Here is a 57,177-nt window from a genome sequence, read left to right as displayed (position 1 = left end):
GAACTGGAAACTGCGCCGGGCCAGGGCACCACGGTGCGTCTGCTGTTGCCGCGCGCAGCGGAAGCCGCTGCCACTGCCGTCATCGCCCCGCCACCGCCAAAGCCCGCCGAGGCAGAGGCAGCGAACAACCGCCTGATACTGGTGCTGGATGATGAACCGGCGGTGCGCCAGACGCTGTGTGAGCATCTGCACCAGCTGGGGTATCTGACGCTGGAGTGTGGTGACGGTGAAGCGGCGCTGGCGCTGCTGCGCCAGACGCCCGATATCGACCTGCTGATCAGCGACCTGATGCTGCCCGGCGAGATAAATGGCGCGGAAGTGATCCGCCAGGCGCAGCAGAGCTGGCCGCAGCTGGCGACGCTGCTGATCAGCGGTCAGGATCTGCGTCACCAGCCGGTGACGCTGCCGCTGTGCGAACGGCTGGCAAAACCCTGGCAGCAGGCTCAACTGGTGCAGGCGCTCCAGCGCGCCTGGCAGCGCAGTGAACGGCTTAATCGCGCGCAGCAGGCTGCCACAGCGGCACCGGCTTGCCGCTGATGTAGCGCTTACGCAGGCGGCTGGAGATCACATCCATCACCATGACCACCACCACCAGGATCAGCGTCAGGAACATCACCACGTCCCAGTTCCACAGCCGCATGTTCTCGGCGTAGACCAGGCCGACGCCACCCGCACCGACAAAGCCCAGCACCGCCGCAGAGCGGGTATTGGACTCAATCTGGTAAAGGCTCAGTGCCAGGAACTGCGGGAATGACTGGGTGAAGATACCGAACCGGTGTTTCTGCAGGCTGTTGGCGCCGACCGCACCCAGCCCGCGACTGGGTGAGCGCTCCACCGCTTCGTGCCCTTCGGCATAAAGCTTACCGAGCAGTCCCACATCCTGCAGGATAATCGCCAGCACCCCGGCCAGCGGCCCCATACCCACCGCACGCACGAATATCAGTCCCCAGATCGCCATATCGATACCGCGCAGCACATCGAACAGACGCCGCACAAGGAACGCCAGCGGCTTCGCGGCGCGATCGTGCATCACATTGCGCGCCGCCAGAAACGACAGCGGCAGCGCCAGCAGCGAGGCCGTCAGCGTCCCGGCAAAGACAATCCCTAAAGTGATCCCCACCTGTGAAAAATAGTAGCCAAACGGCCAGTTCAGGAAGTCGTGCCAGACAAACATCCGCAGGAAATAGCGCCCCAGCTGCTGGCAGCCCATCAGCAGGCGCGACCACTCCAGGCCAAACACCGAGAAGAAAAAGAGGTAATAGAGCAGCACCGCCAGCGCCATCAGCCCGATGCGGCGCAGATAGCGCGGCTGCGCGGCGAACAGTTCACGATGCTGCTGCTTCAGCAGTGCGACATCCGGTACGTGGCTTATCATGTCCGATCTCCTGTGACACGGCGACGAAGCTGGCCGGATAGCGTGTCCAGCAGCGACACCACGATCAGAATCAGCAGCAGCGTAATACTCACCTGATCGTAGCGGTCCAGTTTGATGTTGGTCATCAGCTCCTGGCCGATGCCGCCCGCGCCGACCAGTCCGAGGATGGTGGAGGAGCGAAAATTAATCTCCAGCCGCATAAAGCTGTAGGAGAGAAAAATCGGTTTCACCTGCGGCCAGAAGGCGAAGCGCATCCGCTGCAGCTTACTGGCACCGCAGGCGGCCAGGCCACGCACCGGCTTATCCGACGCCGACTCAATCGCCTCGTAAAACAGCTTGGTCAGGCTGCCCACGGTGTGCAGCGCCAGCGCCAGAAAGCCGGGGATCGCCCCGATGCCAAACGCCATGACAAACATCACCGCCCACGCCAGTTCCGGCATGGTGCGCAGAAAGGCAACAAAGGCGCGAATCGTTATTCGCACGCTGACCGGCGTCTGGGTATTATCGGCGGCAAAAAAGGCCAGTACCGCTGCCAGGGCGACGGCCACCAGCGTCGAAGCCAGCGCCAGCTGCAGCGTTTCCCAGATCAGCGGCAGCTGAATCGGCAGACGGTAGCCCCAGTAAGCCAGCGAGCCTTCGGTCTTACCGTCGGCAAACAGCAACGGCAGATGCAGTACCGGCAGGATCTCGTGCAGGTAGTCGAAGAAGTGCGGCAGTGAATGCCAGACGGTGAGCAGATTAAATTCTGCCACTCTCCCGGCCGCCAGATAGAGCGCCACCAGCAGCAGTGACCAGAGCAGCGTGTCACGTTTCTGCTGGCGGCGGATGCGTTGGTAATAGTGTTCGAAGTCGGTCAAAGGGGGTTCTCCGGCGCTAAAGCAGCGGGACGCAGGCGGGGTTGCCGCGTCCCGCCTTCCCCGCCTGGGCGGGGAAAGTCAGGGCGTCGTCGGCCTTAGCCGCGGCTGCCTTTCATCAGGTCACGCTTCATATCGATAATGCTTTTATAGTCAGCAACGGTCGCCTCACCGATATGCTGCTGGCCGCCCACCGCTTTCACGAAGCAGGCGTGATCTTCCTTATCCAGCTTTTTAATTGCCGACACCACTTTCGCTTTGAAGTCAGCGGGCAGCTTGTTGCTGACCAGCACCGGCCCGTTGGGGATCAGCGGCGACTGCCAGATGATGCGGATCTGCTTCATCAGGTCCGGATGGTCCATGCGGATCAGACGGCCAAACGCGCCAGAGGTGTAGCCGCTGTTGTAGTCACCGACCAGTGAAGTCCAGGTGACCGCGCCATCAAACTGGTTGTTCAGCACGCCCAGAATGTCCTGCTCATGGCCGCCGGAGAAGGTCACGCTGGAGAAGGTGTTGTTATATTTGTCATCCACCGAGCCGCCGAACATCTTCTTAAACGCCTGGTTGGGCATCAGGAAGCCGGACGTCGAGTCGGGATCGGCCATCCCGAACGATTTGCCTTTCAGGTCTTCCAGTTTTTTGTACGGGCTGTCGGCTTTAACGATGACGACAGAGTGGTAGCCGCGTGACTGATCTTTGTCATCGACTACGATGCCGACCACATCTACCGCTTTCGGGTCCTGAATATAGACCGAGGCAAACGAGGCCGGAGACATGCTCAGTACCATATCGATCTTGCCGCCCAGCAGGCCCTGGATCACGCCCGAATAGTCTGAGGCGTTGCGCATCTGGGTATCCACACCCAGCTCTTTATCAAAGAAGGTCTTCACACACTGATTGTCGCCGATCTGCTGGGTGGCGTTCTGCCCACCCAGAATCCCCAGATTAAGCTGTTTTGGCGCATCCGCTGCGCTGACACCCAACGCCATGACACTGGTCAGAAGTGCTAAAGAAGTCAGTTTCATTCGGAATTATTCTCTTGCTGTGGACGTTAATGGATTTGGTTAAGTTCATCGCCGTACAGCTGGTGAAGCAGGCTGTCGGTGAGTCGGGAAGGATGTCCGTCAAACAGCACCACGCCGCGCTGAATGCCAATCACCCGGGTGCAGTAGCTTTTCACCAGCTCAATCGAGTGCAGGTTGACCATCACGCTGATCCCCTGCTCGCTGACCTGACGCAACACATCCATGATGCGTTTGGTATTTTTAGGGTCGAGTGACGCCACCGGCTCATCGGCCAGCAGAATTTTCGGGTTCTGCATCAGGGCGCGGCAGATCGCCACGCGCTGCATCTGCCCGCCTGAGAGGTTTTCCGCCCGCTGCAGCGCCTGCGGCAGCATGTTCATCCACTGCAGCAGTTCAATGGCGTGCGCCCGGTCCTCGTCAGAGAAGATTTTAAAGAAGGACTTCAGCGTCGCGGTCTGGCTCAGACGGCCCAGCAGCACGTTGGTCAGCACGTCGAGGCGCGGCACCAGACAGAAGTCCTGAAAGATCATGCCGCACTGGCTGCGCCATTCGCGCATCTGGCGGCTGCTGAGCGTGACCACGTTACGATCGGCTTCGCCTTCATGCAGGCTGATAATCGCGCCGGACGTGGCATTAATCGTGCCGTTGAGCATATGCAGCAGGGTTGATTTACCCGCGCCCGAGCGGCCAATCACCGCCACCAGCTCACCGGCGTGCAGGTCGAAACTGACCTGATCCAGCACCTGGGTGTCGCCATAGGCTTTGCTCAGTTTCTGCACCGACAACACTTTTTGTCCGCTGAGGCTGGCCGGTGGTGCATCGTTATCGACCACCGTTTTCAGAAGTGCCTGTGCCATGCTGTTCTCCGTCATCGCTGATTGCGTATGCCGGTTATTAAGGCGTGACGCGATGAACGCGGGATGACAGCGAGATGATCAAACCGTGACAGGCCAGTGCGCACCGCACAGCAGCGTCTGACCATCACGGGCAGGCTGCACACCCTCCGGCAACGGATTTTCCGCTAACCAGTTATCCATCTCATGACTGAGGTGGGTCAGCCAGGTCTGACGCGGCTGAAGCAGCGCCGCAATCGCCAGCGCCCGGGTCACATCATTGTGATTACCCGCCTCTGCACGCGGCGGATCGTTGCAGTCAATCACCAGTTGATCCAGCGGCTGGCCGCGCAGGAAGTCGGCGGTGTCGGGCGGCAGTCCGCAGGTGTCGCACAGCCAGGCGAGCCGGGTGTCGTGCCAGTCGAACAGATAGCCGTGCGTCAGCTTCGAGTGCTGCAGCGGCAGCGGCGTGACCTGCAGTTCACCAAAGGCATGCGCCACAAACGGCGTTAAGGCGGGACGGAAATCGAGCAGGCCGGGGTGTTTGTAGAGGTCGTCACAGCCGCGCGGATCGGGCGGCCCCCAGACCGGAATCGGACCACCCTTTCCCCAGCGCAGCGCAAACAGGCCCTGCACATGATCCATGTGGTAATGGGTCAGCAGAATGCGCGTCAGCGTGCCGGGCGGAAAGCGCGACGCCAGCAGCGGCAGACCGGCATCCAGCAGGATGCGCTCGTGGCCGAACGCGATCAGCGCGCTGCAGGGCGCACGCGCATGAGCGCTATTGCGCTGCGCCCGCTGGCAGGCAGGACAGTCGCAGCCCGGCAGTGGCGCGGCCGTCACCCCGCCGGTGCCGAGAAAAGTGAGTTTCATGGATGCGTCTCCGGTTACGGATGTCGCTGCAGGACGGTTTCCGCGGGTGCCAGGTGTCATTGATGCGCCTCCAGTATCTGGCGTAGCTGGCAGACGGTTTCCGCCAGCGCGCCGTCGTTGTTAAGAATCAGGCAGCCATCGGGCTGTGGCTGGGCAGCGCGCGCCAGCCGCCGGGCTATCTCCGCCTCATCTTCGCGCCCGCGCTGACGCAGCCGCGCCGCCAGCACCGCGGGCGTCACCTGCAGACAGACCGGCAGCAGCTGCGATCCAAACCGCGCCTGCGCCTGGGCCAGGTGCAGCCGCGACCCGTTCACCACCACATTCTGCCCGCGCAGCAGCCACTGTTCCGTCTCGCAGCCAATGCCGTAGCGGAAGCCGTGCGCCTCCCAGCTCACCGCGAACAGACCGAGTGCGGCGCGACGGTCAAATTCCGTTTCAGTCAGCGCCACATGATTTTCACCGCCCGCATCGGCGGCGCGGGTGATGTAGCGATGGGCGATCAGCAGCCGGGGCGGCGGTGCCGCCCGCAGCGCATCCAGCAGGCTGTCCTTGCCGGAGCCGGAGGGACCGGTAAGCCAGATCAGCCGTGCCATCAGTACACCTGCCGGCCTTTGCTCCAGACGTGCCGCACGTGCGGATAGCCGTGGGCGGTGTGCGCCAGCACCAGGTCGGCGCGGCAGCCCTCGGCGATGACGCCGCGATCGAATAGACCTAATGCGCGGGCCGGGTTACAGGTCACCAGCGCGATCGCCTGCGCCATGCCGAGGCTGTTGCGCTCATCAGCCGCCAGCCGGAACGCCGCATCCAGCAGGCTGGCCGGGTAATAGTCGGAGGAGAGAATGTTCAGCAGCCCGTGTGACGCCAGTTCCCAGGCGGCGACGTTGCCGGAGTGCGAGCCGCCGCGCACGATGTTGGGTGCGCCCATCAGCACCTGCATGTTGCGATAGCGCGAGGCACGCGCCGCCTCCAGCGTGGTTGGAAACTCCGCAATGCGGCTGCCTGCCGCGTGAGACTCTTCCACGTGCGCCGCGGTAGCATCATCGTGGCTGGCGATGGCGATGCCATGCTCCCGGCACAGTCCGGCAATCGCCTGACGATTGGGCTGCGACCACTCCGCCGCCAGGGTGAGCTGGTCATGCTCGAACTGATCCATCTCGGCGTCGTTGAGCTGATATTTGCCCTGATAATATTCGCGATATTTGATCAGCGAGGCGTACTGACGCTGGCCCGGCGAATGGTCCATCAGCGACACCAGCGCCAGCTCCGGCGTGCCCATCAGCGCTTCAAACAGCGGCGCGGTGGTGGGATGCGGCAGTTCACAGCGCAGATGCAGCAGATGCTCGGCGCGGTTCAGCCCTTTACGGTTGCTGTCGCGGATGGCGTCGATCATCTTGCTGAGGTTATCCAGCCGGTGCCCGCCGTCGCGCACATCACCCACGCCAATCGCGTCCAGCACGGTGGTAATCCCACTTGAGACCATCAGTGCATCGTGGCTGCTCATCGCCGAGTGCGCGGGCCAGTCCACTTTCGGGCGTGGGGTGAAAAACTTGTCGAGGTTATCGGTGTGCAGTTCCACCAGCCCCGGTAGCAGCCAGGCCCCTTCGCCGTCCAGCGCACCCGGCTGCTGGCTGGTGGTTTCGCTGAAGCTGCTGATGCGCTCGTCGCGAAACTCCAGCGATCCGGTCACCACCTCGTTTTCCAGCACCAGTCTGACGTTATTGATAATCATGCCTGCACTCCTGTGTCGATCGGATGCATCAGGTGCAGCCGGTCGGCTACCCGCTCGCGCACTGCCCGATCGTGAAAAATACCGACGATGGCGGCACCCCGGGCGCGCGCCTGTTCAATCAAGTCCACGACCGCCGCGCTGTTGACGCTGTCGAGCGAGGCGGTGGGTTCATCCAGCAGCAGCACCGGATAGTCGGCGATAAAGCCGCGTGCGATATTCACCCGCTGCTGCTCACCGCCGGAAAAGGTGGACGGGGCGAGCGACCAGAGACGCGGCGGCACATTCAGCCGGGTCAGCAGTTCGGCGGCCCGCGCTTCGCAGTATTCACGGTCGACGCCGCGCTCCAGCAGCGGCTGCATCACAATTTCCAGCGTCGGCACGCGCGGGATCACCCGCAGAAACTGGCTCACCCAGCCCAGCGTGTCGCGGCGCAGGGCGATAATCTGGCGCGCTGATGCCTGCGCCATATCGATCCACTCGCCCTGATGGGCAACCCGGATGTGGCCGCTGTCGGGCTGATAGTTGCCATAAAGCGCGCGCAGCAGCGTGGATTTGCCGCTGCCGGAGTGACCGTGCAGCACCACGCATTCGCCCTCGCCTACCGTCAGGCTGGCGTTGTGCAGCACCGGCAGCGCCGCGCCGTTCTGGTTGTGCAGCACAAAGGTTTTACACAGATTTTCGACCCGCAGGCGCGGAGTGTGATTCGTCATTTAATTGAGCACCGAAGAGACCAGCAGTTGAGTGTAAGGATGATGAGGATCGTCCAGCACGCTGTCGGTCAGACCGCTCTCCACCACCCGCCCCTGTTTCATCACCAGCAGGCGATGCGCCAGCAGTCGTGCCACGCCGAGATCGTGGGTGACTATTACCACCGCCAGATTCAGCTCGCGCACCAGCGTTCGCAGCAGATCCAGCAGACGCGCCTGCACCGAGACATCCAGCCCGCCGGTCGGCTCATCCATAAACATCAGCTGCGGCTGCGTCACCAGGTTGCGGGCAATCTGCAGACGCTGCTGCATTCCGCCGGAAAAGGTGGTCGGCAGATCGTCGATGCGCCCGGCGTCTATCTCTACCGCCTGTAACCAGCGGCTCGCCTCAGCGCGGATGTCGCCATAGTGGCGCTGCCCGGTTGCCATCAGCCGTTCGCCGATGTTGCCGCCCGCGCTGACCTGCGAACGCAACCCGTCCATCGGATGCTGATGCACCACGCCCCACTCGGTGCGCAGCAGACGACGGCGGTCGCTTTCACTCATCTGATAAAGGTCGCGATTCTGATAAAGAATGCTGCCCTGCTGCGGTGTCAGACGCGCCGACAGGCTCTGCAGCAGCGTGGTTTTACCGGAGCCGGACTCGCCGACAATCCCCAGCACTTCGCCGGGCCAGAGATCAAAACTGACCTGCTCAAACCCTTTGCCCGGCGCGTAAAGATGGGTGAGCTGGTTCACCGCAAGCAGCGGCTGTTCACTGTGCATGTTGCTGTTCCTGCTGCTGATGGCAAAAGTCGGTGTCGGAGCAGACAAACATCCGCGTTCCCTGATCGTCCATCACCACCTCATCGAGGTAGCTGTGGCGCGAGCCACACAGCGCGCAGGGTTCTTCCCACTGCTGCACGGTGAAGGGGTGATCGTCGAAGTCGAGACTCTCCACGCGGGTGTAAGGCGGCAAGGCGTAGATGCGCTTTTCACGCCCGGCACCAAACAGCTGCAGCGCGGGCATCATGTGCATCTTCGGGTTGTCGAATTTGGGGATGGGCGACGGATCCATCACGTAGCGATCGTTGACCCGGACCGGATAGGCGTAGGTGGTGGCTATATGACCGTAGCGGGCGATGTCTTCATACAGCTTCACCTGCATGATGCCGTACTCCTCCAGCGCATGCATGGTGCGGGTCTCGGTTTCGCGTGGTTCGATAAAGCGCAGCGGCTCCGGGATCGGTACCTGGAAAATCAGGATCTGATTCTCTTCCAGCGGCGTTTCCGGAATGCGGTGCCGGGTCTGGATCAGCGTGGCATCGGCGGTGCGTTCGGTGGTCGCCGCACCGCTGACCCGCTTAAAGAACTGGCGGATCGACACCGCATTGGTGGTGTCATCTGCGCCCTGATCGATCACCTTAAGCACATCCTGATCGCCAATGACGCTGGCGGTGATCTGAATGCCGCCGGTGCCCCAGCCGTAAGGCATTGGCATCTCGCGTCCGGCGAACGGCACCTGATAGCCGGGGATCGCCACCGCTTTGAGGATGGCGCGACGGATGGTGCGTTTGGTCTGCTCGTCGAGATAGCCGTTGTTATAGCCCGTGAGTTCAGCCATGGTTGCGCTCCTGATAATCGTGCTGCAGCTGTTTCAGCAACTCCAGCTCGGCCTGAAAATCGACGTAGTGCGGCAGCTTGAGGTGCGAGACAAAGCCTGCGGCTTCGACGTTGTCGGCATGCGACAGCACAAACTCTTCGTCCTGCGCCGGGCTGGTCACGCGCTCATTCTGCTCGCGGCTTTGCAGCGCCCGGTCCACCAGCGCCATCGCCATCGCTTTGCGCTCGGCGCGGCCAAACACCAGCCCGTAGCCACGGGTAAACTGCGGCGCAGCGTCATCGCTGTGGGCGACGCCGTTGACCATTTCACACTCCGTCAGCAGCAGTTCCCCGATCTCCAGCTCAAAACCCAGCTCTTCGGGACAGATGCTGACGCTGAGATATCCGGTGCGGATCTCGCCAGCAAACGGATGGGTACGGCCATAGCCGCGCTGGGTTGAATAGCCCAGCGCCAGCAGAAAACCTTCGTCGCCGCGTACCAGCTGTTGCAGCCGCGCGGCGCGTGAGGCGGGAAAGCTCACTGGTTCACGGGTGATATCAACCGGCTCGCTGCCGTCATCCACCTCGCCAGCGGCCAGCCCTTCCTCAGTCATCATGCTGAACATGTGCGGACACTGGTCAGGCACCGATCGATCGTCACGCGGCGCAGCGGGCGTTTCACCGTTAGCCAGCAGGGTGAAGTCGAGCAGCCGGTGGCTGTAGTCATAGGTTGGACCCAGCACCTGGCCGCCCGGCAGATCTTTGTAGACTGCCGAGATGCGGCGTTCGATACGCATCGCACCGGTCGTCAGCGGCGTGCTCTCCGCCAGGCGTGGCAATGTGGTGCGATAGGCGCGCAGCAGAAAGATCGCCTCGACCAGATCGCCGCTGGCCTGCTTGATCGCCAGCGCCGCCAGTTCCGGATCGTATATTCCGCCTTCGGTCATCACCCGATCCACCGCCAGCCCCAGCTGCTGCGCCACCTGATCGCAGCCAAGTTCGGCCACTGCCCTGTCGCCGCGTCGCAGATCGGCCTGCAACTGATGGGCATTTGAGATGGCTTTTTCGCCCCCTTTCACCGCGACATACATCAGCACACCTCCACAACGGTGGTGCGCGGCACGGCCATGATCGCTTCGCCACAGGTGAAGATCAGATCCACGCCCTGCGGGAAGGGATGCGGACGGGTGCGCAAATAGTGCAGTACGCTTTCCGGTAGCTGTGGCGCAATGGCGCGGGTTTCCCGCAGGCCGGGACCGGAGAGACGCAGCGTTAATCCGCCATTCAGCGACGGTACTTCGATGATCAGCGTGGTGCTTTTTTCCGGCGACAGGTTGTCACCCGCCGCGAACTGCGTGGGATCCGGCTGCGCCGCCGCATGGCTCAGCGCGAACGGGGCATCCTGCTGCGTGGTGATGGGCGCGCCGGTATGGAAGCGCAGATTGTTGCGCAGCTGTTCGTTGTCGATTTGCGCATCCAGCCAGACCGGACTTTCCTGATCGACCAGCGTCAGCAGCAACGCCGTCGCCGCCGGTGACAGTGCGCCCCAGCCCTGTTGCAGCGGCAGCGAGACCATCACGCCCGGCTCGCTCATCGCTTTCAGAATGCGGCGAAACGCGCGCTGTGCATCCGCGACCGGATGGTTAAAACTTGCCAGTAATGTCATCAGTTATCTCCGCGAACCAGCGTAAAGAAATCCACTTTGCTGCTGGCGATTTCACGGGCGCGCAGCTGTCGCTGCTCATCGCGCCACGCCGCCAGCGGGGTAATAATCTTCTCTTCCAGCAGGGGCCGGGTTTCCGGCTGCTGCAACAGCGCATCCAGCAAGGCGCAGCGTTCGGCATGGGCTCTGTCCCGCCCGAGCAGATAGCTGTAACCCAGGGTGCCGTCGTTAAGTTGCACCACCGCGCGCGTTACCGTGGCATCGCCCATCACAAAGCGTTTGCCGGTGGCGCCCATCCGCGCCTGTAACCGCGTCAGCCCGATCTCTGCCGGACGAATCAGGGTGAATTCGGGCTGGAGGTTAAGCGCCTGCCAGTGCTGTTCAAGCAGGGCGGCGCTGCTGTGCGCCAGCACCGACAGCCAGCGCTGACGATCCGTTTGCTGTTCCATTATTAGTGCTCCAGAGTCAGTTCGATCATGTCGCCGCGCGTCAGGCTGACGGAGTATTCCGCCAGTGCGCCATCACTGGTTTTGTTCAGGGTCCGCACGCAGAGCAGTGGCGCATGCAGCGCGATATCCAGCTGACGGCACTCTTTGGCCTGCGCCCGGCGGGTGCTGATACGCGTCTGGGTGCGCACCAGCTGCTTGCCGGTGTGCTCGACTAAGAAGTCGTGTAGCGATCCACTGTTAAATTGCTGCAGCTGTGGCCACCAGCTAAGGTCGGCGAGGAAATGATTGATCAGGCAGAGCGGCACGCCGTTGGCGCGGCGCAGGGTGCGCAGATGAATGACGTTGTCGCCCTCTTTTACGCCTAACGCATTGCCAACGTCGTTGCTGGCCGGACGCAGCACCGCCAGCAGCCGTTCGCTGGTTGGGTGACTGCCCTGCTCCATCAGGTTCTGACTGAAGCGCGCCTGGGCATGCAGCGGATAGTCATACGGGCGCATCAGCACCAGAATGCCAACGCCATGACGGCGCTGCAGCAGCCCTTTGTGCACCAGCTCATCGACAGCCCGACGCAGCGTATGGCGGTTCACCTCATAGTGATCGGCCAGTTGTTGTTCGGAAGGAAGATAGTCGCCGCAGCGGTAGCGCTCTTTCAGCGCCTGCTCCAGTTGTGCGGCGACAGCCTGATAGACAGTGGTCGGATGTCTGGATAACTCCATCACGATGAAATCCTCACGGGTTACAGAGTGGGAACGCAGTGATAAGACGCTGCGGGATGGGGTTAGCCTGAGGGAAGCAGATGACAGAACGGTGACGCGGGGGTGAAGGTGAGGTGAATGTGAGAGTCAGGATAGAGGGACGTTAAGGCTCAGAGGTTTATGAAAATAGTGTTCAGCATGAAGCAATCGGCCCTGCTCTCCCGATAACGTAGTCAGAGTGCAGCACAATGGCTTCACACCTGATGCCGGGATTCAAACCAGGGCGTAATAAGCATATGTGGAATTGCCAGTGCGGCTAGCGCAGTAAAGAGTGACTGAATACCCGCTTTGTCCGTGGGATGCATTAGCACAATGGTGCCCGCCGCCAACAGGATTGCTGCTGTCAGTATCGGCCATGTCGCTTGCAGGTAGCGGATGGTACTGTTGCACCCCAGCCGATCGCGCCGCTGCCGGGTTTGCGGGAGCGCATGCAAAATCAGAAAGCCCATTGAAAAACCGACGAAAGGCGGAAGGAGTAATAACGCCAGTGTACCGGCCAGAAGACGCCTGTCCCGGCGGAGTAAGCCCACAAAAATAAGGCCTGCTGCACAGAGTCCCCCTGTGAGGGCAATACCCATAGCAAAAGAGTCTGGCAATGAAAATCCCAGCCCCGCCTCATGCAGAATTGTGCTGAACGCCTGCAAATGGAGTGTTGCTGGCGTCGCTATCATGCTTATTCCCCGCGCCAGGCGTTCAATGCTGCATCCATGAGGGGCATCCTCAAGTGCAAAATGTATGGCAGAGGCCAGGAGAAAAATGGGCAGCGCCAGTGCCGGCGCACCGTGCCACCAGAACAGACAGAGGACAATGACCAGCCCATAGGCGGCAAGGAACGGGAACTGACGCTCGCGTTTAACGACGTCAAGATCGCTGGCACCGTGCGCCATGCCGATAAGGCCAATCGCTACGGTCGCAAACAGTACCTGGCCCGCAAGGGGACTGAAAGAGGCAGCCAGCGCTGCCCCCCAGAGTCCTGCCCATCCGAACCGCCCCTGGCCTGTCATCTCCGTACTGCACCAACAGGCACGGCATGAGAAAGGGCTTTCTTCATGTTAGCCGCGGCGTAGAAGGCATAGAAAACTTTTGCGATGATATCCAGAATCAGGAATGCCCAGACCGATGTTGCATCAGTGATGATCCTGAGTCCTTCCGGACCGACCAGAAAAACGATCGGATAGATAAACCATACGATGGTCAGCAAGGCCACATTTTTGTTGTAGGCGCCTGCCAGCGCGTTACCCCGCGTAGCGGCTATGGCACGCAGCGGTCCCCAGAGCAAATAAACAACGCCCAGAAATGCCGCGCATGACCACAGATACCAGACCCATTTCGCGACAGAGGTTTCCGCCAGAGAAGAGACCAGGCCGGTGATGATCATCATCACATCCAGCACAATAATGGCCGTCAGAAAGCCGCCCATTTCTCCCGGCTTACCCTGTTCATGGAAAGCCAGCATGACCAGCCCCGCCAGCAAGAGAGGTGTTGTCACTGACCAGTCAGCATAACGTGCCAGATACACTACCGTACCATTGTCCAGCGTGAGGTTGCCTAACCCGAACGCCATAGCCAGATAGGCAGTGGCAGCAATAAACGGGACGGATGCGTGCACGAGTGTATGGTGACCAAAGGGATATTTCTTGTCGCCCGTCGCGTAGATAATCAGTGATGCGATTGCCATCACCGAAAACCCAATCATGAATGCGGTTTGATCCATTTATCTCTCTCCTGTACTAAGACGCCCGAATCGGGCCAGCAATGCAGTGATGAATTATCGTTAAAAACCATTTATATTCATTCAAAGAATATGCTGACAGTATATGACGATATTTTTATTTTGCTTGCTGGGAGAAAATCACGCTTTTTAATTTAAAATAATAAAGTTAAATTAACGTCTTTTGTGAGCCTTTTAAGCAGTCGATATAAAAACCAATGTAAAGTTGTGTTTCTCAGCGTTTCGCTTCCCTACCAAATCTTCATGAACAGATAATACACAATACCATACTAAGCAATTGATTTTAATATCAAAAAAATGACATGCAAGCCGCAAACCCTGGCCTTTGCACAAGCTAAAAAAATTGCAATAATTTTATTTTTTAATGGTAAATTTAAAACTGCACGCTATGAGAATGATGTGGTGCGATCTCTCATAAAGTTGAAACAACATCAATAAAACCCATTCTTATTTTCTGAGAGAGATAATAAAGTGATGAAAAAAATAAAAAATTTCGCATATTAAATACCCGAACGCTTTTAAGGGGTAAATGCGTAAACTGAGGCTTTTCACAGAGAGAATAATCTCTTAAGCAGGGTAACACTGACATTCTGCGGTGGGTTCTGCCAGCAGTTGCGCGGAAGGGAGATAGTCGCCGCAGCGGTAGCACTCTTTCAGCGCCTGCTCCAGCTTTGCGGCAACAGCCTGATAGACAATGGTCGGATGCCTAAATAACGCCATCCCGATGAAATCCTCACGGGTTGCAGAGTGGGAACGCAGTGATAAGACGCTGCGTGATGGGGTTAGCCTGAGAGATGGGGTTAGCCTGAAGGAAGCAGATGACAGAACGGTGACGCAGGGGTGAAGGAGAGTTGAATGTGGGGGCTGGAGAGTGCGGGTGTTTGTTAGTGTGAGTGATGAGGCTGCAAGCCGTCACGCAGGAGGTTATGGCTCCTGCGAGCGAGTCATTTTCCCCGCCAGGCGGGGCGCAAAGCCATCAGAAGAACGTCATTCCCTGATAAGGCTGAGTCAGGCAGGCTCTGATACGGCTCTCCAGATCGCCATCATGGATCTCCAGCCTGTGGCCATCGGGGTCCAGAAAGTAGAAGGATTTCCCCTCGCTTTTGTTGCGTTTCCATTCTGTTACCCCCGCCGCTCTCAATCGCTCAACGAACGGCTCGAATTCGTCACCCGCAATAGTGAATGCATAGTGGGTGTAATCATTTCCAGCAGAGACGGTATCCAAAGAGAGACAGAGCCAGAGCTCGCCCAGCGACAGATAAGCGCCATGATCCCATGCAGCTTTGGGGATGAAGCCAGGAGTGCCAGTATAAAATCTCAGGCTACTGGTCAGGTTGCTTACTGCGAGGGTGATGTGATTGAGTCCTGTCAGCATGTAAAACTCTTTATCAGAATGCAGAAGAATTTAATTTATAGGATTTAGATTTCTTTGCACACAAAGAGAATTAAGAACCGGTTGTATATCGGCTGACTCTTTGCCGGACTTACGTCTGAAACAGGAAATCGAAGCGGGTAATACAGCCGGGACAGGTGCGCGTTGAGCGGTTGACAAAGGCCGGGCTTAGGCGCAAGGGACGACGGCCTTCATGGTGTACACTGGCACAAACTCATTCAGCGTTTAAGGAGAGAATATGTACGGACCGGATCCGGCCAATCCCCATCCAATGGAGGGCTTCCCACAGGTTTGTTTTATCAAAAACACGGTGAAGAACCCCAATATCATCATCGGTGATTTTACTTATTATGATGACCCTGAAGACTCAGAAAACTTCGAGCGCAATGTCCTTTATCACTTCCCCTTTATTGGCGACAAACTCATCATCGGCAAATTCTGCGCTATCGCAAAAGGTGTTCAGTTCATCATGAATGGGGCTAACCACAGCATGGCGGGTTTCTCGACTTATCCGTTCTACATCTTCGGAAACGGATGGAAAGCAGGCCAGCCTCAGCCCGGCGATCTGCCCTACAAAGGTGATACGGTGATTGGTAATGACGTCTGGATGGGTTATCAGGCGCTGATTATGCCAGGCGTAAAAATCGGCAACGGCGCGATTATTTCGTCACGCTCTGTCGTCACGTCAGATGTCCCGGCCTGGTCGGTTGTGGGTGGCAATCCGGCCAGAGTTATCAAACAGCGTTTCGACAATGAAACCATTTCGGCACTGGAGAAGCTGGCCTGGTGGGACTGGCCCGTAGAAAAGATTACCCAACACCTTCCGGCAATTATCTCAGCAGACCTTGAAGCCTTGCCAGACGACTAGCTGTGCAGAAACATCACCGTTCCCTGCGGGCAAGCGGTGGCATTCATCCGTAATGCGTTGGGATACGTTCGCGCAAACTGATGTGCACGTGTCTGCTTTACCACTGGAGCGCGGATTTAAACAGGAGTCGTTATGCTCTACATTTTTAGTGGCCTTCCTGGCTGCGGAAAAAGCACTATCGCGAAACTGTTATCTGAAAAATTAAAAGCAGTGTATTTACGCGTCGATACGATCGAACAGGCATTGCGTAATGGTTCAGCGGCTTCGGGGGACATTGGACCGGAAGGCTATTTCATCCTTTATGAGCTTGCGCGAGACAACCTCAAACTGGGATTACCGGTTGTCACTGACTCGGTGAATGATCTTAATCTGGTGCGTGATAGTTTTCGGGATATCGCAATATCTTCATGTGTTCCCTTTCTGGAAATTGAAATCCTCTGTTCGGATCCCGAACAGCACCGTGCGCGTGTAGAGAGCAGAATCTCTGATATTCCCGGCTTAAAAGTGCCCGACTGGCAGGCCGTTGTGGATCGTGTTTATGAGCCATGGAAAAGAGAACATCTGAAGCTGGATACGGCGGGATTATCGCCTGCTGAGTGCGTTGAGGAGATTCTTAAGGTCAGCTGTCACACCTGAGCGCCTTTGGCCCGAACTATTGACTGCGCTGAATGTGTTGAACTGAGCGGAGCATCGCGTCCGGCTCTCAGGGTTGAAGCCAATTAAAAAAGTTATCGTCACTCTCTTCGCTCAGGTCAGAGCGACGATATCAGTATGATTTCTGCGAGGATAGAAGAAGCACTCCGGGTCAGATCAGGAGCCTGGGTGTTCCAGGCGAAACTTTACTTTCCAGCATTAAAAAATCTATAACTAAAATTGTCGGGTGCTTATTTAAAGACGTTTAATCAGGGAAAATAGAACCAGGCAGTAGCAATAAGGTCGTTTTTAATTTCAAAAACAGCAACACTTTCCAACGGTTGATCAGATAGACCGTATATTAATTCATGATCGAAAACTTTATTCCCCATTACGATTCTGGAAATAAGTTCTGCTTTAAGATTGGGATTATTAAAACGGTTATTCACGTAAAATTCACGTAAGGACTCCTTCCCGGTGGTAGCAGGACTTTCACCTGGCATCCGATAACCTTTGAAATCCTCTGAAAAGCAAGCGATGAACGCGTCAATATCATGGGCATTGTAGGCTTCAAACTGCGCCTTTACTGGCGAATCTGCTGACATGGCAACCTCATCCAATTGAATTTATATGCATTAAAATTGAATACATAATCATATGATACGCAGATAAACAAGTTATGAGCAAGCTGAATTCGATTCTTATCCAGTCTGCTGCTGGCATAACGCCGCCGTGACAGCACACATCGCGCTATAAGGGATAGCAGACGTAACTGTCTGTTATTAAAAAAGGATCACTGAAGTGACAGGTGATAATTGTCAGGAAGCAAGTCACATTGCGTGCAGTGGTTCACAGGCTAAAGCATACGCAATGTGAACAACCTTGAAGATAAGCTAAGTGCTTAAAGGGTGACACGGCGGGTTGGCAAAAGATGATAGTTAATCAGGACGTTGCATCAGTCTGCCAGTCGAGCACATGAATGCGCGAGATAAACACGCATACCGGCTTTGTTCGCCTGAAGTGCGCCATACTTAACTATGACTCTGCAGGTGGACGCGTCGCCAGCTTCCCATAGCCCGACAACATTTCAGTAGCATCATCCATCCGCTGACGATCCAGTTTATAGAATACCCAGTTCTTGATGCGTTTCGAGGTCATAATTCCCGCTTTAGCAAGAATCTGTAGATGACTTGTTACAGCAGGCTGACTCAGACCAATTTTTTCAGTGATGAACCCGACACACACACCATCCTCAACCAGATCGCCGTCCTGCTGCTCCGGAAAATGTGATCTGGGATCGGAAAGCCATTCAACAATGACGAGCCGATGCTCGTTACCCAGAGCGCGGAAAATATCGGCCATCGATGTCTTTGCGTTGTTCATATAGCCAATCTCCTATATAGTTATTTTCTTATATAAATTAATCGGGCATATTATGACAACTCAGACTCAAAGGCCAATGGACGGTGTCACGCTGAAAGCTATCTATGCAGCCGCAGGGCGAATCAGGCAAACCATATGCAGAACCCCACTGGAGCCTGCGCAGACGTTATCTGCCCTTGTCGGAGCGGAGGTCAGGCTTAAGATGGAAAATCTCCAGCATACGGGTAGCTTTAAACTGAGGGGCGCCGTAAACGTTCTTGCCAGTCTCGATGCGGATCAGCGAAGTGCAGGTGTCATCGCCCCCACCGCGGGAAACCATGGCTTAGGACTCGCCTGTGCAGGTCATGCAGCTGGCATACCTGTATCCATATTCCTGCCCTATTCCGCAGACCCTATAAAGGTCTCGGCAATGAAAAGTTATGGTGCTCAGATAACTTTTTTTGAAGACATTGAAGAAGCAAGGCAGGCCGCCCTTGTCACAGCGGAACAGTCCGGGGCGACATTCGTCTCAGCCTACAATAATGAGCAGATGATTGTCGGGGCCGGCACCGTCGGTCTGGAAATCATGGAGGAATGGGCAGATGCCGACGTTATTCTCGTCAACATTGGCGGCGGCGGGCTGGCCTCAGGCATTGCAACGGCCATCAAAGCCATAAACCCTGCTACCGAAGTATGGGCTGTGCAAAGTGAAGCTAGCCCGACTTTTGCCAACTGGACAGAGGCAGGGGAAACGATTCCTGTCGAATTATCGGCGTCAATCGCCGAAGGCATCAGTGGCTATATAGAGCCTGAAGCGATGACCTGGCCACTGATACGTGACCGCGTTGACCGTGTTCTACTTGTTTCAGAAGCCGAAATTAAAGCAGCAATGCTGTTCATGCTAAATCAGCACAGCCATGTCACAGAGCCTTCCGGCGTACCTGCGGTTGCAGCAGCCCTTCGTTATGCGAAGGAGCTGAGCGGGCGTAAGGTTGTCTGCGTCGTAAGCGGCAGAAATATATCTGGCTCACGCTATCTCAACTTAGTTAATGAGGCCGCTCGCTGACGACATTGCGCATTCCACTCAGCGCGGGTAATTTCCCAAAGCTCAGAATCCAGAAGGCCGCTGACATATTCCTTCTTAACAGTTTTAATAAGCCGCATTCCGCTACTGACTGAAATACGCTGAGAGCGGCTGTTAGCGGCGGCTTTAGGTGCGCGTAATACCGCCTTATTCAACACATTAAACCAGTAATCCGTAGCCGCAATACTCGCCTCACGCATAAAGCCGTGCCCCTGATATTCCGGTGCGAGCCAGAATCCGCGATTGTTATCTTCTACATCGTAAAGGCAGATCAAGCCCATGAGTTTGTCCGGTGTTTCACAATGTCTGATCGTCCAGCACCATGCAATTCCTTTGGCCATGTCAGGCAACGCAACGTTATTGACGTAATTCTCAGCACCATTCTCTGGATAAGGCCAGGGGACCGACGCCACCATATAACGAACGATTTCCCAGCGAGGATAAAGCTTCTGGATCTGTTGAGCATCTTCGGCAACTAATGGTTTTAATATCAACCGATCGGTTGTAAGCGTGGGGATTCGCATGGGCAATGATCCTTTAATAGACAAACTTCTGGTCAGGTTTTATCTCTCTTAAAATACCCCTACCGTCATCTGTTACATCATGCAAAGATGGCATTATGGCTTCAACGTCCGCGCCTGGCACGTAACGGAGATGAACGCAGTGAAATTTACGCTGAGAGTAATCCGCGGGGTAACGTTTAAGGGAAAGTCTGCGTTTCCATTCATGCATCCCATCACCTGAATTTTTAGGGATATTCTTTTTAATTTATCCGGGAAAAGGGTGTGGTGAAATATTTCAAACGTGACAAAGCTCGTGGGCACGTAATTTCCATTCGTCAAGCTGAGTGGGGTGGTCAAAAGAGTAATAGACGTTAGCGTCCTCAGGCAGAATATTATGCAGTGCCTGCAGGCAGTTGGCCTCACAGGGCCGCAATTCAATATAGGCACCCGTGATGGGTATGACATCATCCGTGGAAAAGCGTTCTATGCGGTTTATCGCGGCAACCAGTGCGGCCATTTCACCATGCAGTTTGACCCAGTTATGGGTATAAATGCCTGGCGGCATGCTTACATGCATCTGACTGTTTCCAAACGCATAGCGAATGTTACCCCGGAGCCTGTACTCGACTACTGCACAGCAGGACTCAGGACCGAAACCTGGCTGTTTTACTAATTTCTTTTTGTCTTCCAGCGTGCGCCTGACAATCGGATAACCGGAATTAAGGGCATATTCAGTTTTTATGAGTTGCATCAGAGCGTCCTTTACTTGACCATTATTAATCAATCATATGGGGTTCCGGCGCAAAACTCCATAAGAACAGGACACTCATGAGCTGGGAAAGTTAAGGACCTCTTAATAAGAATGCTTTAATCATCCTGTCAGAGGCATGCTGCACCAACGATGGCGCCGACAGACAGCCTTTAATTGATAGCCCACTACGAAAATCCGGATTTCTCCCAACGTGCCTTAAACGCGCAGTTTATAAATTTTTCTGACAATCCTTTCTCCTGTAAGGTTTTCACTGGATGTCAAACTCGCTATCAATGAACCCATCACGCTGTTAACGACGTCTGCTACTGACACAAAGCGGACATACATACCAATGCTTCATCTCCCCTGAAAGACAACGGAGCAATAGCCATCAGGATACTTACACACCTCTGAGACTATTACTCACTCCCCACTCATACTCCTCAAAAAGACTATTCCACTACTGCTCTCCCAACCTTCTCCGACCCGCTATCCGTCAGCGACGCTCTCACCTGTGGCAGGCTTTCCGGGTAATTCTGCTGAATAAACTCAATCATCTTCTCACGCACATAACAGCGTAAATCAAAGGCGATCGGCGAGTTCTGGGCAGTCATCAGCATCCTGATGGTCATGGTTTTCTCGGTGGTGTCGGTTACCTGAAGCACTGAGGTTTCCTGATCCCAGAGTTTGGTTTCACTCAACACCTTCTCGAAATGCTTGCGCAGTGGCTCCAGCGGCATCGAGTAATCCACGTAGAGAAACACCGAGCCTAAAATCTGGGCGTTGTTGCGCGTCCAGTTCTGAAACGGATTCTCGGTGAAATAGGTAATCGGCAGCACCAGACGACGCAGATCCCAGATGCGCACCACCACATAAGTCAGGTTGATCTCCTCAATCCATCCCCACTCTTTTTCCACCACCACCGCATCATCAATCTTGATGGGCTGGGTAAAGGCAATCTGAATACCGGCAAACAGGTTAACCAGCGACTTCTGTAAGGCAAAACCGATAATGATACCGGCGACACCGGCACCGGCCAGAATGGTAGTGCCGAATTTACGCACGCCGGGGAAACTCAGCAGAATCAGCGAAACGCAGAACAGCACCAGGATGACAATAACAACTTTCTTAACATAGATAATCTGGGTGCGGATTTTTCGCGCGCGCAGGTTATTGGAAATATTAATATCATAGCGGATATAAAGCATATCCTGCGCCACGTTGGTCAGCCGGATTAAGACCGAGCAGAATGACATGATAATAAAGACGTTGATGATATTGGTGATGAGATCGAGTGAGTCAGGATGAAAATCAATGTAGTTAATCCCGACATTGATCATTAATAACGGCACGAAAAAGAACATCGAACCGCTGAGGTGCTTTTCCAGGGATTTGAATAGTTTTCTGTCACGGCCCTGCCAGTAGCGGATAAACGCGAGCAGGATAAGGCGAGCCAGAAAACCCAGCACAAATGAAAGCGAGACGAGTAATACAACAGGCACCCATGACGGGAAACCAGATAACTCACCGAATAACAATGGCATTATTTTCCCTTTTTGTTAGCTGACAGGCTAAAGCTGTCAGATAAGTGACCCACTCAGTAACCGTTGTCTGCACGGTTATCCGTCTGTAACACAATCAGCGCTCATGAGTATGAACCATAGCAGCGAAGTTGGCAGGAAATGCGCGGTGATGGGATTGCTGAGGCCTTCAGCCTTACCGCATCAGGTCAGGATGTACAATCCTGACCTGAATGCCAATGGCATGACTGCCATCCTCATTAAAATAACTGATAAAACGCGCTCACTTTCTTTTCCTGACTGTCAGCGTTCCCCGGCCACCCGTTAACAGAAAAACGCTCGCCTGTTCACTATCCATCACGCTTTTCATGGACGATCAGTTGCTATCTGCTAATTTTTAAGCTGTTCCCCTGCTGCAGAGAAAAACAACAATATGATTAACACCCTTAAACTTTCCTCTGATTTTCGCCGCAGTTTCTTGCGTGAAGTGCTGGTGCCGCTGGTGGCTATCCTTGTGCTGACATTTGCCGGTGCAGGTACGGCACTGTTTATTGGCACATCACTGACCAATACTGAGGCCCGGCATCAGCAACAGCGGATGATTGAGGCCTCTTTTTCGCAAAGTCTGAATGAGCATCTGCGCCAGTTGCATAGCCTGTCACGCTGGCGTCCCTTTGAGGAGCATCTGGCAGAGGGCAACAGCGACAGGTGGCTGGATGAGAACATCGGGCAGTGGCTCTATGAGATGTTCGGTCATCAGCTGATTATGGTGCTGGATGCGCAAAACCAGATCGTCAGAGTCTGGCGTGAAGGCCAGACCGTCTCCGCAGCAGAGAGTGATCCGCTGATTGGTGATGTGCTGCAAAACACGTTGATCCAGGATCCCAGGCGCCAGGATAACGCCGATTATGCCCGTATCACCCAGCGTGCTGCGGCACTTGCCGTGGGTAACATCCAGCGGGATAGCGATGACCTGCCGCGCTTCCGGCTGGTGAGCCTGAAATTTCTCGATGACGGTTATCTGGCTAGCCTGGCGGAGCGCAATCAGCTGGAGGGACTGCACTTCTCCGACGGTTCGTCTCAGTCCGGCACCAGCGCGCGCTATCTGCTGATCGCCCAGGCGGGCGAGCCGGTCGGCTATCTCAACTGGATCCCCTCCCGTCCGGGCGCGCAGATGCTGCGTACTATCGGGCCGTCTACCGGGCTGGCGGTGCTGGCGATATCGCTGCTCTGCCTGTATATGGTGCGGCGACTCTGGAACTCATCGGTTAACCTCTCGCAATCGATGCTCCGGCTTGGCGCGTCAGAAGCGCAGGCGCAGCATCTGGCATTTCATGATGTGCTGACCGGACTGCCGAACCGCGCGCTGGTGGAAGACCGGCTGACCCAGGCGCTGGCCCTGGCGACGCGCAACGATCAGCGGGTGGCGCTGCTGCTGATCGACCTCGACCGCTTTAAAGCCGTCAACGATACCCATGGTCATCATGCTGGCGATGAGCTGATTATCGCCGTAGCACAGCGCCTGAACCGTATCGTGCGTGCCAGCGATACCGTGGGACGCATCGGCGGCGATGAATTTATCGTGGTGATGCCGGAGGTCGATAACATCGGTCAGGTGAACAGCCTGGCGCAGCGCATGATTGACGAGCTGGCTCAGCCGTTTACCCTGTTCGGCAGCGATGTCTGGAGCGGGGCCAGTATCGGACTGGCGCTGGCACCTAAAGACGGCATCGATCGGCTGGAGCTGATGCGCAAAGCCGATATTGCGCTGTATGAAGCCAAAAGTGGCGGACGTGGCCGGTTTCGTCAGTTTGAACGGGCGATGGATGAGTCAGTGCAGACGCGGCAGACCATTGCCGCCGATCTGCGTACGGCACTGCAATCCCGACAGGGACTGGAAGTGTGGTATCAGCCCCTGATGGACGTTGGCGGTCAGCAGATGGTCGGCATCGAGGCGCTGCTGCGCTGGCATCACCCGACACGCGGCCTGATCGCACCCGGTGAATTTATCGCGATTGCCGAAGAGACCGGCCTGATTATCCCGCTGGGCGAATGGGTGCTGGCTGAAGCCTGTGCCACTCAGCAGCGCTTTCCCGATTTGCTGGTGGCGGTCAATGTCTCGCCCGTGCAGTTCCGCTCTACCGGCTTTGTTGACCATGTGATGACGATTGTCAGCCAGCACGGCGGTGACCCAAAGCGGCTGGAGCTGGAAATCACCGAAGGCGTGTTAATCGAGGATGAACGCGAAGCACGCGAGATTATTGTGTCGCTGCGTGAGGCGGGCTTCCGCATCGCGCTGGATGACTTCGGTACCGGCTACTCCAGCCTCAACTACCTCAGCACCTTCCCGGTGGACAAAATCAAAATCGACCGCTCGTTCACCCAGTCGCTGGGCGTGGCGGAAAATTCCGTGGCGATTGTCGAGTCCGTGGTGAAACTGGGTCACGCCATGGGCCTGATGGTGACGGCAGAAGGTGTGGAGACCGCAGGGCAGATGTCTGCACTGGCAGATGCAGGCTGTAATCAGTTACAGGGCTATCTGTTCAGTCAGGCAGTGCCCGCCGATCAGCTCGCCGCGCTGATGACATTACCTGCGCCAGAGGAGACGCAGCGGGAATAGTGCTGCGCATAGCCTGAGCGGATAACGGCGCTCAGGCTATGCGGAATCATCCTGAGAATCAGGGCAGCACCTCTTGCTATGGGATGCAATACGCTACACGCCCAGGCTATCCAGCAGCGCGGCCGACGTAGCGACCGCGCCAAAGATGCCGCCCTGCATATGGATCATGCTCAGCGCCGCCTCATGATGACGCCGCTCCGTTGCGGCACAGCAATCGGCGAGCACCAGGCATTCAAAGCCGCGATCGTTGGCTTCGCGCAGCGTGGTGTGGACGCAGACGTCGGTGGTAATGCCGGTAAGGATCAGGTTACGGATACCGCGACTGCGCAGAATCAGCTCCAGATCGGTGGCGTAAAACGATCCCTTCCCCGGTTTATCAATCACCACTTCCTCCGGCAACGGAGCCAGCTCCGGGATAATCTCCCAGCCTGGTTCCCCGCGCACCAGAATACGGCCACAGGGTCCCACATCGCCTATCCCGGCGTTCATCCGTCGCGAGCGCCAGCGTTTGTTAGCGGGCAGATCGCTGAGGTCGGGCCGGTGCCCTTCACGGGTATGAATAATCGGAAACTGCCGGACGCGCATCGCCGCCAGCATCTGTTGCAGTGGGGCGATAGGCGCGCGGGTCAGGCTCACGTCATAGCCCATGCTGTCGACATAGCCGCCGACGCCACAGAAATCGGTCTGCATATCAATCACGATCAGCGCCGTGTCAGCCGGGGTAAAGCTGCCGTCAAACGGCCAGGCGTAGGGGGTCGAATTAACGCTGTAATCGGGCATTGCTGTTCTCCATTACCGGGTGCGGCATGCGCATTTTAGTGATCAGGGTGTAGCTGATGGCGGCGGTCACCAGACCGATTACCGCTTCGCCAAACTGCGGGAAAGCCACATGGGCGATGACCGCACACAGGCTGCCAATCGCCCAGGCGGCAAACGCGGTGCCACGGAAACGCTGCGCCGGACGCTGCTCGCTGATGCGCGCCATGAAAATCAAGTCCACAATCATCACCGCACCAAACGGTGGCACCACAATCCCCAGCAGGCTGAGCCACTCCAGGAAGTAAGACCAGACGCCAGCCAGTGCCAGCACACCGCCAATGGCACCGAGGATCAGCGTCCAGAGTCGCATTTTGCTGCTGAACAGATGACTGAAACCCACCGCGCCGTTGTAGAGACAGTGGGTGCAGACCGATCCCAGGTTGATAAAGACAAACAGACAGGCCACCACCGACAGGAAGGCGCTATGTCCCATCAGCATCGGCAGGAAGTTCCCGCCGTTGGTCAGCGGATCAACCGCCGCGCCCACCGCCACAATCACCACGCCGAACAGATAGGAGATCACATTGGCGACCGGGAACGCAGAGAACGCGGCGATCACCGCCGAGCGGCCATTCTTCGACCAGCGGGTAAAGTCAGCGGTCATGGTGCCGGAGTCGGCAAAGCCGGCCACCACCATAGTGACAGCGGTGCCCATGCTCATCGCACCGGCGGCGCTGGCGCTGCCCTTCCACTGCGTCACGATGGAGAAGTCGTGCTGTTTGCCGATCAGCCATAGCGCTACTATCCCCAGCACCACAAACAGCGGCGCGGCAATCATCCCCAGCACCGACAGTGCCCGCACGCCCAGGAACGTGATACCGGTATAGAGGATCATGGCAAAAGCCGTCACCGCCAGCGCATTCCAGCCAAAGGTCTGGTTAATGACCGTACCGGTAAGACCCGTCTGGAAAGCATACCAGCCGATCACCACCGTCGAGAGAAAACCCGAGACCAGAATGTAGCCTTTGCTGCCAAAGGTGCGTCTGGCCTGTAAAGCAAAGTTCATCCCGGTGTTACCGGCGAACCAGCTCAGCGCACCGACATAGGCGAACAGCACCAGGTTGCCCAGCATAATGGCGATTAGCGCGGGCCAGAAGCCCAGATGCCAGGTGATGATGCCGCCAAAAAGCGCGTTGGTGAGGATCATCGGGAATCCAAACCAGACCGCCGAGACGGAGCGGGTGGAATGACGATGCGACAGCGGTACCGGCTCATGTTCAAACTCCTGCTCCAGCGCAGGTGTATCAGATGTTTTCATTGGGCGATTCCGGGTTGAAGGTGATTCCACGGCTGAATGCGCTCGAAAGCGGCACTGGCAGCCAGCACTAACGCATCATCAAGATGACGTCCGACAATCTGCATCCCGACGGGCAGGCCGCTGGCGGTAAAACCGGCGGGCACGGACGCGGCGGGCTGTCCGGTGAAGTTGAACGGGTAACAGAACGAGAGCCAGTGATCGTTGCGGACCATACGGCCATCGATGATCTCCGGTCCCTGCATCCCCAACGGAAATGGCGGCACTGCCAGCGTCGGCGTGATCAGCAGATCAAAGCGCTGCATAAAGCGCCACAGGCTGTTGCTGACCGCTTTGCGGGTGGCGATGGCATCGGTAAAGTTTTCCGCCCGCCAGTCGCGCTGCAGCATGGCGACCAGATGCGGCGACATCGCGCTGCCCTGCTCCGCCATCATCTGGCGCATGCCGGTAAGATCGCTCTCCATCGCCACCAGCGCGCCAAAGGCGGCAGCCGGATCCGGGAAACCGGGATCGGCCAGTTCCAGCTCCGCACCGATTTCAGCGGCAAAGCGTTGCACCGCCGCGCTGACCACCGCCCGCACCTCCGGGTCAACCGCCACATAACCAAAGTCCGCGCTGAAGGCGATGCGCAGTTTGCCGGACAGATGCTCTGGTGCACCCAGCCAGTCAACGTCGCTGCAGGGGATGGAGTGGCGGTCACGCATATCTGGTCCCGCCATCAGCGACATCATCAGCGCGGCATCACACACGCTGCGCGTCATCGGCCCGATGTGTTCCAGCGACTCCCAGCTCGACACGCCGGGATAACGTTCATCACGACAGCCGGGCCACAACGGCACCCTGCCCATTGACGCCTTAAAGCCAAAAATGCCGCAGTGCGCTGCCGGAATACGTACCGAGCCGCCGCCGTCGCTGCCCAGTGCAATCGGGCAGAGTCGCGCCGCTATTGCCGCGCCGGAGCCGGCGCTGGAACCGCCGGGCGTCATCGCCAGATCCCAGGGATTGCGCGGCGACGGGAACAGCGGATTGTGTCCGACGCCGCTATAGCCAAACTCCGGCGCAGTGGTTTTGCCCAGCAGGATGGCGTCGGCGGCCAGCAATCGCTCCACCGTGATGTCGTCATCTTCCGGTACGAAATCTTTGTACGCCGCCGAACCGGAGGTGGTTCGGACATTAGCGGTGCAGATTAAATCTTTCACCGCCAGCGGCACGCCCGCCAGCGCGCCCAGCGTTTCTCCACGCGCCCGTCGGGCATCCACTTCTCTGGCCTGTGCCAGCGCCAGTTCCGGTGTCGGCGTACAAAAGGCCTGTATCACCGGTTCCCGCCGTTCCATCCGTGCCAGCGCTGCCCCGGTCAGCTCGCAGGCCGAGACTTCCCCGCTGCGGACCAGTGCGGCCATCGTGGTGGCATCTTCGTCTAATAAGGAGTCAAACATGAGTAACCTCGCCAGAATTGTACCTGTCAGCGAGTGCATGAAGCGTGCCAGATAGCCGGGACGCCAGCGGTCTGAGACAGGGATGCCAGATGGAATACGGCCTGGGATACAAGATCGAATTCTTATGATGTCAGGGATGGGTGGCTGTTTATTTTTTCAGCACGATGATGGCGCAGGGCTGCGCGATAAGGGGGCGAGCAGTTCCTCAGCGCTTGTCATGCCAAAGCTCAGTCTGTTGCTGGGTGGTTTTTGATCAGTTTACGTGGAGGACTCTCGCTATATACGATATATTGTTGATATTCGATATTTGCATTTTGCCAGCAGGAGTAAAATCATGATCAGGTCTGATAAAACCACTGGCTTCGACGTCATACCCGTGCCGGCAGGCAGTATTTCCTCTTCCCGCTCCCAGGATGGACAAGCAGAGATCACAGTATCAGTCCCGCACTGCAATGATGAGCCAGCGCAATACTATGTGGTGAAGCGTCCCGAAGCTGTGGATGAAGCCGCCTTTAAAATCGCACTGGATGCCGCGTTCCTGGCGGTATCAGGCATCAGTCCGCTCGCCAGTCACGGTAAGTCATCTTTCAGCGCTGGGGAAATGGCGACAGCAGAACAGACCAGGCCGCCGGTCACAGTGAGTAACACTACAAAGCTGGAACAACTCAGGAAGCATATTCTGGACGACAGCGAGTGGTTGCCTGCGCAGGAAGTTTCACGCCGTGCTGGTAGCAGTGCCAGTGTGAAAAATCCCAGTGGATTACCTAACCGGTGGAAGCGAGCCGGTAAGATTTTTGCACTTTCCTCCGAAGGCAGGGATCTTTATCCGGCCTATGGGGTGGATGTTGGCGGGCAGCCGTTGCCGCTGATGAAAAAAATTATCGCGCTGTTTGGAGAATCAAAAACACCATGGACCCTGGCCGTATGGTTTGGCACACCAAATAGCTGGCTCGGTAATGAAAAACCTAAGAATCTGATAACGTCGGAACCGGCAAAAGTACTGGAGGCGGCACAGCGGGCAAAGGACGGTCCGGTTCATGGCTAAAAGATCAAAACACCCGGCAAAGATGATGATTTGTCTGTCTCTCTGGTCACCTGGCCGAAAGGTAAAACGATTGACCGCATTCACTGGTCGCAGTATGGCGCTGCGGAGTTTAATCCGGGAAAAGGCATTGGACGTTTCAGCCCATTCACTGATCGTGCGGGTCGCATCATCCCGATGGCTGTCAGGGATTCAGATGTTCATACCCATTACGTGGAGCAGGCTCTGCTGTGAAGCAGTCTGTAATATTGTGTCTTTGATATAATTGAATCCCAGATTTTCATAAAACTTACGGGCACGATCATTACACTCAAGCACTTCTAACCACAAAAATCCTTTACCGCGTTGCCGGGCAAGACTGAGAATATGTTCGAATATCTGTTTCCCATAATTTTGACCTGTAGCACCCGAGGCCAGATACAACTTGTTCAGTAGCATGCCTGACATTTCTGTATCCGGAATTTTATCTGTCCATGTGACTTTGACAAAACCAACGGGCTGATCGGTTTCTGCCAGGTACCAGCATACTTCTGGATCTGACAGGCTTGTCACCAGTGATGGCACGGAGAATTCACGCACCAGATAATCATTCATTTCTGACTGCGATACCCACAGATGCGTGAAGTGAGTGCTGTAGATTTCAAAACCCAGCTTTTGAAGTAAGATTGAATCCGCTAAATAAGCCTTACGTATATTCAATGTCATCTGAGCAATCCTTACGTTTTAAACGCGATGCATAGTGTAACCTGCCAGATAAATTGCTCATATTGTTCATTTCATAATCCTTTATTTTTCAATTAGAAAGACAGTGTCCAGTGAACAACTATGGCGACAGAGAAGCTACCGCTCTCGTCATGAGCTTAAGAAGGTGGGAGGCGCTCATTTAATTATTTATCTCGAAAACTACGAAATCAGGCGAAAAAGATTTTTTATGATCGGCGCATTCATTACAGCTACGCATTTGTTGTCGGTAATGAGAATCACACCGTCATCGTGGGTAAGCTGATGGATGAACAGACCTTTACCCGCATTGGATACCGAATGCCAACAGGTATCTCCTTTCCGGTTAATGGCCTGGCTGAGGTCTGTTTTGACGTGTTCGATGGTATGGATTGCATGGGCGATTTTCGCCACATCAGCATTCCCGGATTAGGTAGTGCAGTCGTTTTAAAAAGCGTAGTACTTGCGTTAATGGCACACCATGAAAGCTTCTCTATCGGCGGTTTTGTTTTCCAGCCTGCGTCGGGAGAGATCGCTGAACGCAATCGTCCGACTCCCCTTGAAGAGATTTATGACGCCATGCCTGGCTTAAAAAATGAACTACGTTAAAATCGCCGAACAGGGTTGCCAAAGAAAGAGCCGCAACCTTTAATCCCGGACTGTTTCCAGGCTTATAAAGTAGTGATTACAGGGAGAGCTTGCTATGTCGTTTTATGATACACACGATGAAACAACCCCTTTGGCTCCGGTTGAAACCCGATATAAGGAGTTAAGGGCACTTTTGATTGCTGAGTGGCTGGCCCGGCCCGATCTGCCCGCCATTAAAGCCCAGTTAGCTCAGGCGAGAAAACGTTCCTCATCTGCCCTGTTGCGCCGCAAGCTGAAAGATCTGAATGCGCGTGAAACGCAGGAAGCTAAGGCACTCGATTAGCGCTTAAAGGCCCGATAAACGGGCCTTTCGTATTTTAACGGCTTCCCGCCACCCACAGAGCACTCACCTCTATTCCGGAAAATCCGTCTCCACTGACGTCTGTTTCCACGCTTCGATCTCAGCCAGGCGCTCTTTGAGCTTGCTGGTCACGGCGTCATGGCCCCAGGCCCCCATCACCAGATGGCGTGGCGGGTTGTCATGTTCGGTGATGGCGATCATTGCCGTGGCGGCCCGTGCCGGATCGCCTTTCTGAGTACCGCTGTATTCGGACGTCGCTTTCATCCGCGCAGCCGCGGTCTCTGCATATTCCGGCAATTTACTCGGCGTCTGATGCAGTGAGCGTCCGGCCCAGTCGGTGCGGAACGGACCGGGCTCTACGCAGGTCACGTGAATGCCCAGCGGCCCCGCTTCCAGCGCCAGTGAATCGGACCAGCCTTCCACCGCATGTTTGCTGGCAGAGTAGTAGCCTGAGCTGGCAAAGCCAATCAGGCCTGCCACGGAGGTAATGTTGATGACATGACCGCTGCGCGCCTTGCGCATCGCAGGCAGTACGGCGCGCGTCAGGGCGAACAGGCCAAAAACGTTGGCATCAAACTGGGCGCGGATTTCACTTTCCACACCCTCTTCCACCGAACTCTGATAGCCGTAACCGGCGTTGTTTACCAGCACATCAATGGTGCCGAACGCGTCCAGTGCCGCGCTGACGGCCTGGTCGATGCTCGCCTGACGGGTCACATCCAGCGCCACCGCCAGCGCGTTGTCGTGTCCTTCAACCAGATCGGCAATCGACGACGTATCACGCGCCGTCACGACGACCTTAAAACCACGCGCGATGGTCTGCTGCGCCAGTTCACGACCAAAACCGGTCGAACATCCCGAGATTAACCAGACAGGGCTGGAATGAGCAGTCATGTTAAGACTCCCGATAAGTTTGATGATGTGGTTTAAGACCCGGACGCGAGTGCATCCGGGGATCAAGGTTAGCGAGGCGCGACCGCCTCACTTAGCCCTTAATGCTTTTTATGAAACAGCTGACTGGCGGTGTCGCTGATGATCTGCGCGGCCCCGCGATCGCCCTTCACCATCGACGCCATAAAGGCTTTTGCCTGCTTAAGGGTGATGTGCGGCGGTAACGGCGCGACCTCCGGATCGGTTTTCACCTCCAGCAAGACAGGGCGATCGGCACTGAGCGCACGCTGCCAGGCACCGGCCAGATCGTCCGGGTTATCGACAAAAATTCCGACCATCCCCAGCGACTGCGCAAACTCGGCATACTTCACGTCCGGCAACTGCTGCGAGGCGTCGAAGCGCGGATTACCCTCCATCACGCGCTGCTCCCAGGTGACCTGATTAAGATCCTGGTTATTGAACACGCAGACGATCAGGCGCGGATCGGTCCACTGCTGCCAGTATTTCTGGATGGTGATCAGCTCGGCCATGTTGTTCATCTGCATCGCGCCGTCACCCACCAGCGCTACCACCGGTTTCTCCGGGTGAGCAAATTTCGCCGCAATCGCGTAAGGCACCGCCGCGCCCATACAGGCCAGGCCGCCGGAGAGCGAGGCACGCTGACCCTGTTTCACCCGATAGTCGCGGGCGAACCAGTTGGCGCAGGAGCCGGAATCCGACGTGACAATCGCGTTGTCCGGCAACTGAGGTGACATCTCCCACACCACCCGCTGCGGATTGACCGGATTAGCGGGTGCCATGGCGCGCTCTTCCATCAGCGTCCACCAGTCACGCACCTGAACCGCGATATCCTCCTGCCAGCTGCGATCCTCTTTGTGGGTGAGCAGCGGCAGTAGCGCACGCAGGGTTTCAGCCGCATCGCCATGCAGATTGACTTCGCTGGGATAGCGCAGGCCAAGCATAGCGGGATCGATGTCTATCTGAACCGCACGCGCCTTGCCCTCTTCCGGCAGAAATTCCGTCCACGGGAAGCCGCTGCCGATCATCAGCAGCGTGTCACAGTTCTGCATTAAATCGGATGAAGGTTTGGTACCGAGCAGGCCAATCGAGCCGGTAACAAAAGGCGCATCGTCCGGCAGCACATCTTTGCCAAGCAGCGCTTTCGCCACGCCTGCACCCAGCACATTGGCGACCTGCACCACCTCAACGGCGGCGTCGCGTGCGCCTGCGCCAATCAGAATCGCCACTTTTTTACCGGCGTTAAGCACCTCGGCGGCGCGTTGCAGGTCCGCTTCGTAAGGAATGACTTTAGGACGCTGATAGCCGCTGCCGGAATGGGTAAAGCCGTGCAGATGCTGCGGCGGCTGCCACTCTTCATCCTGAATATCTTTAGGGATGATGATCACCGCTACGCCGTTTTGCGCCTTGGCGATGCGCACGCCGCGATCCAGCAGATGACGCACCTGCGTCGTGGTCGAGGCTTCCTGAACGAAGTTGGCGACGTCCGAGAAGATGCGATCCAGGTTCATCTCCTGCTGATAGCTGGCACCGCGCGCGGTCGCTTCTGCCTGTCCGGCAATCGCCAGCACCGGGGCATGGTCCATTTTGGCGTCATAGAGTCCGGTCAGCAGGTGGGTTGCACCCGGTCCGCCAGTTGACAGGCAGACGCCCAGCTCGCCGGTAAATTTCGCGTGTCCGGCCGCCATAAAGGCCGCCATCTCTTCATGGCGCACCTGAATAAATTCGATGCCGTCGCCTTTGGCATTCGCGCGCTGAATCGCCCCCAGCACGCCGTTAATCCCGTCTCCCGGGTAGCCGTAAATGCGTGTGACGCCCCACTCTTTCAGGCGCTGGACAAAAAAATCACTGGTTTTCATGCTCATCGTTGCGTTTCCCCTCGTTGTCCTTACAGACTTAAAGCGTAGTAGACGATGAGCCATCGCCGTTAACTGTTCGCCATTGCCGGGTATCGCTGACGTAAATCACTGAATATTTGATTCATATCCGCCGTTTCGCCTGTCTCTTCCACCGCCCGGAATACCTGGGTTTTCAGGAAGTGACGCCAGCTCACCGGCGCGCTGGCCAGAAAAGTGGTCAGCAACTGATAACGCTGTGGCGTCCAGAGCGTTTCGAAGCGCTGGCGTGCTTCGCCGTGCTCAAAATGGTGCGCGGGATGCCGTGGCAGGTCGGCACGCAGGCGTTCTGTGGCTTCCCGATCCACGCGGTTATCTGTCACCACCACGCCATACTGCGCCCTGGCCGCCGCCACGCTGAGATAGCCACAGCGCACATCCTGCATGACTGCCTCACTATCGCGCTGCGATGGCAGGCCGTAACCGCCCGCGCCGGGTCCGCGCACGTCGACCACATCACCCGGCTGGCAGTGGATGACATCGGTGTTACCGTGATTAATAACTTCACCGTTGCGCCGGGTACGGAAGGTCGACAGCGCGCCGCTCTGCCCGCCCACTACACCCGCCGAGGCAAACACTGACCGGTTACGGTTGCGCGCGGTAATGGTGGTGTTGGGCGAGAAAATCTCGAACGCCATTTCGGTGGCTAAGCCGCCGCGATAGCGACCGGCGCCAGCGCTGTCCTGCGCCAGTCCGTAGCGATGGAAGCGAATCTGCACTTCCGCTTCGTTGATCTCAATCGGGGTATTTTTCAGGAAAGCTGACAGGCCGCCGGAACCGTCGGGTCCGTCATGACGCGGCGTGCCGCCCGCGCCACCGCCCACGGGCCCCAGTGAGGCGACCACACTGCGGTTGTGCGTCTGAGTGCGGATGTTCATGATCGAGTTGCCGCCCGGTGAATTCGCAGGCAGGCGGTCCGGCATCGCCAGCGAGAAGACGCCAATCGTCGCAATCTGCGACAGCGCACAGGTCAGCGAGCGCATCCCTACCGCTGCGGGCGCTTCGCAGTTCATCACCGTGCCAGGCGGCAGAATTGCCCGGGTCGGCCGCAGCGTACCGGCGTTGAGCAGCAGTGAACGATCAAGGGTGGAGAGCACATAGGTAACGCCCACCAGCGCCAGCGGATGCCGCTCGCGCCCGCCGGTCGGCATGTTCAGCGACGACGCCAGCTGCGGGTCGCTGCCGGTGTAGTCCAGCTCCAGCCGATCGCCCTGCACCCGCAGCGTAATGGCGATGCGACAGGGATAGCCGCCCTCGCCATCTTCATCGGCGTAGTCGGCATAAAAATATTCCCCGTCGGGAATGGTGCTGATAATGCTGCGCGCCTGCGCTTCGGCGTAATCGAGAATGCCCTCAATGCCCTGCAAAAAATCATCGATGCCAAAGCGGGCAATAATGTCGTGGATTTTGCGCTCGCCCACGTTCACCGACGCCAGCTGCGCCTTGAAGTCGCCCCAGTTCTGTTCTGGCACCCGTACGTTGAGCCGCATAATACTGGCGACCTCTTCATTGAGCTGCCCCTGTTGCATGATCTTCAGCGGCGGGATGCGGATCCCCTCCTGCACGACATCGGTCAGCGAGCGCGACAGCGAGGCAGGCACTGCGCCGCCGACGTCAGTGTTATGAATGTGACCCACCACGAAGCAGACGATTTCGCCCTGATGGAACACCGGCTTCCAGATGTGGATATCGGGCGAGTGAGTCGCCACGTTGCCGGCGTAGGCGTCGTTGGTGATGCAGATGTCGCCCTCGGCATACTCCTCTATCAGCGCCAGCACCGGCGCATAGTCGATGCCGCTGTACCAGGGCGCGCCAAAGCTGCGCGGCGAGGCAAACGCCAGCCCGCTGCGGCTGACGATCTGGCAGGAGAAATCTTCCGTCTCTTTCACAAAGGTGGAGTGCGCGGTGCGCATCAGCGTAAAGGCCATCGCATCGGCCGCAGCGGCGCAGTAGTTCGCCAGAATCTGTAAGTTACGTCCGTCAATCGCCATGTTATGCCTCGTTCGCCGTGATCAGCAGGTTACCGAATGAATCGACCGTGACGCCCATGCCGGGCGGCACGCAGGTGGTGCAGTCGTCCTGGGCGATGATGACCGGCCCACTGAGCTGATGTCCGGCGCGCAGCATCGAACGCAGCACTAAATCGACCTGATGCCAGCCGCCGTCGATCCAGGCTCGGGTCTGTTTCAGCACCGGTACGGGTGCTGTGGCGGGGGGAAGTGTGTTGATCACCGGTTTCGGCGTCGGCGAGGCGATGACCAGCCGCAGGTTGATCAACTGCACCGGTGCCTGCGGGTCACAATGACCAAACAGCTGTTGATGCTGGCGATCAAAGGCATCATGCAGCGCAGCGAAGTCCGCCTGCGTCAGCCAGCTCGCCTCCAGCGGCACGTCGATCTCAAACGACTGACCGCGATAGCGCATATCCGCGCTGAACTGCAGGCTGTATGACATGTCGCTGCCGTGCTCCTGCGCCAGCCAGCCGCAGGCGCGCTGCTGCAAGGCTTCGGCTTCACTGGCTAAGGTGTCGGCCAGCCCAGGCGTCAGATCGCCGTAGAGCGTGCGGATAAAGTCGTTGCGGATGTCCGCCACCAGCCCGCCCAGCGCGGAGAGCACGCCCGGCGTCAGCGGCACGATCACCCCTTTCATGTTCAGTTCGCGGGCGAGAAAACAGCCCATCATCGGCCCCGCGCCGCCAAAGGCGAGGAACCAGAATTCACGGGGATCAAGGCCAAAGCGCGACAGCAGGCCGCTGGTGTCGCTGTACATGCTGGAGATGGCCAGCTGGATAGCGGTTTCGGCGGTTTCTTCGACCGAAATAGCGAGCGCATCCGCCAGCGGCTGCCAGGCCGCACAGGCGGCGGCGACATCCACCGTCACCGTGTCATAACCCAGTGCGCCGTGGCCCATCATGCCGCAGGCGGCAAAGGCATCGGTGGCGGTCGGCTGCGTGCCGCCGCGCTGGAAGCAGACCGGGCCCGGCAGCGAACCGGCGCTGTCCGGCCCCATCTGCAATACGCCCTGCCCATCAATCCACGCCAGCGAGCCGCCGCCCTGACCCACCGAGGTCACGGCGACGGAAGGAATAAAGATCGGGAAATCTCCGATGATTTCGCCGTTGCCCTGCGCCACCTTGCCGTCGATGATCACCGCCACGTCGGCGCTGGTGCCGCCGATATCCAGGCTGAGAATTTTGTCAAAACCGCAGGTGCTGGCGAGATAGCTGGCACCAATCACGCCGGAGGCGGTGCCGGAGAGCACCATCTGCACGCATTCGCGCTTCGCCTGGTCAACGCCCATCACCCCGCCGTTGGATTTAGTAATGCGCGGCGGCGGCTTCACGCCAAGCCTTTTCAGCGCCTGCTCAAAGGATTCCAGGTAGTGGATCACCATCGGCTGCACGTAGGCGTTGATGGTGGCGGTAATAGTGCGTTCATATTCGCGGATGATCGGCCAGATGTCGGCGGAACAGGAGGTCAGCAGTTCAGGCGCCACCTCATCGATAATCGCTTTTACCGTCGCTTCATTGTGCCGGTTACGATAACTGTGCAGCAGCGAGACCACGATGCCCTGACAGCCGGCGGCGCGTGCCTGTTCGATAGCGTCGAGCACGCTCTGGCGATCCACGGGTTGCAGTATGTTGCCCTGCGCGTCGCTGCGTTCGCGGATAGCAAATACCCTGTCGCGGGTAATCAGCGGTGCGGCACGCCGTGAGAAAAGATCATGGATATGCGGGATTTTCAGCCGGGCCAGCTCCAGCACATCGCAGAAGCCCTCGGTGGCAAACAGCGCCAGCCGCACGCCGCGCCGCTGGATCACCGCGTTGATGCCTACCGTGGTGCCGTGAGTGAAGTAGCCAATTTCAGCGGGATCAATGCCCTGCTGCTGCTGAAACTGCGCCAGTCCGGTTAAGATTTCGCTGCCAGGCTTGTCCGGTCGCGACAGGACCTTCAGGGTGTGGATCTGGTTCGTTTGCTGATCGAGCACGGCGAAATCGGTAAAGGAACCACCAATATCCACGCCAACGCGGTATCGCATATCGGGTTAACTCCAGTGTCAGGAAGGGGGAAATTCCATCAGCGTCTCGGGATGTTGCACCACACGCCAGCCGAGCCGCTGGTAAATCTGATGCGCATCCTGGGTCGAGAGCATCCAGCGATGCACCGTTTGCAGCTCCGGGTGTTCCCGGACGCAGGTCGCCAGCCAGCTGCCCAGCCCGTGACCACGCCAGTGTTCATCAATCATCACGTCGCACAGCCAGCCAAAGCGGGTGTAGTCGGTGATCAGTCGGGCAAAGCCAATCTGTGCCTGCTGGCGATAGAGGCCAAACGGCAGCGAACCGGCAATCGCCCGCCGGGTTTTCGCTTCCGGCTGGCCTTTAGCCCAGTACGACTTCTCCGCCAGCTGAATGTGGATCCAGGCCAGATCGAGCCGCTGGCGATCGGTAGAGACAGTGAACGCATCGCGCTGCCACTGCTGGTCAGCAATCTGTAATGAGTCCATGACAACTCCTTGTATCGGTTGAATTCAGTGTAAAAGGGTTCGCTCAACGATTGAGGCCTTAGCACGCGCCAAAACCGGACAGAGCGACTGATTTTTGGGCAGGGAAAAAATTTTATGCTGAGGGAAAAATCGCAAAGGTTAAAGGGGCAGGAAGCCGGTCTGTGAGCAAAGGCGGGTGTGGTGAACAGCAGACAGAGACAATGCGTGTGGCCGCCCTCTCCACCGGGGAGGTGGCGAGGGGCGACCACCCGTTATACGCCGAATTCGACTGAGTTATGTTTGCCGATGAGCGATCGTAACGGCACGCTGCTTTTCATGATGGGGGATTTGATGACGATATAGCTGAAGTACTTATCGATGCCGATCTGCGCGTCGAGCATCTTCTCAATCACTTCCTGGTAATGTTCAATGCTGCGGGTAATAAAGCGCAGCAGATAGTCATAGCCGCCGGTGATCAAATGGCACTCCATCAGTTCATCGACGTCGCGCATCGCACTTTCAAATTTCATAAAGTCTTCGCGGCGATGGCCGGACAGGGTGACTTCGGTAAAGACGGTTACTGAATCGGTGATGCGGGTGAGATTAATGTGCGCTTCATAACCGGTGATAAAACCGGCCTGTTCCAGACGTTTGACCCGTTGCAGACAGGGGCTGGGCGAGAGGCCTACGGCGTCGGCGAGGTTAACGTTGCTGATACGGCCATCTTTCTGGAGTTGCACCAGGATGTTGATGTCGATGCGGTCGAGTTTCATTAAGCCGTTCATAGCACCCCCCTCATTGTCAGAGCCTGTTGGGCCAGGCGCTCAATCAAATGTTCAGAACCTCCCGAAGATATAACATGCTTTACCGTAAACGCGCCAGCGCTTCGCAGTGGTTATACCAGCGGGAGATTTTCAAATTACTCTAACAAAATCAATGAGGAATGCGGCTTAACCCAGCCGACCGGTGGCACGGGCCAGCGCAATATCGAAAATATGCAGCGCCTCTTCCAGCTGTGAGTCGGTGGTGACCAGCGGTGCCAGGAAACGGATGGTGTTGCGATGCAGGCCGCACTTGATCAGCAGCAGGCCTTCCTGACAGGCGCTGTCGAGGATCTTCTGAGTCAGTGACGCATCGGGACGACCGGTTTCGAAATCGAGAATCTCCACCGCCTGCATAAAGCCCACGCCGCGCACGTCACCGATGCAGGCATATTTATCCGCCAGCTGTCGCAGACGGGCATTGAGCTGTTCGCCGAGCTGACAGGAGCGCTGCAGCAGGTTTTCCTGTTCAAACAGATCCAGCACCGCCAGCGCTGCCGCACAGCCCAGCGCGTTGCCGCCGTAGGTGCCGCCTAACCCGCCAGGCGTGGGCGCATCCATGATCGCCGCCCGTCCCACCACACCGGAAATCGGCAGACCGCCGCCCAGACTTTTCGCCAGGGTGATTAAATCCGGTTTGATACCCAGTTGCTGGAAGGCAAACATCGTGCCGGTACGTCCGAAGCCGGACTGCACTTCATCACAAATCAGCAGAATGCCGTGCTGGCTGGTAATGCGACGCAGCGCCTGCATAAAGGCTGGTCCGGCGGGCAGGAAGCCGCCGTCGCCCTGAACCGGCTCGATGATAATCGCCGCCACACGCTCCGGCAGGATCTGCACCGCGAACAGTTGATCCAGCGCCTTCAGACAGTCCGCTTCCGTCACGCCGTGCAGTGGATTCGGGAAGGGCAGACGATAGATGTCGCCGGGGAACGGGCCAAAATTCTGTTTGTATGGCGCGGACATGCCGGTCAGGGTAATGCCCAGCAGGGTGCGGCCATGAAACGCGCCATCAAACGCGATAATGCCGGGGCGCTGGGTGTGAGAGCGGGCAATCTTCACCGCATTTTCCACCGCTTCCGCGCCGCTGGTGAAGAAGACACTTTTGTACGCCTCATCGCCGCCCACCAGTTTGTTCAGCCGCTGCGCCAGCTCAATGTAGCCCGGATAGGCCACCACCTGAAAACAGGCGTGTGACACCAGACCAAGCTGGCGGGTCACCGCATTGACTACCGCCGGGTGATTGTGGCCGACATTCAGCACGCCGATGCCGCCAACAAAGTCGAGATAGCGATTGCCCTCAACGTCCCACACTTCACTGCCTCTGGCGCGTTCAATCACCAGCGGATGGGCGGTCACTACACCGCGCGGCACGTTCTGCTCGCGTGCATCCAGTAACAGGCTGTTATCGGAGTATGCTTGCTGCTCTGCCATGACATTCTGCATTTTAAACCCTCATCCACGTAACGTTCGGTTGGCTCAAGTATCGCAACCCGCTGGTTTCTCACGCTGCCGTAATTCCCCAGGCAGCGGCATTTCCTGTCAAAATCCCGCTGCATTCAGCAGGGAAATTTCTCTGCCAGCGCCTGACGTACCAGCGCGACAAAAACGTTAACGCCATACGGGATCAGCGCATCGTTGAAGTCATATGCGGCATGGTGCAATGGCTTGCAGGGTGCCGATCCCAGCCACAGATAGGCACCGGGCCGCGCCTGCAGCATAAAAGCGAAATCTTCCGAGGTGAGCGCGGGTCTGGCCGCGGTGTCAGCCGGGATGCCTGCCTGCGTCAGCGCCTCCAGGCAAAACTGCGCTTCCGTCGCGCTGTTCATCGTCGCCGGGTAGTAACGCTGATAGCTCACTTCTGCGTGCAACCCATGAGCCGCCGTGACGTGCTCCGCCATCTGGCGCAGCCGTGCTTCAATCGTATCCTGCGCCGCCGGGCTGAAGGTACGCACCGTGCCGGTGATACTCGCCTCGGCCGGGATCATGTTGTGTGAAAAGCCGCCCTGCATCCGTGTGACGGTAAGCAGCGCGGTTTCGCACGGATCCAAAGCGCGTGAAACCAGCGTATTGAGCTGTACCACCAGTTCACTGGTCGCCAGCAAAGTGTCACGCGTCAGGTGAGGCTGCGCGGCGTGACCGCCGCCACCCAGCACCCGGATATCAAAGCGGTCGGCTGCTGCCATAATCGGGCCAGGGCGGGTCTCTACCTGACCGAGCGGCAGTTCCGGCCAGTTGTGAATGGCGTAGACCGCCTCACAGGGAAAGCGGCTGAACAGACCGTCGTCGATCATCGCTTTTGCACCCGCCAGTCCCTCTTCGGCTGGCTGGTAGATAAAGCAGACGCTGCCGTCAAAGCTGATGTCCCGCGCCAGTTTTTCAGCGGCACCCAGCAGCATCACCATATGGCCGTCGTGGCCACAGGCATGACTCACCTGCTCTGCCTGACTTTGCCATTCCGTGCCGCTCTGGTCCTGCATCGGCAGCGCATCCATGTCGGCGCGCAGGCCAATCATGCGTTCACTGCTGCCCTTCTTCAGTATCCCGACCACGCCGGTTTTACCGATGCCGCGATGCACCTCAATGCCCAGCTGGTGCAGGAAGTTCGCCACGATGTCGCTGGTGCGCTGCTCCTGAAAACCCAGTTCCGGGTGCGCATGCAGGTCGCGGCGCAGTGCGACTAAATGTTCCATCTTAATATCCTCGCGAACGGTCAATCTCACCGTGCAGCGGCTCGCCACGCTGGTAGCGCCGCAGGTTCTCCAGCAGGGCCGCAATGGCGCTCTCATTCTGCGTCTGGCTGGCAATGTGCGGCGTCAGCCAGATGGCGGGATGGTGCCAGAAGGGATGGCCCGGCGGTAACGGCTCCGGATCGGTGACGTCAACGACGGCGGCAAGCAGCTGACCGCTCTCCAGTGCCCTCAGCAGATCATCATCATTCAGCTGCGGGCCGCGCCCGGCCTGCACCAGCGCCGCGCCGTGCGGTAGCTGGCTGAACAGCGACTGATTCAGTAAACCCTGGGTGGTGTCGGTCAGCGGAAGCAGGCAGACCAGAATCTCGCTGTGTGCCAGGAAGTCAGCGAGTTGATCATTGCCGTACCAGCAGCGCACGCCGGGGCACTCGCGCGGTGTGCGGCTCCAGCCTGCGCAGTCAAAGCCCAGCGCCACCAGCTGCGCTAACGCGGCCTGCCCCAGTTCGCCCAGCCCCATCACGCCGACCCGACGCTGCCCGGCAGGTATGGCTGCATGAGGCTGCCACTGCTGCTGCCGTTGCTGATGGAAATAGCGCGGCATGTCGCGATGCAGACCGAGCACCGCGAAGGTGACATATTCCACCATGCCCTGCGTCAGGCCCGGCTCGATCATTCTGATCACCGGCAGGTCAGGCGGCAGCGCGCTGAAGTCAAACTGGTCGGCACCCGCCCCCACCGAGAACAGCAGTTTCAGCCGGGGAAACAGCGCCGGAATGTCTTCGGGTGGCTGCCAGGCGACCAGCGCCTCAACCTGCTCCGGATCACCGGTCTCCGGCCAGAGATGCAGCTGAATGTCAGGCGCATGCTCGGCCAGCCAGCGCTGCCAGATCCGGCCTCGTTCCGGCTCCGATTTATAGACGATATGCATCAGGCCATCGCCTGCGTCATCAGTCCAAATGCCTGCATACTCTGCGGCGTCCAGGGCGTGCCGCGCACCATGGTGGTGGGCGCATCGACCTGAGGAATACCAAGACTTTCAAGCCAGGCCGCCATCGGCAGCGCGGCGTCGGTATCGATGCGCAGAAATTCACCCTGTAGCGACTGCATCAGCGAGGCGACCAGTGCCTGAGCGGCCGGAAAGTTTGCTGCGATCACCGGGCCAATTGCCCAGCCGTGACCAAAGCGGCGCAGGCTGGCGAAGCCCTGAATCTGCTGCTGCGCATCCTCTAAAATCACTGTCTGGCTGTCGCGAAGCAGGTGGTCGATCAGCGCCGGGCGATGCATGCCGTGTGCCAGCTGATCCAGCGTCACCAGCATGCCATGATCGGCAGCCGTCGCCGGGCGCAGTTTCAGCCCCGCGGGGATCACCACCTCTGGCAGCGTGGTCACGGCACGCGTCTGGTGCTGGCGGATCTCACCACAGCTGACAAAGCCGAGCTTTTCATACAACCCTTTGCCCATTTCGGTGGCGTGCAGACGCACGTTAACGTCAGGCACTTTTTCCAGCTGCGCCAGCATCAGCTGCTTGCCCAGGCCGCGTCCCTGCTGCTGGTTATCGATAATCACCAGTCCCACCGTGGCGGCATGGTCACCCCAGCGCCAGAGTACTGCGCTGCCAATCAGTTTGCCCTGCTCTTCTATTACCGTGCCCTCGCCCAGCTGCAGCGCCAGCTGCCAGTCTTCACGGCGATGGGGCCATTTCAGCACCTGGGTTAAGGTGAAACACGTTTCAATATCATCTGGCGTCATTGCGCGTATGGTCAGGCTCATTCGCGTTCTCCTTACATCATGCCTGGCGTTTCAAGTCCGCTGCCGTCAACCAGACGGCTGTAGCGGTACGGCTGAGGATCAACGATGGGTGTGGCGTCGGTCGCCAGGTCGGCAGCCAGTCGTCCGGCACCGGGTCCGATACCGAAGCCGTGGGCGCTGTAACCCGCCGAGAGCACCAGCCCCGGCAGTTTCGCCACGGTTGAGATCACCGGAATCGCGTCCGGGGTGCTGTCAATCATGCCGCCCCACGACTGCGCCAGCCGGAGATTCGCCAGCGCCGGATATTCACGCCGCATTGCCGCCAGGCCCTCTTCCACGATTTTTGCATCCGCTGCCGGATCGAGAATGCGCATCCGCTCAAACGGCGACTCGCGGTCGAATGACCAGCCCCCCATCGCTTCAGGGCCATTGAAGAACGGTGACAGGCCGAGATTCAGGGTCAGATTCTTGCGGCGGCTTTTAAAGGTCGGATAGAACTGACGGGCATAGCGCAGCCCCTGAGCGCCCGGCTCAAGACGTCCGCGGCCTGAGACTGAGACGGTATAGCTGCCATCCATTTGTGGGCGACAGGCAAAGCCCGGTGTGTAGAGCGGCATGGCGATCGCCTGCTCAATAGGCTGCGTGCGGAAGGCAGTGCCAATCACGTTGCCCAGCGGCAGGTCGATGCCGTGACGACGGCAGAACATGGAGGTCCAGGCCCCGGCGGCACAGATAACCCGGCTGGTTTTGATCAAACCGCGCTCGGTCCAGACGCCGCTGACCCGTCCGGCCGCAATATCCAGCCCGCGGACTGCGCACTGCTGAAACAGCAGTGCACCCTTTTTCTGCGCGCCCGCCACCAGCCCCGGTGCGGCCAGGCGCGGCTCGGCGTGACCATCGGTCGGCGACGAGAGACCGCCCAGCCAGTTTGTGGTGCTGCCGGGCGTCATTGCTTTAGCCTGCTCTGCGGTGAGAATCGAACTGCGCATGCCATAGCCTTTCGCCATCTGGTTCCACTTATCCCAGGCCGCGATATCCGACTCTTCCTGGGTGGCGTAGACCAGCCCGCTGCGGCGGAAACCCAGCTCTTCACCGGTTTCTTCACTTAGCTCACCCCAGCGTTGCAGCGCATAGATAATCAGCGGCAATTCACGCTCATCGCGGTTTTGCTGGCGGCACCAGCCCCAGTTGCGGCTCGACTGCTCAGCGCCAACCAGCCCTTTTTCAATCAGCACCACCTTCACTCCCTGCTTCGCCAGCTCCCAGGTGGCGGCGGCACCGGCGATACCGGCGCCAATCACCACCACATCGGCGGAATCGGGAAAGTCAGCACTGTCCTGTACATAACGAATCGGTGCGGGCATAACAAGATGACCTCTGTTGTCAGTATCGGGTCTGGCGCACGGCGACATCGCCGCTGTACGCTGACCCACGCCGCCTGCCTTGCACATCAGTACTGCGCAGACGGATAAATTCAGTTGCCCGTAAGGCTCAGCGGCCACTCACTCCGCTTTTAAAATCTCTTCATGTTCATCCAGCCAGCCCTGCCGCAGCTCCGGCACCGCGCGTTTCAGCCGCTCGAAATACAACTCGCTGGTCGGCTTGTCGTAATCGTTGCGTGTCAGCTGGGTGACGATGCGACCGCTTTTCATCACCACAATTTCGTCGCACACCGCGCGCACCGCATGCATGTCGTGGCTGATGAAGATCACGGAAAGCCCCAGTTCGCGACGCAGTTCGCTGATTAAGTCGAGGACGGCGGCGGCGACCACAGTATCCAGCGCCGAGGTCACTTCATCGCACAAAATCAGATCCGGCTCAGCTGCCAGCGCACGCGCCAGATTGACGCGCTGCTTCTGACCGCCGGAGAGCGCCCAGGGGCGCCGCCACAGCACGCTGCGCGGCAGCTGCACCAGATCCAGCAGCTGATAAAGTCGCTGCTGCCGGGCTGCCCCGCTCAGGCCATGAAACAGCGTCAGCGGTCGCGACAGGATGCGCTCAACGCTATGGGCCGGATTCAGCGCGGTATCTGCCATCTGGAATACATACTGAATGCGCCGCAGCTCATTGTCAGGACGTTTCTGCATATCGCCGGCAATATAGTGGCCGTTAAACAGGATATGCCCGTGGCTTGGCGCGTTGAGACCGGCAATCGCATGAGCCAGCGTCGTTTTGCCGGAGCCTGACTCGCCGATGATGCCAATCGCCTGCCCTTTCCACAGCTTAAGGTTAATCTCCTCCAGAATGCGTATTTTCGGCTGGCCGTCGCTGTCACGCGGGCCGTAACCGGCATTGAGATCGCGCACTTCCAGCAGCGGCTGAATATCGGCGGCGGCCGGACACCAGTTGCTGGGCCGCTCTTTATGCCGTGCCGCTTCCATCAGCAGTCGCGTGTATTCCGCCTGCGGCGCGCCAATCAGGTGCGCAGTACTGCCATACTCCGCCATTTTACCGCGCAGCAGCACCAGAATCCGGTCAGCCATCTGTGCCACCACGGCCAGATCGTGACTGACGTAAATCGCGGTGACGCCGCGCTGCACCACCACGCGGCGAAACGCCTTCAACACTTCCACCTGCGTGGTGACATCCAGCGCGGTCGTGGGCTCATCCAGGATCACGACGTCGGGATCGCCAATCAGCGCCATTGCCGTCATCAGGCGCTGTAACTGACCGCCCGATACCTGGTGCGGGAACCGGTCGCCAATGGTCTCGGGATTGGGCAGCGCCAGCTCACGGAACAGGCCAATCGCTTTGGCTTTCGCGTCTTTGCGGGTCATCGTGCCGTGAATAACCACCGGCTCAATCACCTGGTCGAGGATCTTCATCCCCGGATTAAATGACGCCGCGGCGCTCTGGGCGATATAGGCGACCTTGTTGCCGCGAAACGCGCGCAGCTGGCCCGGTGACAGACTGTTCACATCGGTGCCGGCAACGTGAATATTGCCCTCAGCGATGCGGCAGCCGTTGCGGGCATAGCCCATCAGTGCCATGGCGATGGTGGTTTTTCCGGAGCCGGATTCGCCAATCAGCGCCAGCACCTCGCCCTTCTGCACCGTGAAGTGAATGTCCGACACAAGGTCGAGCTCTTCACCGCGATCGGTCTGCGCGGTGACGCGCAGTTTATCTACCGAAATCACCGGCATAGCGGTATGTGGTGTCACGTTCATGCTCCCTCCTTCGACAGCGTCATCGGACGCATCGCCTGCAGGCTGTCAATAAACAGGTTGGCACCAATGGTCAGGCTGGCAATCGCCAGTGCGGGCATCAGTACCGCGGGCGAGCCATCAAACAGCCCCTGCATATTTTCACGTACCAGCGTGCCCCAGTCGGCGTACGGCGGCTGTACCCCCAGGCCGAGGAAGCTCAGGCCGCTCAGCAGCAGCACGATGTAGACAAAGCGCAGGCCAAAGTCCGTCAGCATCGGGTGCACCATGTTAGGCAGGATATCGTGAATGGCGATATACCAGCGGCTTTCGCCCCGCAGCCGTGACGCCCGGACGTAGTCCATGCTGCGCAGCGAGCTGGCCATGGCAAAAGCAATGCGGAATGCGCCCGGCCAGTAGGTGAACACCGCCGTCAGGATCAGCATGGGCAGCGAGGAGCCAAACACCGCGACAATCATCAGCGACAGTACCTTGCCCGGCAGCACCAGCAGGGCATCGTTGACGCGGCCCAGCAGCTCCTCCAGCCAGCGTCCCGTTACCGCCGCCAGCAGGGCCAGCAGCGTGCCGATCAGGCTGGCCAGCAGCGCCGCACTCAGCGCCAGGCCGATGGAGAACTTCGCGCCGTAGAGGATACGGCTCAGCATGTCGCGCCCCAGGTAGTCGGTCCCCAGCAGGTTATCGGCCGTCATGCCGCCCATCAGCGGGCCGCCGCCGATGTCATCAATGCTGTGCGGGGCCAGTGGCGTGCCAAACACCGCCATCAGCAGCCAGAACAGCGACATGATCAGACCCAGCCGGCCCGACCAGGAGAGCGACTGTAAGAAACGCCAGGGCAACAAGAGTGTATTCATGCGCTTCTCCATTTCGGGTTAAAGGCGATAGTCAGAATGTCGGCCGCCAGCAGCAGAACCAGGTAGCAGGCGGCGAACAGCATCACGCAGAGCTGCACCACCGGCAGGTCGCGGTTGCTGACCGCATCCACCAGCTGGCTGGCCAGACCGGGATAGCTGAAGATGGTTTCGATGATGATCACCCCGCCAAACAGGTAGGAGAGACTGAGAGAGATCGCATTGGCGATGGGTCCGACCGCGTTGGGCAGCGCGTGACGCAGCACAGCGCGGAGCGGCGACACCCCTTTAAGCAGCGCCATCTCCAGGTAGGGGCTGTCGAGCTGGTTGATAATGGCGGCCCGCGTCATGCGGGCCATCTGCGCCACCAGCACGCAGCAGAGCGTCAGCACCGGCAGCGCATAGGCTTTGAGGTAGCTCAGCAGGTCGCTGTCCGGACTGCCGAACGACATCGCCGACACCCAGTGCAGTTTGACGGCGAAAATCAACACCGCCACGGTCGCGACCAGGAACTCCGGCACGGCCACCGTCGCCATGGTGCCGATAACCAGCGCCCGATCGAGCCTTGAACCGCGGTTCATCGCCGCGATAATGCCGATAATCAGCGCCAGCGGCACGCAGATCAGCGTGGTGATGCCCGCCAGTTCGAAGGTGGCGGGTATGCGCTGCGCCACCAGCTGCGAGACCGGCAGATGGCTGGCAAACGAGATGCCAAAGTCACCCTGCACCATACCCGTCAGCCAGTGGAGATAGCGGACCAGTAGAGGCTGATCGAGACCCAGCTGCTGCCGTAACGCCGCCACCGTTTCCGGCGTGGCGTTCTGGCCGAGGATCATCTGCGCCGCGTCACCCGGCAGCAGGCTGGTGATGAAAAACACCACCGCCGAGACGATAAGCAACGTCAGGATGCCGGCGCCAACGCGCCGGGCAATCAGGAACAGCATGTATCGGTTCATCGGCGAACTCCTTATAAATAGCCTGATGGGGCAGGCTGAGATCAGGCGGTCAGCCAGGCAAACTCATGGAAGCGATAGCCCATCATCATGCCTGACGGCCAGGCTTCGACCCCTTTGACCTTTTTGTTGTAGCCATCGGTGGAGCTGATAAAGGTCGGGATGATCGTGCCGCAGTGGTCATAAATCAGCGTCTGCATGTCGCCATACATCTGCTTGCGCTTTGCCTGATCGCGTTCTCCGCGCGCGGCGACCACCAGTTGATCAAACTGCGGATTTTTCCAGCCCGACTCGTTATTCGGTGCGGTAGAGAGATAAAACTGTGAGAAGAGCATGTCGAGCGTCGGACGCGGATTTATCGAGCCATATCCCACCGGATCTTTCATCCAGTGTGAAGACCAGTAACCGTCATACGGCACGCGTCGCACTTTGATGTTCAGCCCCGCCCCGCGCGCCAGCTGCTGGATCATCTGCCCGCCTTCATTCGCCCCTTCAATGTTGGGCGTCGTGATGATCTCTACCGTAGCGCCCGCCATGCCCGCTTTTTTAATGTGGAACTTCGCTTTTTCGATGTCGAGCGGACGCGGTTTGAGGTCGGCGTTGTAAAGCGGATGCCATGGCGGAACCGGGGTGTCATTACTGACGTCGCCGTAACCCTGCAGTACCGTTTTCACCAGCATTTCGCGCGGCTGCAGATATTTCATCGCCAGCACGAAATCTTCGTTGTTACCCGGCTTCACGTCGGTGCGGATAATCAGGTTGGTGTACATGCCTGATTTGCTTTCCAGTATGCCAAACTCGCTGCTGGCTTTGATGCGTTTGCAGTCCGCGGCGCTCAGGGTGGAGATCATCTGCAGATCGCCCGACATCAGGGCATTGACACGCGCCGCGTTGTCAGTGACGCCAATCAGCTCCACCTCATCCAGATGCGGCAGACCGGGCTTGTAGTAGTTGGGATTTTTGGTACCAATGGTGCGCGTGCCTGGCATAAAGGTTTTGCAGACAAACGGACCGGTGCCGATGCCTTTACTGAAGTCGGTGGTGCCGTCTTTGACAATCAAAAACGGCGGCGTCGCCAGCATGTAAGGGACGTCAAAGTTGGCGTTGTTCAGCTCCAGCTGCACCTCATTATCATTGACCGCGCTGAAGGTTTTAAACTGATCAGCCAGCTTAAAGGCGATTGAGGCGATGGCCGGATCTTTGTGTCGGCTGAGCGAGAAGATCACGTCTTTAGCGGTCAGCGGTTTGCCATCATGGAAGGTGACGCCCTTCCGCAGTTTAATATGCCAGGTGATGCCGTCGCTGGATTCCACTGATTCGGCCAGCGCCGGTTGGGCCATCAGGTTTTTGTCCAGTTCGGTCAGGCCGCTGTAGAACATGAATTGACGGGTATAGTCCGCGCTGTTGTTACTTTTCGCCGGATCGAGTGTGTCGGTGGCGGAGGCATTCGACATTGCCGCCCGCAGTTTACCGCCTTTGACCGGCTTGTCGTCCGCCAGTGCCGCCCCGGAGAAGCCCACCAGCCCGCTGCTCATCACCGCACCGGCGGAAAGAATCTTCATCAGGCTGCGGCGTGACAGCGAGCCTTCGGTGATCATGCGCGTCAGTGCCGGATTTACCGCATCAGCGTCGTTATTATCAAATTTACTCATCTCTCTACCCTCAATAGTCAGGCGAACCGGGATCATGTTCTGGCGGTGCTGGCAACCTGGCGGCCAGCACCCGACGGGACGTTAAGAAAGGCGATCCTTTGCTTTGTAATAGAGTCCTGCGAGCGGTAAAAACCATGGCTTGCCGTGATAACCGGGCAGCGCGGGCCATGCGTCGCGCTGCCAGGGATTTTCAGTGCGCTTTTCGGCCAGCAGATCGGCCATTACCCGTCCCATCCACACCGACATCTGCGTGCCGTGGCCGCTGTAGCCCAGCGAATAGAAGAGGCCATCCTGTTCACCCGCATGCGGCAGACGGTCGGCGGTCATATCGACCATGCCGCCCCAGCAGTAATCCAGCGCTGCCTGGCCGAGTTGCGGCAGCATCTGCGTCATCGCGTGGCGCAGGATCCCGCCGCTGCGCGAATCAGAGGTCGGGTTGCTGACCGCAAACCGCGCCCGGCCGCCAAACACCAGCCGGCTGTCGGCAGTGGTGCGGAAGTAGTTGCCGATATTCAGCGACGTCACGTAGGTCCGATTGTTGGGCAGCACCTGGCGCAGCAGCGCTGGGTCGAGCGCTTCGGTCACCACGATAAAGCTGCCGACCGGCACGATGCGGCGCTGAAACCAGGGAAAAGGGCCGACGTTGGAGCAGCCGGTCGCCATCAGCACCTTATCCGCCAGAAGGGTGCCGTTTGCAGTGTGAATCCGGTGCTGATAGCCCTTCAGTCGCTCTAACTTCGTCACGGCATGATGCGGATAAATCTTCGCCCCGCTGCGCGCGGCGGCTTCAGCCAGCCCGATGCCAAATTTGCCCATGTGCATCTGACCGCCACGCTTCTGCAGCAGGCCGCCGTGGAATTTGTCGCTGGCGATCTCGTCGCGCACCGCCGTTTTGTCGAGCAGTTCGATCTCCGGGTCCACGGTACGGCGCATCAGTTCATACGCCTCCTGCAGCCCGGCGACGTGCGAGGCTTTGCTGGCGAGCTTGAGTTTGCCGCACAGCCGGAAGTCGCAGTCGATCGCTTCATCCTGAATCAGTTGCTGTACGTAGCTCACGGCGTCGTCAAATGCCCGGTAGAAGCGGCTGGCCTGCTCCAGGCCCTGACTCGCCACCAGTGAGGCGAAGTTCTGCGCCACACCGGTATTGCAGTGACCGCCGTTGCGCGCCGATGCCTGGCTCATGACGTCGCCACTCTCCAGCAGCACCACGCTGATGCCGCTGCGCGCCAGGTTAAGGGCTGCCGAGACACCGGTGAAGCCGCCGCCAATCACCACCACGTCCGCCTGGGCGGGCAGCGGTTCGCGGGCAGCACCGGCAAAGGCCGGAGCCGTGGCCTGCCAGAACGATTCCAGTTTCATGGGGGGTTCCTCAGAGTCCGACGACGCCAGGCAGGCCGCCGATATCTTTGATTTCGGTGTACTGGTAGTACGGGTTCGCCGGTTCATGACCGCGATTGACCCAGACTTTGTTTTTGATGCCGAGATCGTAGGCGGTCATCAGGTCATAGCGGAAGCTGGAGGAGACGTGCAGGATCTCTTCCGGGCCGCAGCCAAGTTTATCCAGCATGTATTCAAAGCCCTTCATCTGCGGTTTGTAGGCACCCGCCTCTTCCGCCGTGATGGTCATGTGGATCGGCGCACCCAGACGCGGTATATGGTGCGGAATCAGGTCTTTCATCGAGTTGGTCAGCAGCACCAGCGGAAACTCTTTTGCGACTTTCGCCAGCCCGGCCGGCACGTCGGGATGCGGACCCCAGCTGGCGCAATCGGTGTAAATGAAGTCGCTGTCGGCTTTATCCCACTCAACGCCCCACTTTTTGCAGGTGCGCTGGATGGCATTGCTAACCACGTCGTAATAAGGTTTCCATGCGCCGAGCACCTCATCCAGCCGGTAGCTGGCAAAGTCGGTGGTGAAGGCATGCATGGCTTCAGGGTCGACGCGGTCGCTGAAACAGCGTTCCGCCGCACCGGCCATATCGAAGCGAATCAGCGTGCCGTAACAGTCAAACGTGATGAATTTCGGTTTAAACAGTGCCATGTAACACCCTCGTCTTGTCAGTTGCGCTTAGAAATCGATGAGTACGCTCTTCTGGCGCTGGCAGGCCTGAAACGCCTGACGCCCTAAATCTTTACCAATGCCGGAGCCGAGAAAGCCGCCAGTGGGAATGATGAAGTCGCCAGAGCGCCCATAGCGGTTAATCCAGACGGTGCCTGCGTCAATCGCCCGCATCGCCCGCAGCGCGCGCGGCAGGCTCAGGGTGTGGACACCGGCGCAGAGGCCATAGGTGTCGTGTGCAGCCATCGCCAGCCCCTGCTCTTCATCATCAAACGTCTGTACCGTCAGCACCGGACCAAAAATCTCCTGCTGTACCGCCGGGTTATCCTGCGCCACATGGCTCAGCAGCGTCGGCTGCCAGAACCAGCCGTTGTCGGTGTCGGCAAAGCGCTCTCCGCCCACCAGCACCTCTGCGCCCTGCGCTTTTGCGGCTTCAATGACCGAGCAGACTTTGTTGCCCTGGCGTTCATCGATCAGCGGCGCGTAGCGGCTGCCCTCCTGCCAGGTGACGCCCGGTTTCACTTCCCGGCAAAGCTGGGCCAGCCGCTCAACCAGCGGATCGGCAATGTTGCGCTGCACAATAAGACGGGTGCCCGCCACGCACGCCTGACCGCCGTTGGCAGTGAAGCCGCGCAGAATGCGCTGAGCCAGCACCTCAAGGTCACCCGCATCATCAAATACCAGCTGCGGGCTTTTGCCGCCCAGCTCCAGCGTCACCGGTTTCATGCCGTGTTGCGCGGCATCGCTCATGATGCGCGCACCGGTCAGGGTCGAGCCGGTAAACGAGACTTTGCGAACCAGTGGATGTTTCACCAGCGCACTGCCGGTCACCGCGCCACTGCCCTGCACTATGTTCAGCACGCCCGCCGGCAGGCCCGCCTGAATCGCCAGTTCGGCCATGCGCACCGTCGAAAACGGGGTCAGTTCAGAGGGTTTCAGCACCACCGCATTGCCTGCTGCCAGCGCGGGTCCGCATTTCCACGACGCCATCGACAGCGGAAAATTCCACGGGGTAATCGCGGCGATGACGCCATAGGGTTCCGCAATCAGCATGCCGAGGCTGCTGTCGCGGGTGGGAAAGAGATCGCCGCTGTATTTGTCTGCGCATTCGGCGTAAAAGCGAATTGCTTCGGCGGTAAACGGAATTTCGTGCAGCACCACGTCGCTGATGGGCCGGGTTGAGCCCAGCGCTTCCAGCTGTGCCAGCAGCGCGTCCTGCGCAATCAGATCGGCCCAGCGACGCAATACCCGTCCGCGTTCACGCGGTGGACAGCCAGACCAGCCGCTGGTTTTCAGCGCCTGATGCGCCACGGTGATGGCACGATCAACATCCTGCGGCGTGGCGTCCTGCAGCGTGGCATAGACCCTGCCATCAGAGGGCCGTTTAACCTCAAAGGCTGCGCCTTGGCTCTGGCAGTGCTGGCCGCCAATATAATGGCCAGCCGGAAGAGAAACTTTTTCAGGGTCGAAACTTAACATGGAAGAATTCCTTATTTGTAACACCCATCAGTTGCTGGCTTATTAGCGTTTTTAACTGGCGATTTCTGCGCTGTTAATAAGCTAATGCAGAAAGTATGCCAGCCGGGCAAAAAATAAAAATGCGTTTAAAACAGCGCAAAAAAATTTTCTGCCGTATTGCCGGGTTAATTTTTGCGGATTTGCCGAACAATTAAACAGATGATTTACTTCACAAAATTTATGCGCCCTGCTGGTGCAACCTGCACAGAAATTGCACCAAAGCGGATATTCGGGCTCAGGCTGCTCACTTCTGCACTCATGACACACCGATTTACCGACCGGCCTCACATCCCTGATAAATTCTTTACTTTTTAAAGAGGATTATTTGACGCCGTGGAAATAATTCTGTGCGTCAGGCATAAAAAAACGCCAGCCGGATCGTCCGGCTGGCGTTTTGGTCATATTTAATTACAGACTGCCGATGTGAAAAGTTTTCTGTTCCAGATATTCATCAATTCCGTAGCGGGATCCTTCCCGGCCAATACCGGAAAGTTTCACGCCTCCAAAGGGGGCAACTTCAAGAGAAATCGCGCCGGTATTAAAGCCGACCATGCCAAACTCCAACGCTTCCGCCACCCGCCAGGCACGCCGGATATTTTCGGTAAAGAAGTAGGCGCCCAGTCCGTAGGGCGTGTCATTCGCCATTGCGATGGCCTCATCCTCATCATCAAAGATAAACAGCGGCGCGACCGGACCGAATGTCTCCTCATGAGCAATGCGCATGCTGGACGTGACCTCGCCGAGCACCGTAGGCTGAACAAAAGTACCATTATCCTGGCTGATGCCGCCGGTCAGCAGCGTGGCACCCTGGCTGAGCGCATCATCGATGTGACCATTCACCTTCTCTACCGCACGTGGGTTAATCAGCGGACCCATGGTGCTGTCGGGCGCAAAGCCATCCCCCACTTTCAGGGTGGCGACCGCCTCCAGCAGTCGCGCGGTGAAGCGTGGATAGATGTTGCGCTGCACCAGGATGCGGTTGGCGCAGACGCAGGTCTGCCCGGCGTTGCGGAACTTGCTGAGCATGACGCCCGCGACCGCAATCTCAATGTCGGCATCATCGAACACGATCAGCGGCGCGTTGCCGCCCAGCTCCAGGCTCAGACGTTTGATGCTGTCAGCGCTCTGCTGCATCAATAACTGCCCAATGCGGGTTGAGCCGGTAAAGGAGATTTTACGCACCGTACGGCTACCAGTCAGTGCCGCGCCAATCTCTATGGGCAGGCCGGTCAGCACCTGTAACACACCTGACGGGAAACCGGCACGTTCTGCCAGCACCGCGAGGGCCAGCGCAGAGAGCGGCGTTAATTCAGAGGGTTTGACGATAATCGGGCATCCGGCGGCCAGCGCGGGTGCCACCTTACGGGTGATCATCGCAATCGGGAAGTTCCAGGGAGTGATGGCGGCGGCAACGCCTACCGGCTGTTTCAGCACCAGAATGCGCCGGTCATCGCTGGGCGCGGGAATGGTGTCGCCATAGACACGGCGCGCCTCTTCCGCGAACCATTTCACAAAGCTGGCCCCGTAGAGCACTTCGCCTCTGGCTTCCGCCAGCGGTTTGCCCTGCTCTGCGGTCATGATGATCGCCAGGTCGTCAGCATGTTCAATAATCAGTTGATGCCATTTTTCCAGCAGCGCGGCACGGCTGGCGTTAGTGGTTTTTCCCCAGCTGATGCGAACCGTTTCCGCATAGGCTATCGCCTGCTCTGTTTCCGCACGGCCCAGCGCCGGTATGGTCGCCAGCGTTTCGTCCGTGGCGGGATCGGTAACCGGCAGCGTGGCACCCTGATGTGCATCCTGCCAGCGTCCGGCAAATAACGCCTGCTGGCGCAGCAGATCGCTGTCTTTAAGTTGTAATCGCGACATAACATCCCCTTGTGGTCAGCTGATTCCACTTTATCGCGCCGGGTCAGCGCAGGATGTTGTTGTGCGGGGTCAGAAAGGTCGCTAAGCGAGTTTTTCGCGGGGATTTGAAATTTTATGCTGTGCGGAAATGTGCGCGCATCCGGTGGGATGCGCACGCGCTTTAAATCTGGAAGTCGATGACCGGTTCGTCGTCATTACTGTAGGAGAGCGCCTGGCGTTTGATCTCCTCCAGCGACAGATTAGCGTTACAGAGTTCCAGGAACTGCCAGACATAATTGCGCTGCAGCTGTCCCCGCTTGAGGCCGAGCCAGACGGTGCTGGCATCAAACAGATGCGTGGCGTCGATGCGTACCAGCTCTTCACTCTCTTCCGTTTCACACGCCTGATCGGCCAGTATCCCGACGCCCAGACCAAGTTTAACGTAGGTTTTCACCACGTCGGAGTCCTGGGCGCTGAGCACGATGTCCGGTTTTAAACCCGCCGACTGGAAGGCACGGTCAACCCGCGAACGACCGGTGATACCCTGGCGGTAAGTAATGAGGGGATAACGGCTGAGGGTGCTCAGTGAAACCGGTTGATTCTGTACCAGCTCATGATCTTTCGGCACCAGCAACGCATGATGCCAGCTGAACCAGGGGAATGCCGCCAGGCTGCTGTTATTGACCAGCATTTCACTGGCGATGCCGATGTCCGCTTCACCCGCCAGCAGCATGGTGACAATTTCCTGCGGCGATCCCTGGTTGAGTTCCAGACGAACGTTGGGATAGAGCTGACGAAACGCTTTAATGATTTTCGGCAGACTGTAGCGCGCCTGAGTATGGGTCGTTGCAATTGTCAGAATGCCGCTGGTTTCATTAGTAAAGACATCGGCCAGACGTCGTACCTTCCCTGCTTCATCGAGGATGCGTTCGGCGATGGTCAGCAGCGCTTTACCCGGTTCGGTCATTCCCAGCAGGCGCTTACCGCGACGAATAAAGATTTCAACACCCAGTTCATCTTCCAGGTCACGAATGTGCCGACTGACACCTGACTGGGAGGTAAACAGCGTGTTAGCGACTTCCGTTAAGTTAAACTCACAGCGGGCCGCCTCGCGGATGATTTTAAGCTGCTGGAAATTCACGACATTTACCTCTCTTTACATAATCTGATTCCCTGATGTTAAGAACTATTATTGATAACAGGAAATACTAAAAAATTTGGATTTATGACTTTAGGGAATAACGGGGTGGGACTGAGGTTGTGCGAACGCGCTGAGATGATTGGCCGGGCAGCACGGGCTTAACGGGTATTCGCTGCGCGAACGGGCTCTGTGGAGTTGAAGCTGTAGTCTTCGCTGCACGAACAGGCTCTGAGAGAGGTTTCGTTCGCCTGGCAGGCTGGGCATTTTCAGTAACGCCTCTGCAGGCGACCGACAAGGGGGCGCCTGTCGCCGCGCCCCCTTGACCCCGGGCTCCGGCCTGCTTCACCGCCGCTTCGCGGTCCCTTCGCTTCTTCCTGATTTCTCACGGACCGCCGGGACGCGCCATCCCTGGCGCGAACCCGCCTCTTCGCGACATCCCTGTCGCTCGTCCTGAAATCCCTCATCCGCTCAGCGGTTCAGATGGCCTCCCTGACCCCTCGCTGTTATTTCTTCTTCTTACGTTGGGTATTTTATCGCTTTACGTTTCCGGGATTGGCTTTACGGGCCAGCAGACAATACAGCATCAGAGAAAACAAAATAGATAACAGGCGGGAGTTTGCCAGAGGCATCCGTAGCGCTGAGGAACAACCGGAGGCGAGGATGAGCCGACAGGACGTCGGCGAAAGGACGGTTCGCGCCAGGGATGGCGCGTCCGGACGGTCCGCTGGCCGCAGGGCGTGACGAAGGGACCCCGCGAAGTGGGGCGCGCAGGCTGCCGGACGCCGGGATTGTTAAGGGGCGGGCGTCCGCCCCTTGACGCGTCCGCCTGCACGAAGAACCTGAAACTCCCCACCGCCTGGCGGGCGAAACCCCCTCATTGTTAGCCCGCTGCAAAGCGAAATTCGCCAACCGGCAGGGAT

Annotated in this window: 55 protein-coding genes and 1 pseudogene (1 of these 56 only partly in view); 9 read left to right on the top strand and 47 right to left on the bottom strand. The window is 58.1% G+C overall.

Translation table 11 applies throughout. The features are described 5' to 3' along the window. Positions 1–537, top strand: partial view of an ATP-binding protein gene (locus IBT54_RS22670; protein ID WP_201253129.1) — the 3' end only. The gene continues 2,073 nt to the left of window position 1, outside the view; only the last 537 of its 2,610 coding nucleotides appear in the window; its start codon lies beyond the left edge, outside the window; the stop codon is at positions 535–537. On the opposite strand, the gene phnE (IBT54_RS22665) is transcribed toward IBT54_RS22670, so the two are convergent. The 18 genes and pseudogenes from phnE (IBT54_RS22665) to fos form a co-directional block, all read right to left on the bottom strand. Beyond that, positions 491–1,375 (bottom strand): phosphonate ABC transporter, permease protein PhnE, encoded by an 885-nt coding sequence (gene phnE, locus IBT54_RS22665; protein WP_095706989.1) that lies wholly within the window; start codon positions 1,373–1,375, stop codon positions 491–493. The genes IBT54_RS22670 and phnE (IBT54_RS22665) overlap by 47 nt on opposite strands. Then, complete coding sequence (gene phnE / locus IBT54_RS22660; protein ID WP_201253128.1) at positions 1,372–2,232, bottom strand: phosphonate ABC transporter, permease protein PhnE; 861 nt, start codon at positions 2,230–2,232, stop codon at positions 1,372–1,374. Before phnE (IBT54_RS22660) ends, phnE (IBT54_RS22665) begins: the two co-directional genes overlap by 4 nt. Before the next feature lie 95 nt (positions 2,233–2,327). After that, a complete protein-coding gene (gene phnD, locus IBT54_RS22655) occupies positions 2,328–3,254 on the bottom strand; it encodes a phosphonate ABC transporter substrate-binding protein (protein ID WP_013358330.1) in 927 nt (308 codons plus the stop codon). 26 nt (positions 3,255–3,280) lie between these two features. Continuing rightward, positions 3,281–4,111 (bottom strand): phosphonate ABC transporter ATP-binding protein, encoded by an 831-nt coding sequence (gene phnC, locus IBT54_RS22650; protein WP_147789707.1) that lies wholly within the window; start codon positions 4,109–4,111, stop codon positions 3,281–3,283. A gap of 78 nt (positions 4,112–4,189) precedes the next feature. Further along, positions 4,190–4,960, bottom strand: coding sequence for a phosphonate metabolism protein PhnP (gene phnP, locus IBT54_RS22645; protein ID WP_201253127.1), 771 nt, complete (start codon positions 4,958–4,960; stop codon positions 4,190–4,192). A 56-nt stretch (positions 4,961–5,016) separates the two neighbouring features. After that, complete coding sequence (phnN, locus tag IBT54_RS22640) at positions 5,017–5,553, bottom strand: ribose 1,5-bisphosphokinase (RefSeq protein ID WP_033733101.1); 537 nt, start codon at positions 5,551–5,553, stop codon at positions 5,017–5,019. Beyond that, complete coding sequence (gene phnM / locus IBT54_RS22635; protein ID WP_110330548.1) at positions 5,553–6,689, bottom strand: alpha-D-ribose 1-methylphosphonate 5-triphosphate diphosphatase; 1,137 nt, start codon at positions 6,687–6,689, stop codon at positions 5,553–5,555. Before phnM ends, phnN begins: the two co-directional genes overlap by 1 nt. Continuing rightward, the gene (gene phnL, locus IBT54_RS22630) at positions 6,686–7,399 is read right to left on the bottom strand and encodes a phosphonate C-P lyase system protein PhnL (RefSeq protein ID WP_195857929.1); all 714 of its coding nucleotides are present in this window, start codon (positions 7,397–7,399) and stop codon (positions 6,686–6,688) included. Before phnL ends, phnM begins: the two co-directional genes overlap by 4 nt. Further along, positions 7,400–8,161, bottom strand: coding sequence for a phosphonate C-P lyase system protein PhnK (gene phnK, locus IBT54_RS22625; protein ID WP_201253126.1), 762 nt, complete (start codon positions 8,159–8,161; stop codon positions 7,400–7,402). After that, complete coding sequence (locus tag IBT54_RS22620) at positions 8,151–8,999, bottom strand: alpha-D-ribose 1-methylphosphonate 5-phosphate C-P-lyase PhnJ (protein ID WP_201253125.1); 849 nt, start codon at positions 8,997–8,999, stop codon at positions 8,151–8,153. The genes phnK and IBT54_RS22620 overlap by 11 nt, the downstream gene beginning before the upstream one ends. Continuing rightward, positions 8,992–10,068 carry a carbon-phosphorus lyase complex subunit PhnI gene (locus IBT54_RS22615; RefSeq protein WP_201253124.1) on the bottom strand — a complete coding sequence of 359 codons (1,077 nt, stop codon included), beginning with the start codon at positions 10,066–10,068 and terminating at the stop codon, positions 8,992–8,994. Before IBT54_RS22615 ends, IBT54_RS22620 begins: the two co-directional genes overlap by 8 nt. Further along, on the bottom strand, positions 10,068–10,643 hold the full coding sequence (gene phnH, locus IBT54_RS22610; RefSeq protein ID WP_013358339.1) for a phosphonate C-P lyase system protein PhnH: 576 nt from the start codon (positions 10,641–10,643) through the stop codon (positions 10,068–10,070). Before phnH ends, IBT54_RS22615 begins: the two co-directional genes overlap by 1 nt. After that, a complete protein-coding gene (gene phnG / locus IBT54_RS22605) occupies positions 10,643–11,089 on the bottom strand; it encodes a phosphonate C-P lyase system protein PhnG (protein ID WP_201253123.1) in 447 nt (148 codons plus the stop codon). Before phnG ends, phnH begins: the two co-directional genes overlap by 1 nt. A gap of 2 nt (positions 11,090–11,091) precedes the next feature. Beyond that, positions 11,092–11,805: a phosphonate metabolism transcriptional regulator PhnF gene (phnF, locus tag IBT54_RS22600; protein WP_201253122.1), complete on the bottom strand. Its 714-nt coding sequence runs from the start codon at positions 11,803–11,805 to the stop codon at positions 11,092–11,094. A gap of 233 nt (positions 11,806–12,038) precedes the next feature. Further along, complete coding sequence (locus IBT54_RS22595) at positions 12,039–12,848, bottom strand: Brp/Blh family beta-carotene 15,15'-dioxygenase (protein ID WP_095706982.1); 810 nt, start codon at positions 12,846–12,848, stop codon at positions 12,039–12,041. Then, entirely contained in the window at positions 12,845–13,558 is a 714-nt protein-coding gene (locus tag IBT54_RS22590; protein ID WP_147789712.1) for a bacteriorhodopsin, read from the bottom strand. Before IBT54_RS22590 ends, IBT54_RS22595 begins: the two co-directional genes overlap by 4 nt. A gap of 618 nt (positions 13,559–14,176) precedes the next feature. Next, positions 14,177–14,296 (bottom strand): annotated as a pseudogene (locus IBT54_RS22585) (phosphonate metabolism transcriptional regulator PhnF); the annotation flags it as partial. Between the two features lie 256 nt (positions 14,297–14,552). Beyond that, a complete protein-coding gene (gene fos, locus IBT54_RS22580) occupies positions 14,553–14,951 on the bottom strand; it encodes a fosfomycin resistance glutathione transferase (RefSeq protein ID WP_095706980.1) in 399 nt (132 codons plus the stop codon). 256 nt (positions 14,952–15,207) lie between these two features. Between fos and IBT54_RS22575 the strand changes: the two genes are divergently transcribed. Both IBT54_RS22575 and IBT54_RS22570 read left to right on the top strand, forming a co-directional pair. After that, the gene (locus IBT54_RS22575) at positions 15,208–15,837 is read left to right on the top strand and encodes a Vat family streptogramin A O-acetyltransferase (protein ID WP_201253121.1); all 630 of its coding nucleotides are present in this window, start codon (positions 15,208–15,210) and stop codon (positions 15,835–15,837) included. Between the two features lie 132 nt (positions 15,838–15,969). Beyond that, positions 15,970–16,473 carry an AAA family ATPase gene (locus IBT54_RS22570; protein WP_013358347.1) on the top strand — a complete coding sequence of 168 codons (504 nt, stop codon included), beginning with the start codon at positions 15,970–15,972 and terminating at the stop codon, positions 16,471–16,473. A 266-nt stretch (positions 16,474–16,739) separates the two neighbouring features. Here the strand turns inward: IBT54_RS22570 and IBT54_RS22565 are convergent, their stop codons facing one another. Continuing rightward, entirely contained in the window at positions 16,740–17,075 is a 336-nt protein-coding gene (locus IBT54_RS22565) for a nuclear transport factor 2 family protein (protein ID WP_201253120.1), read from the bottom strand. Between the two features lie 430 nt (positions 17,076–17,505). Then, positions 17,506–17,853, bottom strand: a complete 348-nt coding sequence (locus IBT54_RS22560; RefSeq protein ID WP_013358349.1) for a helix-turn-helix transcriptional regulator — start codon at positions 17,851–17,853, stop codon at positions 17,506–17,508. Positions 17,854–17,905: 52 nt separating this feature from the next. Here IBT54_RS22560 and IBT54_RS22555 point away from each other — a divergent pair, with 52 nt between their 5' ends. Then, the gene (locus IBT54_RS22555) at positions 17,906–18,898 is read left to right on the top strand and encodes a threonine/serine dehydratase (protein WP_081463849.1); all 993 of its coding nucleotides are present in this window, start codon (positions 17,906–17,908) and stop codon (positions 18,896–18,898) included. Here the strand turns inward: IBT54_RS22555 and IBT54_RS22550 are convergent. The 3 genes from IBT54_RS22550 to IBT54_RS22540 all read right to left on the bottom strand — a co-directional run bounded on the left by IBT54_RS22550 (position 18,865) and on the right by IBT54_RS22540 (position 21,714). Next, entirely contained in the window at positions 18,865–19,440 is a 576-nt protein-coding gene (locus IBT54_RS22550; RefSeq protein WP_041456957.1) for a GNAT family N-acetyltransferase, read from the bottom strand. The two genes, IBT54_RS22555 and IBT54_RS22550, sit on opposite strands and share 34 nt — an antisense overlap. A 274-nt stretch (positions 19,441–19,714) precedes the next feature. Then, on the bottom strand, positions 19,715–20,203 hold the full coding sequence (locus tag IBT54_RS22545; protein WP_236263638.1) for a hypothetical protein: 489 nt from the start codon (positions 20,201–20,203) through the stop codon (positions 19,715–19,717). Positions 20,204–20,622: 419 nt separating this feature from the next. Then, positions 20,623–21,714: a mechanosensitive ion channel family protein gene (locus IBT54_RS22540; RefSeq protein WP_201253119.1), complete on the bottom strand. Its 1,092-nt coding sequence runs from the start codon at positions 21,712–21,714 to the stop codon at positions 20,623–20,625. Between the two features lie 409 nt (positions 21,715–22,123). On the opposite strand from IBT54_RS22540, the gene IBT54_RS22535 reads away from it, so the two are divergent. Next, the gene (locus IBT54_RS22535; protein WP_095706975.1) at positions 22,124–24,310 is read left to right on the top strand and encodes a bifunctional diguanylate cyclase/phosphodiesterase; all 2,187 of its coding nucleotides are present in this window, start codon (positions 22,124–22,126) and stop codon (positions 24,308–24,310) included. Between the two features lie 93 nt (positions 24,311–24,403). Here the strand turns inward: IBT54_RS22535 and IBT54_RS22530 are convergent, their stop codons facing one another. From IBT54_RS22530 to IBT54_RS22520, 3 genes are read right to left on the bottom strand one after another with little or no spacing between them, the layout of a single operon-like run. Then, positions 24,404–25,090 (bottom strand): cysteine hydrolase family protein, encoded by a 687-nt coding sequence (locus IBT54_RS22530; protein ID WP_201253118.1) that lies wholly within the window; start codon positions 25,088–25,090, stop codon positions 24,404–24,406. Then, entirely contained in the window at positions 25,071–26,387 is a 1,317-nt protein-coding gene (locus IBT54_RS22525; RefSeq protein WP_201253117.1) for a cytosine permease, read from the bottom strand. The genes IBT54_RS22530 and IBT54_RS22525 overlap by 20 nt, the downstream gene beginning before the upstream one ends. After that, complete coding sequence (locus IBT54_RS22520) at positions 26,384–27,820, bottom strand: amidase (RefSeq protein WP_201253116.1); 1,437 nt, start codon at positions 27,818–27,820, stop codon at positions 26,384–26,386. Before IBT54_RS22520 ends, IBT54_RS22525 begins: the two co-directional genes overlap by 4 nt. A gap of 262 nt (positions 27,821–28,082) precedes the next feature. Here IBT54_RS22520 and IBT54_RS22515 point away from each other — a divergent pair, with 262 nt between their 5' ends. Together IBT54_RS22515 and IBT54_RS22510 are read left to right on the top strand one after the other, a co-directional pair. Then, complete coding sequence (locus IBT54_RS22515) at positions 28,083–28,865, top strand: hypothetical protein (RefSeq protein WP_370585212.1); 783 nt, start codon at positions 28,083–28,085, stop codon at positions 28,863–28,865. Between the two features lie 30 nt (positions 28,866–28,895). Next, the gene (locus IBT54_RS22510; protein ID WP_201253115.1) at positions 28,896–29,096 is read left to right on the top strand and encodes a hypothetical protein; all 201 of its coding nucleotides are present in this window, start codon (positions 28,896–28,898) and stop codon (positions 29,094–29,096) included. Here IBT54_RS22510 and IBT54_RS22505 read toward each other — a convergent pair. Then, on the bottom strand, positions 29,055–29,567 hold the full coding sequence (locus IBT54_RS22505) for a GNAT family N-acetyltransferase (protein ID WP_201253114.1): 513 nt from the start codon (positions 29,565–29,567) through the stop codon (positions 29,055–29,057). The two genes, IBT54_RS22510 and IBT54_RS22505, sit on opposite strands and share 42 nt — an antisense overlap. Before the next feature lie 300 nt (positions 29,568–29,867). Here IBT54_RS22505 and IBT54_RS25290 point away from each other — a divergent pair, with 300 nt between their 5' ends. Together IBT54_RS25290 and IBT54_RS22495 are read left to right on the top strand one after the other, a co-directional pair. Beyond that, entirely contained in the window at positions 29,868–30,191 is a 324-nt protein-coding gene (locus IBT54_RS25290; protein WP_230299987.1) for a hypothetical protein, read from the top strand. Positions 30,192–30,285: 94 nt separating this feature from the next. Next, positions 30,286–30,513 carry a hypothetical protein gene (locus tag IBT54_RS22495; RefSeq protein WP_201253113.1) on the top strand — a complete coding sequence of 76 codons (228 nt, stop codon included), beginning with the start codon at positions 30,286–30,288 and terminating at the stop codon, positions 30,511–30,513. A 69-nt stretch (positions 30,514–30,582) separates the two neighbouring features. On the opposite strand, the gene IBT54_RS22490 is transcribed toward IBT54_RS22495, so the two are convergent. The 20 genes from IBT54_RS22490 to cbl all read right to left on the bottom strand — a co-directional run bounded on the left by IBT54_RS22490 (position 30,583) and on the right by cbl (position 56,257). Continuing rightward, positions 30,583–31,425, bottom strand: a complete 843-nt coding sequence (locus IBT54_RS22490) for an oxidoreductase (RefSeq protein WP_201253112.1) — start codon at positions 31,423–31,425, stop codon at positions 30,583–30,585. 98 nt (positions 31,426–31,523) lie between these two features. Further along, entirely contained in the window at positions 31,524–33,305 is a 1,782-nt protein-coding gene (locus IBT54_RS22485; protein WP_107319880.1) for a thiamine pyrophosphate-requiring protein, read from the bottom strand. Positions 33,306–33,367: 62 nt separating this feature from the next. Beyond that, positions 33,368–35,326, bottom strand: a complete 1,959-nt coding sequence (locus IBT54_RS22480; RefSeq protein WP_201253111.1) for a hydantoinase B/oxoprolinase family protein — start codon at positions 35,324–35,326, stop codon at positions 33,368–33,370. Position 35,327: 1 nt separating this feature from the next. Then, a complete protein-coding gene (locus tag IBT54_RS22475; RefSeq protein ID WP_201253110.1) occupies positions 35,328–37,373 on the bottom strand; it encodes a hydantoinase/oxoprolinase family protein in 2,046 nt (681 codons plus the stop codon). Positions 37,374–37,391: 18 nt separating this feature from the next. Continuing rightward, a complete protein-coding gene (locus IBT54_RS22470; RefSeq protein WP_201253109.1) occupies positions 37,392–37,838 on the bottom strand; it encodes a GNAT family N-acetyltransferase in 447 nt (148 codons plus the stop codon). Between the two features lie 251 nt (positions 37,839–38,089). Further along, positions 38,090–38,602: an Lrp/AsnC family transcriptional regulator gene (locus tag IBT54_RS22465; protein ID WP_010247853.1), complete on the bottom strand. Its 513-nt coding sequence runs from the start codon at positions 38,600–38,602 to the stop codon at positions 38,090–38,092. A gap of 165 nt (positions 38,603–38,767) precedes the next feature. Beyond that, positions 38,768–40,084: a 4-aminobutyrate--2-oxoglutarate transaminase gene (gabT, locus tag IBT54_RS22460; protein ID WP_033783468.1), complete on the bottom strand. Its 1,317-nt coding sequence runs from the start codon at positions 40,082–40,084 to the stop codon at positions 38,768–38,770. A gap of 113 nt (positions 40,085–40,197) precedes the next feature. Further along, a complete protein-coding gene (locus IBT54_RS22455) occupies positions 40,198–41,331 on the bottom strand; it encodes a M20 aminoacylase family protein (protein ID WP_201253108.1) in 1,134 nt (377 codons plus the stop codon). A 1-nt stretch (position 41,332) separates the two neighbouring features. Next, positions 41,333–42,259 (bottom strand): glyoxylate/hydroxypyruvate reductase A, encoded by a 927-nt coding sequence (locus tag IBT54_RS22450; protein ID WP_201253107.1) that lies wholly within the window; start codon positions 42,257–42,259, stop codon positions 41,333–41,335. Further along, entirely contained in the window at positions 42,259–43,101 is an 843-nt protein-coding gene (locus IBT54_RS22445; RefSeq protein ID WP_201253106.1) for a GNAT family N-acetyltransferase, read from the bottom strand. Before IBT54_RS22445 ends, IBT54_RS22450 begins: the two co-directional genes overlap by 1 nt. Positions 43,102–43,112: 11 nt before the next feature. Continuing rightward, a complete protein-coding gene (locus IBT54_RS22440) occupies positions 43,113–44,444 on the bottom strand; it encodes an FAD-binding oxidoreductase (protein WP_110330567.1) in 1,332 nt (443 codons plus the stop codon). 138 nt (positions 44,445–44,582) lie between these two features. After that, complete coding sequence (locus tag IBT54_RS22435) at positions 44,583–46,247, bottom strand: ABC transporter ATP-binding protein (RefSeq protein WP_013358370.1); 1,665 nt, start codon at positions 46,245–46,247, stop codon at positions 44,583–44,585. Beyond that, complete coding sequence (locus IBT54_RS22430; protein ID WP_201253105.1) at positions 46,244–47,095, bottom strand: ABC transporter permease; 852 nt, start codon at positions 47,093–47,095, stop codon at positions 46,244–46,246. Before IBT54_RS22430 ends, IBT54_RS22435 begins: the two co-directional genes overlap by 4 nt. Beyond that, complete coding sequence (locus IBT54_RS22425) at positions 47,092–48,048, bottom strand: ABC transporter permease (RefSeq protein WP_201253104.1); 957 nt, start codon at positions 48,046–48,048, stop codon at positions 47,092–47,094. Before IBT54_RS22425 ends, IBT54_RS22430 begins: the two co-directional genes overlap by 4 nt. 41 nt (positions 48,049–48,089) lie before the next feature. Continuing rightward, the gene (locus IBT54_RS22420; RefSeq protein WP_201253103.1) at positions 48,090–49,697 is read right to left on the bottom strand and encodes an ABC transporter substrate-binding protein; all 1,608 of its coding nucleotides are present in this window, start codon (positions 49,695–49,697) and stop codon (positions 48,090–48,092) included. 81 nt (positions 49,698–49,778) lie between these two features. Beyond that, on the bottom strand, positions 49,779–51,056 hold the full coding sequence (locus IBT54_RS22415; protein ID WP_201253102.1) for an FAD-binding oxidoreductase: 1,278 nt from the start codon (positions 51,054–51,056) through the stop codon (positions 49,779–49,781). A 10-nt stretch (positions 51,057–51,066) separates the two neighbouring features. Beyond that, positions 51,067–51,735, bottom strand: a complete 669-nt coding sequence (locus IBT54_RS22410; RefSeq protein WP_201253101.1) for a haloacid dehalogenase type II — start codon at positions 51,733–51,735, stop codon at positions 51,067–51,069. A gap of 27 nt (positions 51,736–51,762) precedes the next feature. Continuing rightward, entirely contained in the window at positions 51,763–53,232 is a 1,470-nt protein-coding gene (locus tag IBT54_RS22405; RefSeq protein ID WP_201253100.1) for an aldehyde dehydrogenase, read from the bottom strand. Positions 53,233–53,679: 447 nt separating this feature from the next. Then, positions 53,680–55,137, bottom strand: a complete 1,458-nt coding sequence (locus tag IBT54_RS22400; RefSeq protein ID WP_201253099.1) for an NAD-dependent succinate-semialdehyde dehydrogenase — start codon at positions 55,135–55,137, stop codon at positions 53,680–53,682. 160 nt (positions 55,138–55,297) lie between these two features. Beyond that, positions 55,298–56,257, bottom strand: a complete 960-nt coding sequence (cbl, locus tag IBT54_RS22395) for an HTH-type transcriptional regulator Cbl (protein WP_013358380.1) — start codon at positions 56,255–56,257, stop codon at positions 55,298–55,300. Positions 56,258–57,177: the final 920 nt, after the last annotated feature.

The organism is Pantoea sp. S62 (assembly GCF_016658625.1).
In the GTDB taxonomy this organism is placed as follows: domain Bacteria; phylum Pseudomonadota; class Gammaproteobacteria; order Enterobacterales; family Enterobacteriaceae; genus Pantoea; species Pantoea vagans.
The sequence above is the reverse complement of the archived record's forward strand: the minus strand, read 5'-3'. Positions and strand labels throughout refer to the sequence as shown.

Bases quoted from the DNA above. Each gene is read 5' to 3' on its own strand.
- phnE (WP_095706989.1), bottom strand. From the start codon at position 1,375: ATGATAAGCCACGTACCGGATGTCGCACTGCTGAAGCAGCAGCATCGT.
- phnD (WP_013358330.1), bottom strand. From the start codon at position 3,254: ATGAAACTGACTTCTTTAGCACTTCTGACCAGTGTCATGGCGTTGGGT.
- phnC (WP_147789707.1), bottom strand. From the start codon at position 4,111: ATGGCACAGGCACTTCTGAAAACGGTGGTCGATAACGATGCACCACCG.
- phnP (WP_201253127.1), bottom strand. From the start codon at position 4,960: ATGAAACTCACTTTTCTCGGCACCGGCGGGGTGACGGCCGCGCCACTG.
- phnN (WP_033733101.1), bottom strand. From the start codon at position 5,553: ATGGCACGGCTGATCTGGCTTACCGGTCCCTCCGGCTCCGGCAAGGAC.
- phnM (WP_110330548.1), bottom strand. From the start codon at position 6,689: ATGATTATCAATAACGTCAGACTGGTGCTGGAAAACGAGGTGGTGACC.
- phnL (WP_195857929.1), bottom strand. From the start codon at position 7,399: ATGACGAATCACACTCCGCGCCTGCGGGTCGAAAATCTGTGTAAAACC.
- phnK (WP_201253126.1), bottom strand. From the start codon at position 8,161: ATGCACAGTGAACAGCCGCTGCTTGCGGTGAACCAGCTCACCCATCTT.
- IBT54_RS22620 (WP_201253125.1), bottom strand. From the start codon at position 8,999: ATGGCTGAACTCACGGGCTATAACAACGGCTATCTCGACGAGCAGACC.
- IBT54_RS22615 (WP_201253124.1), bottom strand. From the start codon at position 10,068: ATGTATGTCGCGGTGAAAGGGGGCGAAAAAGCCATCTCAAATGCCCAT.
- phnH (WP_013358339.1), bottom strand. From the start codon at position 10,643: ATGACATTACTGGCAAGTTTTAACCATCCGGTCGCGGATGCACAGCGC.
- phnG (WP_201253123.1), bottom strand. From the start codon at position 11,089: ATGGAACAGCAAACGGATCGTCAGCGCTGGCTGTCGGTGCTGGCGCAC.
- phnF (WP_201253122.1), bottom strand. From the start codon at position 11,805: ATGGAGTTATCCAGACATCCGACCACTGTCTATCAGGCTGTCGCCGCA.
- IBT54_RS22595 (WP_095706982.1), bottom strand. From the start codon at position 12,848: ATGACAGGCCAGGGGCGGTTCGGATGGGCAGGACTCTGGGGGGCAGCG.
- IBT54_RS22590 (WP_147789712.1), bottom strand. From the start codon at position 13,558: ATGGATCAAACCGCATTCATGATTGGGTTTTCGGTGATGGCAATCGCA.
- fos (WP_095706980.1), bottom strand. From the start codon at position 14,951: ATGCTGACAGGACTCAATCACATCACCCTCGCAGTAAGCAACCTGACC.
- IBT54_RS22575 (WP_201253121.1), top strand. From the start codon at position 15,208: ATGTACGGACCGGATCCGGCCAATCCCCATCCAATGGAGGGCTTCCCA.
- IBT54_RS22570 (WP_013358347.1), top strand. From the start codon at position 15,970: ATGCTCTACATTTTTAGTGGCCTTCCTGGCTGCGGAAAAAGCACTATC.
- IBT54_RS22565 (WP_201253120.1), bottom strand. From the start codon at position 17,075: ATGTCAGCAGATTCGCCAGTAAAGGCGCAGTTTGAAGCCTACAATGCC.
- IBT54_RS22560 (WP_013358349.1), bottom strand. From the start codon at position 17,853: ATGAACAACGCAAAGACATCGATGGCCGATATTTTCCGCGCTCTGGGT.
- IBT54_RS22555 (WP_081463849.1), top strand. From the start codon at position 17,906: ATGACAACTCAGACTCAAAGGCCAATGGACGGTGTCACGCTGAAAGCT.
- IBT54_RS22550 (WP_041456957.1), bottom strand. From the start codon at position 19,440: ATGCGAATCCCCACGCTTACAACCGATCGGTTGATATTAAAACCATTA.
- IBT54_RS22540 (WP_201253119.1), bottom strand. From the start codon at position 21,714: ATGCCATTGTTATTCGGTGAGTTATCTGGTTTCCCGTCATGGGTGCCT.
- IBT54_RS22535 (WP_095706975.1), top strand. From the start codon at position 22,124: ATGATTAACACCCTTAAACTTTCCTCTGATTTTCGCCGCAGTTTCTTG.
- IBT54_RS22530 (WP_201253118.1), bottom strand. From the start codon at position 25,090: ATGCCCGATTACAGCGTTAATTCGACCCCCTACGCCTGGCCGTTTGAC.
- IBT54_RS22525 (WP_201253117.1), bottom strand. From the start codon at position 26,387: ATGAAAACATCTGATACACCTGCGCTGGAGCAGGAGTTTGAACATGAG.
- IBT54_RS22520 (WP_201253116.1), bottom strand. From the start codon at position 27,820: ATGTTTGACTCCTTATTAGACGAAGATGCCACCACGATGGCCGCACTG.
- IBT54_RS22505 (WP_201253114.1), bottom strand. From the start codon at position 29,567: ATGACATTGAATATACGTAAGGCTTATTTAGCGGATTCAATCTTACTT.
- IBT54_RS25290 (WP_230299987.1), top strand. From the start codon at position 29,868: ATGGATGAACAGACCTTTACCCGCATTGGATACCGAATGCCAACAGGT.
- IBT54_RS22495 (WP_201253113.1), top strand. From the start codon at position 30,286: ATGTCGTTTTATGATACACACGATGAAACAACCCCTTTGGCTCCGGTT.
- IBT54_RS22490 (WP_201253112.1), bottom strand. From the start codon at position 31,425: ATGACTGCTCATTCCAGCCCTGTCTGGTTAATCTCGGGATGTTCGACC.
- IBT54_RS22485 (WP_107319880.1), bottom strand. From the start codon at position 33,305: ATGAGCATGAAAACCAGTGATTTTTTTGTCCAGCGCCTGAAAGAGTGG.
- IBT54_RS22480 (WP_201253111.1), bottom strand. From the start codon at position 35,326: ATGGCGATTGACGGACGTAACTTACAGATTCTGGCGAACTACTGCGCC.
- IBT54_RS22475 (WP_201253110.1), bottom strand. From the start codon at position 37,373: ATGCGATACCGCGTTGGCGTGGATATTGGTGGTTCCTTTACCGATTTC.
- IBT54_RS22470 (WP_201253109.1), bottom strand. From the start codon at position 37,838: ATGGACTCATTACAGATTGCTGACCAGCAGTGGCAGCGCGATGCGTTC.
- IBT54_RS22465 (WP_010247853.1), bottom strand. From the start codon at position 38,602: ATGAACGGCTTAATGAAACTCGACCGCATCGACATCAACATCCTGGTG.
- gabT (WP_033783468.1), bottom strand. From the start codon at position 40,084: ATGCAGAATGTCATGGCAGAGCAGCAAGCATACTCCGATAACAGCCTG.
- IBT54_RS22455 (WP_201253108.1), bottom strand. From the start codon at position 41,331: ATGGAACATTTAGTCGCACTGCGCCGCGACCTGCATGCGCACCCGGAA.
- IBT54_RS22450 (WP_201253107.1), bottom strand. From the start codon at position 42,259: ATGCATATCGTCTATAAATCGGAGCCGGAACGAGGCCGGATCTGGCAG.
- IBT54_RS22445 (WP_201253106.1), bottom strand. From the start codon at position 43,101: ATGAGCCTGACCATACGCGCAATGACGCCAGATGATATTGAAACGTGT.
- IBT54_RS22440 (WP_110330567.1), bottom strand. From the start codon at position 44,444: ATGCCCGCACCGATTCGTTATGTACAGGACAGTGCTGACTTTCCCGAT.
- IBT54_RS22435 (WP_013358370.1), bottom strand. From the start codon at position 46,247: ATGAACGTGACACCACATACCGCTATGCCGGTGATTTCGGTAGATAAA.
- IBT54_RS22430 (WP_201253105.1), bottom strand. From the start codon at position 47,095: ATGAATACACTCTTGTTGCCCTGGCGTTTCTTACAGTCGCTCTCCTGG.
- IBT54_RS22425 (WP_201253104.1), bottom strand. From the start codon at position 48,048: ATGAACCGATACATGCTGTTCCTGATTGCCCGGCGCGTTGGCGCCGGC.
- IBT54_RS22420 (WP_201253103.1), bottom strand. From the start codon at position 49,697: ATGAGTAAATTTGATAATAACGACGCTGATGCGGTAAATCCGGCACTG.
- IBT54_RS22415 (WP_201253102.1), bottom strand. From the start codon at position 51,056: ATGAAACTGGAATCGTTCTGGCAGGCCACGGCTCCGGCCTTTGCCGGT.
- IBT54_RS22410 (WP_201253101.1), bottom strand. From the start codon at position 51,735: ATGGCACTGTTTAAACCGAAATTCATCACGTTTGACTGTTACGGCACG.
- IBT54_RS22405 (WP_201253100.1), bottom strand. From the start codon at position 53,232: ATGTTAAGTTTCGACCCTGAAAAAGTTTCTCTTCCGGCTGGCCATTAT.
- IBT54_RS22400 (WP_201253099.1), bottom strand. From the start codon at position 55,137: ATGTCGCGATTACAACTTAAAGACAGCGATCTGCTGCGCCAGCAGGCG.